Below are 41,316 nucleotides of genomic sequence, written 5' to 3' on the forward strand. Positions count from 1 at the left end.
GTTCACGCAGTGCGGCGAGCGATACGCATTAGCCGCGGCTCTCCTGACCCTGGCGCAACGCCGTGCCCGCCAGGGCAGCGACGACGAGCAGGGCGGCGATGACCAGCAAGCCGTTTCGAACCGACCCGGTCGTCTGCTCGATCATGCCCATGACCGACGGCCCGACGAACCCGCCGAACAGCCCGCACGTGGTGACGAACGCCAGGCCGCCGGCGAGCGCCGCCCCCTTGAGGCGCGAAGACGGGAACAGGAACAGCACCGACTGGACCACGAAGATCATCAGCGCGGTCAGCGAGAAGCCGGCCATGCCGTAGAACGGGTTGGCGGACGTGGCGATCAGCAGGCCGGCGGCCATGACGAGCAAGCCGCCGACGAGCAGCTGGCGGCAACGCGCCGCCGTGGTCGCGAGCCGCGGCAAGGTGGCGGCGCCCAGCGCGGAAGCAATCCACGGAACGGAATTCAAGGTGCCGATCTGAAGCGGCGACAGCTTGCCGTACGTGCCGATCACGCTCGGCAGGAAGAAGATCATCGTATAGATGCTGATCTGGTGGCAAAAGTAGACCACGATGGCCAGCCAGATCTGGCGGTCGGCAAGTACCTGACGGAACAGGTGCTTGCTGGCGCCCGCGGCTTCCGCGTCGCGCAGGTCGGCGGCCAGCCGACGCTCGATTTCCTGGGTTTCGTCGGCGCTCAGCCATGATGCCGACGCCGGGCCGTTTGGCAGATGCGTCCAGACCACGAACGCCAGCGCGATCGCGGGCAGTCCTTCGCAAATGAATACCCATTGCCAGCCGTGCAGGCCGAGCAGGCCGTGCATCTGCAGCAGCGCGCCGCCCAGCGGGCCGCTGAGGATATTGGCAATGCACACGCCGAGCAGGAAATAGCCGGTCGCGCGCACGCGCTGCTTGCGATCGAACCAGTACGTCAGATACAGCATCACGCCGGGAAACAGTCCGGCCTCGGCGGCGCCCAGCAGCAGGCGCATCACATAGAACGAGGTTTCGCCCTGGACGAACGCCATGCCCGCCGACAGCAGGCCCCACGTGATCATGATGCGGGTGATCCAGAACTTGGCGCCGCATTTGTGCATGATCAGATTGCTCGGCACTTCGAACGCGGCGTAGGTCAGGAAAAACAGGCCCGCCCCGAGACCGTAGGCTGCCGAGGAAATGCCCAGATCGACCGCCATGCTCGCCTTGGCGAGCGCGATGTTGGTCCGATCCAGAAAGCTGACGACGTAGACGATGATCAACAACGGCATCAGCTTGCGGAACACAAGCTTGTCCAGCGGACGCTCGCCCACGCGGTCGGCCTGCGCGGGCAGGGTCTGTTCAAGAATGGGGTTCATGCTCCTCCGTCTCCTCATTTTTATGGTTGATGGGGCCCCGCGATTGCAGGACTGCACCATGCCGCCCGGCCCCGCGACGCGCGCCATGCGTGGCGCGGCGCCGTACTGCTGTTTCCTTCAACGCACCGTTTTTTTCAAATGCCTGGGTCTTGCACTGCCGTGAATGCCGCCGGCGCAGATCGATTCGCGGGCTACGCCCACGCGCTGCCGTTGGGGTAGGCGTAGTTCACGAGCGTCTCGGGATGCATCTCGATGCTGTAGTCCGGACGCTTGGGCGGCATGTAGCGCCCGTTGCGAATGACCACCGGCTCCAGGAAATGCTCGTGCAGGTGATCGACGTACTCGAGCACGCGCCCGTCCAGCGACCCCGAGACGGCGATGTAGTCGAACAGGCAGATGTTCTGCACGTATTCGCACAGCCCCACGCCACCGCCGTGCGGACAGACCGGGACGTCATACTTGGCCGCCATCAGCAGAACGATCAGCACTTCGTTCAGGCCGCCGAGCCGCGCCGCGTCCAGCTGGCAGAAATCGAGCGCGCCCGCCTGGAACATCTGCTTGAACATCACGCGGTTGTGGCAATGCTCGCCCGTCGCGACGCCGATCGGCGCGATACGGCGGCGGATAGCGGCGTGACCGAGGATGTCGTCCGGGCTGGTCGGCTCCTCGATCCACCACGGATCGAACTCGGCCAGACGCCGCATGTTCTCGATCGACTCGTCGACGCCCCAGACCTGGTTGGCGTCCATCATCAGCGTGCGCTCCCAGCCGATCTCCTCACGCAGGATCGTCGCGCGCCGGATGTCTTCCTCCAGGTTGCCGCCGACCTTCTGCTTGAAGTGGGTCCAGCCGGCAGCGACCGCCTCGCGCGCCAGCCGCCGCAGCTTCTCTTCCGAATATCCGAGCCAGCCGGCGGCCGTCGTGTAGCCGGGGAAACCGTGCTCCAGCATCTCGGCCTCGCGCAACGCCTTGGTCGGCGCCTTGCGGCGCAGCAGCGTGATCGCTTCCGCCGGGGTCAGCACATCGGTGACATACGTGAAATCCAGGCAGCGCACGAGCTCCTCCGGCGTCATGTCCGCGAGGAGCTTCCACACGGGCTTGCCTTCCGACTTTGCCCACAGGTCCCACACGGCGTTGACGAGCGCGGCGGTGGCCAGATGAATCGCGCCCTTGTCCGGCCCGAGCCAGCGCAACTGACTGTCGCCGGTCGTGATGCGATGCCAGAACGCGCCCATGTCGGCGACGATGTCCTCCAGCGTCAGGCCGATCACCATCGGCGCCAGCGCATTCACCGCCGCGACGCACAGCTCGTTGCCCCGGCCGATGGTGAAGGTCAGGCCGTGCCCCTCCAGACCGGATGCGGAATCGGTATGCAGGACCACGTAGGCGGCCGAGTAGTCGGGCGCGCTGTTCATGGCGTCGGAGCCGTCGAGCGAGCGGGAGGTCGGGAAGCGGATGTCGCGGACGGTCAGGTCGGTAATGCGGATTGTCATGTCGGGATCGTGATTCGGACGGGAAAGTGATGGAACGATTCTACGAACCGGGGCGATACCCGCATAATTGTCAATTCGTATATATCGATCCCGAATTTGATATGACTTCGAAGCCCGCGCCCGAGACCACGCCCCGCACCGCCCTGCGGATTTCGAGCCGGCAGATCGCCCTGCTCAATGCGCTCAACGAGCTCCGCAACATGCGGCGCGCGGCGGCCGCGATGCACACCACCCAGCCGGCCGCCAGCCTGTTGCTGCAGCAGTTGGAGGAACGGCTGGACGTGAAGTTGTTCGAACGGCTCGCGCGCGGCATGGAGCCGACGCCTTATGGCGAAGTCCTCATTCGCTACGCCCAGAGCGTGCTGCACGATTTCGAGCATGCGGAAGCGGAAATCGCCGAGCTGGCGAAAGGGGCGGCGGGTCTCGTGCGTGTCGGCAGCGTCATGGGCCCCGTTCCCACGCTGCTCACGCGCGCGCTGACGGCATTCAAGAAAGCCAATCCGCGCGTTCGGCTGAGCCTCGAGGTCGGCACCAGCGACACGCTGCTGCCGGCCCTGCTGCGGGGCGATCTGGACGTCGTGCTCGGCCGCCTGCCCGATCAGTTCGACCAGCAGGATCTGGCGATCGAGCCGTTTGAAAAGGGCGAGCAGATGCGCGTGATCGCCCGCCCCGGCCACCCGCTCGCCAGCCGTGCGAAGCTCCGGCTGGCGGATCTGGTCAGCGCGACGTGGATTCTTCATCCGCTCGGCAGCCCGATGCGGCGCCGGGTCGAAGGTGCGCTGCAGGAAGCGCGGCTCACCGCCGATCTGGATATCGTGGAGACGGCGTCCATTCTTGCGACGACCGCGATGATCGAGGCGTCCGACATCATTTCGGTCGTACCGAACGATGTCGCGCAGCATTACGCCAGACACGGCCTGGTCACGATATTGCCGGTGGCGTTGCCGATCTCGATGGCCAATCTCGGGATCGTCACCCGGAAGTCGCGCGCGCCGTCGCCCGCTGTGCAGACATTGCTGCGGTATCTGAAGGAAGACGATCAGGCGGATCGCTGACGCGGTGTCACAGCGTGGCCGCCGGCAACGCGTCAATCGACCGTCTGCCCCGCCGTCTCCCGCAACGTCGCGACGGCCACCAGCGAGGCGGCCACGCACATCGCGACGTATCCGGCCGGTGCGAGCTTGCTGCCCGTCGTCTGCACGAGCCATGTCGCAACGCGCTGCGACGTGCCGCCGAAGCGCCAGTTCGACGATGCGGCGCTTGAGCAGCGCGCGCACGTCGGGGCTGAACGAGCACACGCTCAGTTCGAGACGCGCGCCGTGCGGAATCACGTTGTTCGCCGTGCCCGCGTGCATCGAGCCGACCGCGACGACGGCCGGCTGCGCCGGATCGACGTTGCGCGCGACGATCGTCTGCCGCGCCATCACGATGCTCGCCGCGTTCGACAGCCGGTTACTTCACCGGCGTCATCTGCTGGTTCTCAAATGTGAACGTCGTCGTGGGTGCGTGGGTGAGATCTCCCGCTTTCGTGAACGCGTAAGTCGCGGCAACGCCCTGGTACGACGTCGCGCGCAAGGCAGGGATCAGCCGGGCCGGATCGGTTGTCTGGGCGGCTTCGATCACGTTGGCGAGCAGCATCATGCCGTCGTAGTAGGTCACGCCGTACGTCTGTGGCACCTTGTTGAAGCGCTGCCTGTAGCGTGCGACGTAGTCCCGCCCCTGCGGCGTTCCGTCCAGCCCCGTACCGCTCATCGCACAGAAGACGTTCCGCGCGGCGGCCTGCGCGACCTTCGCCATGTCGTCGGAGCAGATGCCGTCGCCGCCCAGCAGCTTCGCACGCACGCCGCGCTGCACCATCTGCTTCGCCATCGGCGCGGCCTGCGGCGTGTAACCGCCGAAGAAGATGACATCCGGATTCTTCGCCTTGATGGTCGCGAGAATGCCGAGAAAATCGTTCGCTTGCGAATGGGTGTATTCGCGGCCGACAACCTGCAGACCGAGTGACTTGGCCTTCGCGATGAATTCGTCGGCAAGCCCCTGGCCATATGCGGTCCGATCGTCGATCACCGCGGCCGTCCTGGCCTGCAGCTTCTCGACCGCGAACACGGCCATCGATGCGCCGAGCACCGAGTCGCTCGCGCCGGTGCGGAAGATATGGTCATAACCGAGCGTCGTCAATTGCGGATTCGATGCAACGGTCAGCATCGGAATGCGCGCGCCACTCGTCAAACGCGAAACCGGAATCGCCACGCCGGAGTTTTGCGGGCCGAAAAATGCGACCGGACGCCGATCCAGCAGGCGCTGCGCGACCTGAACACCCGTCTTCGGATCGGCCTGATCGTCCTCGGACATCATCTGGAACCGGACCGGCTTTCCACCGACGATGATCGGCTTGCGGTTCAGCGTTTCGATCGCCAGCCGGAGTCCGTTCTCATCGTCCTTTCCGCTCGCCGCCTGCGGGCCGCTCAAGGGCCCCGAAAGCGCGATCCTGACGACCTGTTCGGCGTGCGCCGCGCCGATTGCGGCCCCGCTCACGGCAAGCGATGCGATAGCGCGTTTCAACTTCATGACGTCTCCTCGTCCAGTGCCCGCTCCCCGCGAGCGAAGGTGGGTTGCGACACCCAACGATTGCCGTCCCCACGGATCGGGATAGGCGCCTGGACGGATGTCGTCGTTTCCGGGCAACCCGCCGTCGTCGGTACGACGGCGCAGCATGCTCGGGTGACATGCCGCTCATCGAGCAAAGGACGTCATGCCCGACATCACGGATGTTCATACGCAGTCCAGATCGATCGGCCGACGACACCGGCAAAGAATTTCCCGCCCCGTCGCGCTTCGCTACGTTCGATGCACGTGACTGCCGAGGTAGATCCTGGCTGCGCCTGCTCCATCGGCCGCCTCGATACGCAACGGCCCGGATGCGCCGACGATGGCCGTAAACGTCTGTTCGTCGACGCACACCACCGGCACGGCGATTGCATACAGTTCGGCAGCAACGATCGCACCGATCGCGATGATGAGATCCCGCTCCCTCAGAATGATCCCGACCGGACCGGTTCCGTTTCGCACCGCCTCTGCGAGCACGCTGCTGCTCGAGCTGGATCCTTTCGCGTGCTCCATCACCATGATCCTGCCGGCCAGCGATTGCCCGGCGAGCGGATGGCTGCGATCGACGATCCGGCCGGCGGTCGAATCGTAGCCGCCCCAGAAGCTGAGCGGCTTCTGCATGACGAGCTTTTCAGCGAAGGCATGACCGGCGACGAGGGTATCGCCCGCCAGCGCCAGACCAGCCGGGTCGCGGCCCGCCGCAAGCGTCACACTGCCAGATGTCTTAGTCATCGAATCGCACCTTTCCTTCGAATGCCGACCGGACACACTCGCTCATGCTTCCATACGCGACCGTGACGCCGATGTTGGCGGGCGCGTACGACGCCCATTTTCCGGAGTTGGTCATGACGAGGCCGGCGAGCTGCTTCATCACGGGCGTGATGTAGGTGCAGGTATCGACGACGATCTGGACGCCGCGCGCCGCGAATTTTCCGGCCAGGCCCGATTCGCCCAGTTCCCACAGGATGAAGCGGCTCGTATTGACGTAGAAGTCGCACTTCGGCTTGCCGTCGAACTGGTCGAGCAGCGCGTCGAGTTTCCGGAATTCCGCAAGCGAGAAGTGCGGCGTGCCGAGCGCCACCGCAACCAGCGCGTCGCCTTCCGCACCGCTGTTCAGCGTGCGGCGAATGTCGTCGAGGTCGGCCATCGATACGTCGAGCGTGCGCAGCGGCGCGCGGCCGTGCAACGCCGCATCCCGCGTCGGCGCCTCGGGCGTCACGCCGACCGCGTGGAAGAGCGCGACCGCACCGCTCGACGCGGCGGCCGCGCCGAGCGCCTTGAGCTCGTCCTCGGTGGTGTCCGCGGGCAGTCCGACGAGCACGGGCACCACCGCACCCGCGACCTTGCCGACCAGAATCCCGAGCGCGGCGAAAAAAATGTCGCGGGACGGACGATGCGAGAAATCCGGCACCGTGAACACGATCCGGCCGGCCCGATTGGATTCGACGTGCAACCCCGCGTACGGCGCGCGGCCCGTGATGGCGGCAGCGAGATCGAGAAAGTCGCCATAGCGGCTCGTGCGCGCACCGAGCACCGAATTGGCGAACACGATCGCATTGGATTCGGCCCACGCGATCTGCTCGCCCTTCGCCGGCCGGTTCTTCAGCTGGTATGGCGCGCAGGTAAAGCTCGATTCGCATCCGAGCAGCAGATGCGCATCCATCAGACGCTGCGCGTCCCGCTGGATCGTGCGGTCTCCGTGATAAAGCTCGGGATGGATCAGGTCGAGCGAGCCGACGTTCAGCGTCGTCGGAACCGCCACCCGGGTGCCCGTCTCGACGAAATACTCGACGAAGTCGAGACTGGTCTGGCCGTGGTACAGGCAGCCGTCGATATGCGCGGAAACGATGTCGATCAGGCATGGCGCGGACATGACGTCCGCAGTTCGCGTGACGATCCGCATCGCGCGCGCGACGCCCGCGCCGAATTCCCCGTGCAACATCGCATGGTCGCGGTCGCTCAACTGCAACATAGGGCGCTCCTCATCATGCTTCCCGGCGACGCCGGTCATTGAAGTATGCGCGGGAGACTGTACAACTGGAAATAAAATATGTCCACTCTGGTTTTAATAAAACCAGAAAACGAAAATTTCGAGATAAACGCCGAAAAATCGCCAAAATTTTGGATAAACAGATCCGATCTGGATCCCGATCAATACCACGTCAACTCAAATTCGCATTGCGCCGACCGTCAACGCGGGCGCTCCGGATCCTCGGATGTGCCGATCCGGGCGGATCCGCCGCCGTCGGTCATCCGGCATCCGGCACGCGCGCCGCCACCGCCTAGCCTGGCGCGATGTCGCGTTGCACGCGGTGAATATGTTGCTCGACGTAGAATGCGGCGGCGTCGGCATCGCCCATCACGATCGCTTCGTAAATGAGCCGATGTTCGGCGACATACAGGCGGATACGCGCCGGATCATCGATGCTGTCGTCCTTCAGCCGCTTCCAGAGCGATTGGTCCATCGCCTCGGCGATATCTTCCGCGAACTTCGCCAGCAACGGATCGCCCGTCATGGCCGCGAGTTGCCGATGAAACAGCCTGTCGCTGTTGTTCCACAGTGCGAGCTGCTCGGGATCGGACACGTCGGTCAACGTCTCCATCTGGGCGAGGTAGTGCTCCGCGAGCGGGTCGCGTTTCCCGAGCGCCGCCGCACGCCGCGCGATCGCAGGCTCCAGGATCAGGCGAACGTCGAGCGTGCCCGACGGACTGAAATCCGACCGCGCCGGGCCGGCCGCGTCGTCCGTCCCGGACTCGGCGAGCAGTTGCTTCGCGACCGCCACCACAAAGGTGCCCGAGTTGCGCCGCGTGACAACGAGGCCTTCGTTCTGCAATGCGCCGAGCGCTTCCCGAACGGCGGGCCGGCCGACGCCGAATAGCGACGCAAGCTCACGCTCGGACGGCAGGCGCGCTTCCGGCAGGAATCGCCCCGAGCGTATTTCGGCCCGAATCTTCTCCGCGACCTGCTCATAGATCTGGCGTGGCCGGAAACTTGTTTCGAACGCGAGGCGAACGGCCGCCATCCCTCTCTCCCATCCATGATCGGCAAACTGGTCCCGAATATACCACCGGGCCTGTGCCCGGCCACCGGCGCGCCATCGCCGCAAGCCGCCCCCTTCTGCCGAAAAGAAAACACCGCGACGCTCGAGGAAACCCTGCCGAGCTACGAACTGTCGGTTCTTGCGCGGCGCGACCTGCTGCCGACACCCGCTGTCACGCAGTTCGTCGATCGCCTGCGGCGCGCCGTCAACGAAACGCTCGGCTGAATCGTTACTGATCCTGCAACGGCGGCAATTTGACCTCCGGTCCGCTGCCGGGCCCGGTGAGCGGCTATCGGGGCATGTCCTAGGCGCCTCGCCGGTATTTTGTCCTGATAATCTCCGCACGTCGCGTGCCCCATCGGGCGGGCGAAACGGTCAGCCCGAAGCGCAGGCGCGACGGGCCGAGGTATCACGGCGCGGCACGACCGCGCACCCAATCGAACAAAACGAGGAGTCACCGAGTGAAAAAAGTTCTTGCGGCCCTGACTGTTGCCCTGCTCGCCGTATCGGCAGGCGGCGCGTACGCGAAAGACTGGTCGACCGTCCGCTTCGGCGTCGATGCGAGCTATCCGCCGTTCGAATCGAAAGGCCCGGACGGCAAGGTGGTGGGTTTCGACGTCGATCTCGGCAACGAAATCTGTGCGCGCCTGAAGGCGAAGTGTGTGTGGATCGAGAACGACTTCGACGGCATGATTCCCGCGCTGAAGGCGCGCAAGTTCGACGGCGTGCTGTCGTCGATGTCGATGACGCCGGCGCGTCAGGAACAGATCGCCTTCTCGGAAAAGCTGTTCAACACGCCGACGCGCCTCGTCGCGAAGAAGGGCTCGAACCTGATGCCTGACGCGAAGTCCGTGAAGGGCAAGCGCATCGGCGTCGAGCAGGGCACGATTCAGGAAACCTACGCGAAGGTGCACTGGGCGCCGGCCGGTGCATCGGTCGTGCCGTACCAGAACCAGGACCAGGTCTATGCCGACCTGATCGCGGGCCGTCTCGACGGCGCGCTGCAGGATGCGGTGCAGGCCGATATCGGCTTCCTGAAGACCGCGCGCGGCAAGGACTTCCAGTTCGCGGGCGGCGACATCGACGATCCGAAGACGCTCGGCAACGGCGCCGGCATCGGCCTGCGCAAGGAAGACGCCGACCTGAAGGCGAAGATCGACAAGGCGATCACCGACATGCGCAAGGATGGCACGTACGACAAGATCGCGAAGAAGTACTTCGACTTCGACGTCTACGGCAAGTAAGCACGCGCGCGATTCGCACGCAGGCACACGGGCTCCGCATGGAGCCCGTTTTTTTTGCGCGGGCAACGGACCGGCACTGCGCACGCGGCCGACAGCCGTTATTTTTTCCGCGTTAACCGGATGATTCGCAACGGAAAAACCGGGCTTCCGAAGCCGGTTTGATAGGCATGCGAAAGGCAACGTACAATCGTCCTTCCCGCATTCGGATCATTCGCGGCTGCGCCGCACACCCCTCATAATGCAAACGCAGACCCATCCGCTGATTTCCCCCGCCGTCGGTACCGAACGCCAGATCACGAGCTTTCATTACGGCCCGCGCGGCGGCAAGAAGGTCTACATCCAGTCGTCGCTGCATGCGGACGAACTGCCCGGCATGCTGGTTGCCGCGCTGCTGCGCCGCAAGCTCGCCGCGCTCGAGGCGGCCGGCAAGCTGCGCGGCGAGATCGTCGTCGTGCCGGTGCCGAACCCGATCGGACTCTCGCAACATGTGTTCGGCGATCATCTCGGCCGCTTCGAGCTCGGCTCGATGCAGAACTTCAACCGCAATTTCCACGATCTCGCGGCGCTCGTGCTGCCGCGCATCGAAGGACGCCTGACGAACGACGCGCAGCGCAATGTCGCGATCATCCGCGATGCCATGCGCGACGCGCTCGACGAACAGAAACCGCGAACCGAACTCGAATCGCAGCGCCTCGCGCTGCAGAAGCTGTCCTACGACGCCGACATCGTGCTCGACCTGCATTGCGACAACGATGCCGTGATGCACCTGTACACGAATCCCGATCTGTGGGAGGACGTCGAGCCGCTCGCGCGCTATCTCGACTCGCAGGCGTCGCTGCTCGCGCTGAACTCGGTCGGCAATCCGTTCGACGAGATTCACAGCTTCTGCTGGTCGGATCTGCGCCACCGCTTCGGCGACCGCTTCCCGATCCCGAACGGCACGATCTCGGTCACGGTCGAGCTGCGCAGCGAGCGCGACGTGTCGTACGAGTTCGCGGAAAAGGACGCGCAGGCGATCGTCGAATACCTGACCGAGCGCGGCGTGATCGAAGGCACGCCCGCGCCGATGCCGCCGCTCGCCTATCCGGCCACGCCGCTCGCGGGCACCGATCCGCTCGTCGCGCCGGTGTCCGGCGTCATCGTGTTCCGCACGCCGGTCGGCGCATGGATCGAGGCGGGCGACGCCGTGGTCGACATCGTCGATCCGCTGACCGATCGTGTCGTCACGCTGAAGAGCAGCGTGTCCGGCGTGCTGTATGCACGCCAGGTCGTGCGTTTCGCGACGGCCGGCATGGAGGTCGCGCGGATCGCCGGCGCAACGCCGATCCGCACCGGCTCGCTGCTGTCGGCCTGACGCCGGCATGACGCGCGCCGCCCGATCGGCGGCGCGCCCCAAAGACAATCGCCCGCGCAAGCGGGCGATTTCACATCGGCACAGACGCGCAACGCGTCCCGTCCGGCCACTCAGAACGCCGGCACGATCGCGCCGCCGAACTTCGCCTCGATGAACTTGCGTACGTCGTTCGACTCGTAGGCGGCGACGAGCTTCTTCACCCACGGCTTGTCCTTGTCCTGCGCGCGCACCGCGATCAGATTCGCGTACGGTCCCTTCAGATCCTCGATCGCGATCGCGTCCTTCACCGGCGTGAGCCCCGCCTTCACCGCGTAATCGGTATTGATCGACGCGGCGTCGAGATCGGGCAGCGCGCGCGGCAGCTGTGCCGCATCGAGTTCGACGATGCGGATCTTCTTCGGATTCTCGGCGACGTCGAGCGGCGTCGCATTCACGCCGTTCGTGCCGACGCCCGGCTTCAGCTTGATCACGCCGTATTTCTGCAGCAACAGCAGCGCCCGGTTGCCGTTCGACGGATCGTTCTGGATGCCGACCTTCGCACCCACCGGCAAATCCTTGAGCGACCGGATCTTTTTCGAATAGAAACCCATCGGCGACGTGTAGGTCAGCCCGACGTTGGCGATCTTGTAGCCGCGCTGCTTGATCTGGCTGTCGAGGAACGGCTGATGCTGGAAGCCGTTTGCATCGAGGTCGCCCGCATCGAGCGCGGCGTTCGGCTGCACGTAGTCGTTGAATTCGATGACCTTGACCGCGAGCCCGTCGCGCGCGGCCACCTTCGTCACTTCGGCCCAGATCTGCGCATCCGTGCCGCTCATCGTGCCGACCTTCAGGGTCTGCGATTCGGCGTGTGCGCCGGGCGCCGCCATCGTCAATGCCGCACCGAGGGCGGCGAGGCCGGTCAACCAGATCGAGCGTCGCATGAGGTGTCCTTGTTTTGCGTGTCGTGAAAGAACTCTCATCGTCGCACGGGGCCACATCGCCGCCAACCAAGCTTGTTTCATACCGATATTCCGGCACGGCTTCGAATGTCAGCCCGAATCGGTATAAGCACCGATGGCGCAACCGGGCAAGATTCGATGTCGCATCGACACCACACCGAGTCATCAGACAAGAACTGTCATATTCATTACGCGGAACGTGACTAAAGTTGCGGCCAATTCGTGACAGCGCCGGAAGAACGCTGACATCGCCACTCATCACACCTACACCCGCTCGGAGAATCTTTTGAACAAGAAACTGTTGACCGCCGCCATGCTTACCGCCATGACGGGCGCTGCTCATGCACAAAGCAGCGTCTTGCTGTACGGCGTGATCGATGCCGGTATCAGCTACGTCAACCACTCGAAGTCGGCAACCGGCAGCGACAAGCTGTTCAAGTTCGACGAGGGCGTTCCGCAGGGCAGCCGCTGGGGCCTGCGCGGCACGGAAGATCTGGGCGGCGGCACGAAGGCGATCTTCGTGCTCGAGAACGGCTTCAACGTCGGCACCGGCGCGCTCGGTCAGGGCGGACGCCTGTTCGGCCGTCAGGCCTGGGTCGGTCTCTCGCAGAACAACGTCGGCTCGCTGACGTTCGGCCGTCAGTACACGCTGACGACCGACGTGCTCGGCGCCAACTTCACGGCCGGCAGCAACACGGTCGCCGGCAACTACGCGTACCACATCAACGATATCGATCAGCTGACGTCAAGCCGCATCGACAACGCGGTCAAGTTCCAGAGCGCGAACTACGCTGGCCTGTCGTTCGGCGCGTTGTACGGCTTCTCGAACCAGACGCAATTTGCCGGCACGCCGGGCAAGCCCGCAGTCGGCGGCACGCCGGCCGTGCCGGCCACCCCGAGCACGTACAGCTTCGGCCTGAACTACGCAAACGGCCCGTACGGCCTGGGCGCGGCATACACGAACATCCGCTATGCCGGCAAGGCGAGCATCGCCAACTTCACGTCGAGCGAACTGCGCTCGCTGCGCTCGTACGGCGTCGGCGGCCGCTACGTGATCGGCCACGCGAACCTGTGGGCGCTGTGGACCAACACGCATCTCGATCCGATCACCGGCGGCGGCCTGACCATCAACAACTATGAAGTCGGCGGCAAGTACATGTTCACGCCGGCATTCTCGGCTGCCGCGGGTTACACGTACACGCGCCTGAGCGACACCATCCACGGCCACTACAACCAGGTCAACGGCGCGCTCGACTACGCATTCAGCAAGCGCACCGACGTGTACCTGCTCGCGATCTACCAGGACGCGTCGGGCAAGCTCGCGAACGGCACGCCGCTGCAAGCGCAGATCGGCACGAGCACGAGCTACTTCAACACGTCGGGCACAGGCGCGCAGAACCAGTTCGCCGTCCGCGTCGGTATCCGTCACAAGTTCTGAAGCGTTCGCCTGAGTGCGAATCGCGACGGTCAAGGCGCCCCGCTCCGTGCGGGGCGCCTTTTTGCGCGCTTTTAAGTTTCGCTTAATTCTGGACTGAGACGATGCGTTCACCCCCCCTGTTGGCCGCCTGAACACCGGCGGCTTTTTTTTGAAACCCGCGGCACGGCTGCCGGCCACCGTGAGACAGGATCGGAGGCAACGATGATCGAAGATACCGTTTACAGCCATCTGCACACGATTCTCACGCGCGAACACGCGCTGCCTGTTCAGAGCTGCCGCGTGTCGGTGGCGATGCAACGCCCTTGGGGACGCCCGTACCGTCTCGTCGAATGGACGATGCATCTCGACGCGCCCGCGCGACGCCAGGTCGTGCCGGCCGAGTCGACCGAAGCGGAGATCGCCGAGGTGGTCGCGGCGCATGTGCCGGGACGCCTGTATGGCGACGGCCAGTTGCAATTCTGACGCCCGCGAACCGCACGGTTGCATCGCATGCGGCAACGGGTCTGTTTGATCAGGCCATGAAGTCTGCTACCCTGCGCGTTTTCGTCCATGCGACTCACGATGGAAAACGCATTCAACGAACGGGGCGTGACGGTCACGCGTAACGGCCTGTCGGCGGCCGGTCAGCTCTTCGCTTTGCGTGATATTCGCCAGGTCGAAGTCGTCACGGCTCCCAAGAACAAACTCGTGCCGGCGGGCATCTCGGTGATTGGCGTCATCGCCGCAGCCGCGGGCGGCATCGGCGGTTCGAGCGCCGCGCTCGTCGTCGGCGTGATGCTGATCGTCGTCGGCTATCTCGCGTGGACCACGCAGGATGTCATGTACCGGCTCATGGTCGACATGCCCGACGGCAAGCGTGAAGCGCTGTCGAGCGTCGATTCCGAATTCGTCAGCCGGGTCGCGCAGGTCGTGCGCGATGCCAAGGCGGCCGCAGCCGCCTGCTGATCCCCACGCATCCCTCGGCACGTGCGAAGCCCATGCCGCCGCGCCGCCTCCCCCGCGCGCATGCCGACCGCCTAGTATGTAAATGACGGCGCGCGCGGCGCCGTATCGTCCGAGGAGGTCGGCATGAACGCTCAATCGCTGTCCGGCATGCTCCGTGCGCAGGAGTTGCTGCTCGTCTCGATGATCCGCGCACTCCCGCCCGACACGCGCCGCGCGCTGGGCGACGCGTTTGCCGCACAGATCGCGTTCGCGGAAAAGGCAAACCTCGAAGCGCCGGGTGAACGCGACTTGCACGACGCGTTCATCGCACACGCGCGCAACCTGCTGCTTCGCCTCGAATCGGTTTCGTAGCCTGCTCTCCCCGCATTGCCCCGATGCCTCGCGACCTCGCCGGGCCGGCCGCGTGACAGATGCCATCGCGGTCATCGCGGCGCGCCCAGCGTCAGGTTCATGTGGCGGTTGACGTCCTTGTACAGCAGATACCGGAAGCGGCCCGGGCCGCCCGCGTAGCATGCCTGCGGACAGAATGCGCGCAGCCACATGAAATCGCCGGCCTCCACTTCGACCCAATCCTGGTTGAGACGGTAGACCGCCTTGCCTTCGAGGACGTACAGGCCGTGCTCCATCACGTGCGTCTCCGCGAACGGAATCACGCCGCCCGGCTCGAACGTCACGATATTCACGTGCATGTCGTGACGCATGTCGCTCATGTCGACGAAGCGCGTTGTCACCCAGCGTCCCTCGGTGCCCGGCATCGGGATCGGCTCGACCGCCTGCTCGTTGGTCACGAATGCGCCGGGCGGCGGCATCCCGTCGACCGCCTGATAGCGTTTGCGGATCCAGTGGAAACGCGCCGCCGTGTCGCCGGCGTTGCGCAGCGACCATGCGCTGCCCGGCGGAATGAATGCGTAGCCGCCCGGCGTCAGCACGTGCTGTTCGCCCTGCAGCGTCAGGCCAAGCTCGCCCTCGACGACGAACAGCACGGCTTCGGCTCCCTCGTCCTGTTCCGGCTTGTCGCTGCCGCCGCCGGGCGCGACTTCGACGATGTACTGCGAGAAGGTCTCGGCAAACCCCGACAGCGGACGGGCCAGCACCCACAGGCGCGTGCGGGTCCAGAACGGCAGGTGGCTGGTCACGATATCGCGCAGCACGCCTTTCGGAATGACCGCATAGGCTTCGGTGAACATGGCGCGATCGGTCAGCAGGTCGGTCTGCGGCGGGTGACCGCCGTGGGGCGCGTAATACGTTGTCTTTGACATGGGCATCCAGGCGAAGAAGTCGATCCGGCTCCCGACGCCGACGATGCCACCCTGCGAGCGGAATGGCACGCCAGGCACGGCCGGATGCCGTGCGCGGGATGCCTTGACGATATCGAAGCCGGCAACGATTCACCAATTAAATGTGGCGATGCCGCGCATTCACTTTCGCGATACTTCGGCGGGCACGGCGCGATGCATCGCACGTGCCGGCGACGTCGGACAACGAACGGTGCCCTGCGATCCGGATCATGGGATCTCGATCGGGCCGGCAAACGACGGCATTGCATCGATCCGATCCATCGAGGACAGCGGAAACATGAACGGGGAGAACCGCATGGACGAACGCCATGGGCTGGCATCGACGTGCAGGCGAATGCTGCCGGTGCCGAATGAAATCCGGGGCTGCCCGCATCGCACGTCACGATGGCGAGGGGATACGTCACATGCGCGTCGCGCATGAACGTCCGGATCGGGGGAAACGAGCGACAGACGGCGTGCCGCCCAAGCGGACGCGCGTCATGCGCTTTCGCGACCAGCGATCCGGCATGCTTGCCGGATCGCGTTCACACGATCGTGCGGGGACGATTACCAGTCGCGGCGATGCTTGTGGTGCTTGTGACCGTGGTAACCGCGGTCGTAGCCACGGTCGCGATCGTAGCCGCCGTCATACGAGTTGCGCTGGAGATTGCCGCCGAGCGCCGCGCCTGCGCCGCCGCCGACTGCCGCACCCAGCAGGCCGCCCGTGCGGCCGCCCATCGCATTGCCTGCCGCCGTGCCCGCGCCGCCGCCGAGTGCGCCGCCGATGATCGCGCCGGTGCGCTCGTGACGGTTCGCCGTCACCGCGCCGCCTGCGCCGCCGCAGATCGCGCCGCCAATCACCGAACCGGTCTGGCCGCCGACCGCGCCGCCCACGGCCGCGCCGGCTACCCCGCCGAGCGCGCCACCGAGCGCATTGTTCAAATCGTTAGCTGCTGCCGGCAGCGCCGTCGCAGCAGCAATGGCGGCCACGACGAGAGTGGGGGCGATCTTCTTCCACATGCCCGTATTCTTCCTTATTCGCAAACGAATGATTGAGGATTCGCTCTGGTGTGACGCATGAAATCGTCCCGTGCGGCATCGCGCCGTTCAGGGGACACATCCATTTCAACGAGCTTGCGGCGAAGAATATCATCGGCCCCGTCCGAAACCGCCAAACATTCTGGTAACAGATTGTTTGGCAGCCACAGCTCCCCATCGCACGGCCGTGCACGAATCGCCGGCATGCGCACGCGTCCGCGAGCGTACCGGGGCCGCCTCAGTAAACGCCCGGAATCAATCGCCATGTCCGGGCGAAGTAAGCGTCGTATTCCGCGCCGAATTGCAGGCGCAACAACGCTTCCTCGGCGCGGATGCGCGCAACCAGCGGCGGAATCGTCGCCGCCGTCAGCAGCACGCCGGCCCCCGAACGAAACGCGAACGCCCATCCGAGCGAATTGACCAGCAAGCCGAGATAGCTCGGGTTGCGGATCACGCGGTAAATGCCGTCCGTGACCAGCGTATGGCCCGGCTGGATCGCAACCAGCCCGCTGAACCGCCGGCCCAGCACGAAAACCGGCCACAAGCGCAGCGCGCCACCCGCGATGAACAGTGTCACGCCGATCCAGCGCAGGGTTTCGCCGTCGAGCGTCCAGATATCCTTGCGGTCCGTATAGGCGGGCAGATAGGCGGCCAGCAGCCCGATCACGCCGAATGCGGCGATGACCCAGCGATTGCCGCGATCCTCACGCTCGCCGGGGCTCAGGTTGCCTGCGCTGAAAAGCGCGACGACCGTCATCGCGAGGGTCGCGACCGCCACGGTGGTCAGCGCGGCATTCGAGAAGAAAGCGGTCAATCCGCCACGGCCGAGGACGGCAAGGCCGAGATAGAGCACGGTCGTCGCGATTGCCAGGGACGCGACCTTGGGTGCGGGCGTCATGTCTGCCGGAGGAACGCGTGCGCTCCGCTGCGGGCGCGTCGATACACGCCCGGACACGCATGGAATGACGCGTCAGCGAACGCGGAACACCCCACCGATGCCAATGCTGACAGGCGGTGCGTAATAGCCCGGCGCATAGCCGTAGTAAGCCGGCGCAGGTGCGTAGCCGTAGGGCGGCGCAACGACGCAGCCGGACAGGGCGCCGATCAGGGCGACGGTAATGAGAAGTCTGGACATCGGCGTGCTCCCAGCGCATGAGACGATTGAATCTTTGCAATAGCGGCCTCGCCGTGACGCAAGGCGCGCCGGATACGAAAGGTTCAGTCTGCCCTCCCTACCACTCGATGAAGCTCGAAATCGAGTGTAGCGCCCGGGCCGGCGCGCCGGGTTTCGCGCGCGGTTACACGTGTTACCTGCTGTGACTGCCGGAATGCAGGCGCACGGCAGGCGCGCACGGCAAAACGTGCCTCTGCCGGACGTGCGCCGTTACACGAGATGTTCCCGGATGCGCCGTGCCAGCGCTTCGAGCGTCGCCGACTCGGCGATTTCGCGCGCATGCAGACGCAGCGCGACGCCCTCCCAGCGCGGGATCACGTGGAAATGCACATGCGCGACCGTCTGGCCGGCCGCGCGTCCGTTGAACTGGCCGATGAAGATGCCATCGGGCTGCAACGCGTCGCGCACCGCGATCGCGATGCGCTGCGTCATGCGCATGCACGCCGCGGCGGACTCGGGAGACAGATCGAAGATTTCCGCCGCGGGCTCCCTGGGCAGCACGAGCACGTGTCCGTCCGCCTGCGGCATCAGATCCATGATCGCGACCGTGGCGTCGTCCTCCGCGACCTTGACGCACGGCAGCTCGCCGCGAAGGATTCTGGCGAACGGATTGTTGTTGTCGTAAGACATGGCAGTTTCCGAAAGGGGGTTGTCCGGGATGTCGCGCAATCCGCACGATTATCGATCGATGGCGCGATGGATTTCAACGTGTGGCGCGCGCCGAACCTGCAAGCACTCAGCGATGCTGCCGCGCGCGCCCGCGAAACCTGCGACACTGCCGTTTCGGTCACCGCGCCATCCGACACCTGCCCGCAGACGGGCCACCCAGGACGCTCGCGAATGAAAACGAACCTCAAGCGGCTGATTCGTTGGAGCGTGCCGCTCGCCTGTCTGACGGCGATCGGCTTTGCCGGCCACACGCTGTTCCGGCTCGCGCCGATCGCGACCGGCTACGCGGCCAAGACGCTGTGCTCGGGCGTGTTCGTCTCGGGGCGTCCCGCGTCGTCGGTCATCGACGTGGACATCATGGCCGGCGTGCACCCGCTGCTCAAGCTCGTGAAACCGACGGTCGACCACGCACATCGCCTCGCCCGCGCCACGTTCGCCGGTTTTGCCGGGCGCGAAGCCGCGTTCCGGCCGCAGCTCGGCTGCACGCTCGCGCTCGGCACGACGCCCAGCGTACTGCCGGCTGCCGGCTACACGGTTCCGGCCTCCCCGCTTGTCGCGGAAACGGCCGCGACCGCGCTTCCCCACGCTGTCGACGCCCGCAAAGTGCAGGCGGCGATCGACGGCGCGTTCGCCGAGCCCGATCCGGCCCAGCCGCGGCGCACGCGCGCGGTGGTCGTGATGGTTGGCGGCCGGGTCATTGCCGAGCTCTATGCGTCCGGCTTCTCGGCGGACATGCCGCTGCCCGGCTGGTCGATGACCAAGACTGTCACGGCGACGCTGATCGGCATGCTCGTCGCCCGACACAAGCTCGCGCTCGATGCAACGGCATTGCTGCCCGAATGGCGCGGCCATGGCGACGCGCGCGCGCAGATCACGCTCGATGCGCTGCTGCGCATGACGAGCGGCCTGCAATTCAACGAGGACTATGACGATCCGCTGTCCGACGTCGCCGTCATGCTGTTCACCGAGCCGGACAGCGCGCGGTTCGCGTCGGGCAAGCCGCTCGTCGCGCCGCCCGGCACGCATTGGCATTATTCGAGCGGCACGAGCGCGATTCTTGCGCGCGCGATGCGCGAGGCGATGGGCGGCACGGAATACGACTATCTGGCCTTTCCGCGCCGTGCGTTGTTCGCCCCGCTCGGGATGCGCAGCGCCGTCCTCGAGCCGGATCCGTCCGGCACGCTCGCCGGCGCGTCGTTCATGTATGCCAGCGCGCGCGACTGGGCCCGGTTCGGGCAGTTTCTCCTGCAGGACGGCGTGTGGGACGGCAAACGCCTGCTGCCCGAAGGCTGGGTGCACTACATGACGCGTGCGACTCCGCAAGCGCCGCAACGGGATTTCGGCGCGCATCTGTGGATCAGGGTGCCCGAGCCGTTCAATCGCGGCGATCCGCATGCGCCGGCATTGCCGGCCGACGCGTTTCATGCGGTCGGACACGAAGGCCAGTTCGTGAGCGTGGTGCCGAGCCGCCAATTGGTCGTCGTGCGGCTCGGCCTGTCGCGCCCGGAATCCGCATGGAACCACGAGGCGTTTCTGGCGAACGTGCTCGACGCGATGCCCGGCCGTCGCGAGTAGGCGCCGCCGCGCGCAGGGATGCGCGGCGCATCGCGGTTCGCGTTCGCGTCGCCCGCGTTAAGGCAGCCCGTTCCCGCAGTAGGCGCCGAACCCCGGACGCGCCGCCAGACGCTCGAAGTATGCGGACACCGCCGGCAAGTCCACATGCTCGAACGGCGTGCCGAACCAGCGATTCACCGACAGCCCGATCGGAATATCCGCGAGCGAATACCGGTCGCCGGCCACGAATGCGCCGGTCGCTTCGAGCCGTGCATTCAGGATGCGCATCGACTTCGTCCAGCGCTCGATCGACTGCGCGATCGCGCCGGGATCCTGGTGCGCGGGCGATTGCCTCACCAGCCCGAGAAACGCCGTGCGCCACGCATTGTTCAGCTCGGATGCCTGCCAGTCGATCCACTGGTCGATGCGCGCCCGCGGCTGCGGATCGGCGGGATACAACGGTTCGCCGCCGAAGCGGTTCGCCAGGTAGCGGATGATCGCGTTGGACTCCCACAAGACGAAATCGCCGTCCCTGATCACCGGCACGAGACCATTCGGATTCAGCGCAAGGAATTCGGGCACGTCGGTGGATCGGTAACCCGCGCCCCAATCCTCGCGCTCGAACGGGATGTTCAGTTCGGCGCATGCCCAAAGCACCTTGCGCACGTTGATGGACGGCGCCTTTCCGAGTATCTGCAACATGCCGGCTCCTTGCGAGGACGGTACGGGAAATCCGGGCGCGGGGATCCGGCCGGAACGACGATTCTGGCATTGTTCCCCGCGGACCGGAAGCCGCCCATCCATGCCCGGGCGTCGCGTCGTCCGCCCGCGAGCACGGCGTTCGACCGGACGCCCTTCCGCCCGATACGCCGCCCCGCACAAGACGGCACACGCCGGACCGGCACGCATCCGGTCACGGCGTCCAGCGATACACGACGACGCTCGATCCGTTGTAGTTGTCCTTCGTGATCACGTACTCGCCGTTCGATCGTCGATATGCACGGATGCCGTACATCGAATCCACATCGTTGCCGACGTCCAGCTTTCCCGGATTCGAATTGGTCAGCGTCGCAACGAGGCTGCCCGTATTCAGATCGAACACGTCGATGTTCGGCACGGTATGCACGTACCCGACGAACAGATAGTTGCCGGCCGCCGCGATCGACTTGGGGTTCGGACTCGCAAGCGTGATCACCGGGTTGGGCGCGCCGATATTGCCGCCCTTCCAGCCGTGATACACCTCGATCCGCCCGTTCATCGCCGTCCAGTCCCAGCTTCCGGCGAGCCCCTGCGCGAGGATCATCGTGTCGCTGTCCGACTGGTAGACGATCCGCGTCAGCGGCAGCACGCTCTGCGGAATCGGGATGGCGGTCGAGGCGCCCCATGACGGCTTGCCGGCCGCGTCGAAACCCGTCAGCGGATAGTGGTCGATGTGGCGGGTTCCGTTCAGCCCGGCCCACACATCGCCGTTGCCGTCGAGGCAGAATCCGGCCGTGACCTGCAGATTCGTACGGAACGCGCGCCCCGGAATCGACCCGTCGGGGATCGCCACATAGCCATTCGCCGCGTTGAAGTGATAGAAGTTGAAGTCGCCCGGATTCTGGCCGGACGCCACGAGAATCCGGTTGCCGCCGACCGCGACGAGCTGGCCGAAATGCTGCCCGCGCTGATAGTCCTTCATGTTGAGGCGCGGGTCGGACGGGTAGGCGAACGGATCGACGGTGTTCGCGACGAACCTGCCGCCGGCCGTGCCGGTATAGAGGTTGTTGCCGCTATAGAAGTAGGCGCCGTCCGTCGCCGGGTCCGGCGCGGCGGCGCCTTCGAAATTGAGCGCCTGCAGTTTCCATCGCAGGTTGCCGTTGCCGTCGTACGCGTGAAGATCGGTGCTGCCGTTGCGGCCGAGATCCCAGCCGCCGCCCCATGCGTTGTTGAGCACATACAGGTTGCCGGCGGCATCCTTGCCGATGCCCGCGACGCGCGTGAAGCGCTTGTCGCCGACCTGCCCCTTGATGCCCGTCGTGGTGTCGAGATACCCGCCCCGGATGCCGAACGTGCCGGCCAGCGCCGGCATGCCCGAGATCGCATAGCGCTTGATGTTCATGTCCGGCCCTTCGTCGCCGACCATCAGCTGCCCGGACGGCGCATCGAAATACAGCGCGGACGGCCGCGATCCGGGCGGCATCTGGATCGTGTTCAGCAATGCGCCGGACGGCCCGAACGACACCACCGCTCCCGCGCTTTTCTGCGCGACCCAGAGGTTTCCCGCGCCGTCCAGCGCGAGCGCGCCCGGCCGCGAAATGGCGATATCGCGTTGCCACACGCCATCGGTGGTGAAGACCCGCACGCGATTGCCGTAGAAATCGCTCGCATAGAGGAGCGAACCGGCCGTGGCGAGGCCGGTAATCACGTCGGCATAGGGAACGGACGTCCATACGCTGACCGGAATCCGCAGATCGCGTTTGTGCGTACCGCGGTTGTATCGCCCCACCGACCCGCTGCCGAACGTCCTGTTGTAACCCAGCGCGGCGAACACCGACGTGGCGTTGCCCGTGATGGCGCCGCCGTGGAACTCGTCGTGAATGCCGATCGAGCCGAGGGGCTGGCCGTTCTGGTAAATCGCCATGCCGCCCGCATTCTCGTCCCATCGCGATGCCGTATAGATGACGCCTTCGGGCGCGACCCACATGGCGCGCGCGGCGTTTCCGACATGCGCGGCCAGGGTGCCGAACGTGTTCGCCAGCCAGTCGGTGGTGTATTGCGCCTGAGCCGCCGGCGCGACCATCGCGATCGCCATGCCGGCGACGGCAGCCTGAACACGCTTCCTGATCATGGATTCACCCCTGGCGGTCGCCTGTTGAACATATCGACCGCAAAGTGTGAAGCATCGGCCGTGACAAAAAAACGTTGCCGCAGCGTTTATTGATCGTGAACCACGGGCCGTGAATCGAATCAGGCATTTTTTTCGCCATCCGCCCCGATGACGCGGAAGATCGACCGGCACACGACGCCATCGGCACCGCGCGATGCGCGACGCGCGACGATCGCAAGCGGCACGCGCACCGCCGCATCATTTACAATGCGCGAAATTTTTCGTTTCAAAAGACGTTTTTCGCGTCGCACACAAGGGACTCCCATGATCATCAAACCGCGCGTGCGTGGCTTCATCTGCGTGACCACCCATCCCGACGGCTGTGAAGCCAACGTGAAGGAACAGATCGAATATGTCGCATCGCGCGGCCCGATCGCGAACGGCCCGAAAAAAGTGCTGGTGATCGGCGCGTCGACAGGCTACGGCCTCGCCGCTCGCATCTCTGCCGCGTTCGGATCCGGCGCCGACACGCTCGGCGTGTTCTTCGAGCGCGCCGGCAGCGAATCGAAGCCCGGCACGGCGGGCTGGTACAACAGCGCCGCCTTCGAGAAGGCCGCCACGGCGAAAGGCCTGTATGCGCGCAGCATCAACGGCGACGCGTTCTCCGACGAGGTCAAGCGGATCACGATCGACACGATCAAGCGCGATCTCGGCCAGGTCGATCTGGTCGTGTACAGCCTGGCCGCCCCGCGCCGCACGCATCCGCGCACGGGCGAGGTGATCAGCTCGACGCTGAAGCCGATCGGCAAGACCGTCAGTTTCCGCGGCATCGACACCGACAAGGAAATCGTCCGCGATACCGTGCTCGAACCGGCGACGCAGGAGGAGATCGACAGCACCGTCGCGGTGATGGGCGGCGAAGACTGGCAGATGTGGATCGATGCGCTGCTTGACGCCGGCGTGCTGGCCGACGGCGCGAAGACGACGGCGTTCACCTACCTCGGCGAGCAGATCACGCACGACATCTACTGGAACGGCTCGATCGGCGCGGCGAAGAAGGACCTGGACAAGAAGGTGCTCGAGATCCGCGAAAAGCTGGCCGCAATCGGCGGCGACGCGCGCGTGTCGGTGCTGAAGGCGGTCGTCACGCAGGCAAGCTCGGCGATCCCGATGATGCCGCTCTATCTGTCGCTGCTGTTCAAGGTGATGAAGGAAACCGGCACGCACGAAGGCTGCATCGAGCAGGTCGACGGGCTGTATCGCGACAGCCTGTACGGCGCGCTGCCGCTCATCGACGACGAAGGCCGTCTGCGCGCGGACGGCAAGGAGCTCGATCCGCAGGTGCAGGCGCGCGTCGTGCAGCTGTGGGATCAGGTCACCAACGAGAATCTCTACGAACTGACCGACTTCGCCGGCTACAAGACGGAATTCCTGCGCCTGTTCGGGTTCGAGATCGCCGGCGTGGATTACAACGCCGACGTCAATCCGGACGTGCCGATTCCGAATGTCATTCAGGTCTCCGCCTGAGCGGCGAAAGCCGTGAATGAACGCCTGTCGTGCGTGTCATGGCGCACGGCGGGCCGATGCACGCGCCCACCAGCCCCGCAAACGCCGGCGACGGCTGACACCCGCATCGCAACGCGCCCGGTGCATCGGCACGCCTACATCTCGATCAACTGCGGCACGGCTTCCCGCATCATCGCGGCAAACCGCACCAGCCGCGACGGATAGAACTGCGCATACGGATAGATCAGATAGACCGGCAGCGGCGATGCCTGCCATTGCGGCGCGAGATGCACCAGACGGCGCTGCGCCAGATCGTCCGTCAGCAGCCATGACGAACTGACGCACGCACCCATGCCGAGCAGTGCGGCGCTGCGCAGCGCGTAAAGGTTGTCGGTGCTGATGCGCGGACGAATCGCGATGCGCCGCGTTTCGCCGGTGACGGTGTGAGTGAGCGACAGTTCGTTCCGGTAGTACGTCCGCAACGCGAGCCACGGCAATGCGGCGAGTGCCTCGGGATCGTCGGGCACGTCGGCGCCGCCCAGCACCGACGGCGCCGCCACCACGAAGCGCGGCACCTCCGACAGCCGGACCGCGACAACGCCCGCGTCGTTCGGCTCGCCAACCTGGATCGCGCAATCGATGCCGCTGCCGATGAAGTCGCGCACATCGTCCATCAACAGCCACTCGACCGATACGCGCGGATAGTCGTTCAGGAACCGCGCCAGCGGCCCGACGAAGCGCTCCTGACCGAACGCATGCGGCACGGCGACGCGCAGCAGCCCTTCCGGCTCCTCCTGCGCACCGCGCAGGTCGGCCTCGAACGCCGCCCAGTTCGCCAGCAACTCCTTCGCACGCTTGAAGCAGCGCTCGCCGTCGACGGTCAGCCGCATCGTATGCGTCGTCCGCATCAGCAACCGCACGCCGAGCGAGCGCTCGAGCGCCTGCAGACGCCGGCTGACCGTCGGCTGCGTCGCCCGCATCCGTGCGGCGGCCGCCGACAGGCTCCCCGCCTCGACTATGCGCACGAAGGTTTCCATCAACTGAAAACGGTAACCGGCACCGTCCAGCGCGGCGGCAGAAAGTCGCGAAGGCCCGCCCGCAGCGGACGTGACAAGGTGTTTTTTTGTCATGCGTTCACCGTATAACCCATCTTCGCCGCATGCTACTACCATCGCGGCGACCGTGCCGTCACACTGAGGCCATTGCTTCAATCCACACACAAGGTGCTCATCATGTCCACACCGACGAACCTCGATCCCGCAGCCGGCGCCGCGCACGATCCGGCCATCGGTCAGGCCGCGGCATCGCGGCTCGACGCCCGGCTGGTGCTGCTTCTCGCGGCGGCCGCCGGCTTGGCCGTCGCCCCGCTCTACTACAGCCAGCCGATGCTCGGCGTGCTCGGGCCCGATATCGGCGCGTCGACGCGCACGGTCGGCCTCGTGCCGACGCTCACGCAACTCGGCTATGCACTCGGCATCCTGCTGCTCGCGCCGCTCGGCGACCGCTTCGATCGCCGGCGCGTGATCGTCGTCAAGGCAGCCGCGCTGGTCGGCGCGCTGCTGCTGGCGGCCGGCGCACCCTCGATCGGACTGCTGCTCGCCGCGAGCTTCGCCATCGGCCTGTCCGCGACGATGGCGCAGGATGTCGTGCCGGCCGCGGCGGTGCTCGCGCATGACGCGCATCGCGGCAAGACCGTCGGCACCGTGATGACCGGCCTGCTGCTGGGCATCCTGCTGTCACGGGTCGTGAGCGGCTTTGTCGCCGAGAACCTGGGCTGGCGCGCGATGTTCGTGATCGCGGCCGGCAGCGTCGCGGCGATCGGCGTCGCGGCCGCCCGCGGCCTGCCGCATTTCGCCCCGACGACACGCCTGCCGTATCGCGCACTGATCGGCTCGCTCGGCGGATTGTGGCGCACGCATCCGGCGCTGCGGCGTGCGGCGCTGGCGCAGGGCATGCTGGCGATCGGTTTCAGCGCGTTTTGGTCGACACTGGCCGTGATGCTGCACGGCGCGCCGTTCCATCTCGGCAGCGCCGCCGCGGGCACCTTCGGTCTCGCGGGCGCGGCCGGCGCGCTGGCCGCGCCGGTCGCCGGACGTCTCGCGGATCGTCGCGGGCCGGATCGGGTCGCGCGGCTCGGCATCGGCATCGCGGCCGTGTCGTTCGCGTCCATGGCGTTCGCGCCGTGGTTGTCCGCCCCGGCACAACTGGGCCTGCTCGCGCTCACCACGGTCGGCTTCGATCTGGGCGTGCAGGCGACGCTGATCGCGCATCAGTCGATCGTCTATGCCATCGACCCGGCATCGCGCAGCCGCCTCAACGCGGTGCTGTTCGTCGGCATGTTCATCGGCATGGCAAGCGGCGCCGCGCTCGGCAGCTTGCTGCTCGCGCAATTCGGCTGGATCGCGGTGATCGCGCTGGCCGTCGCCTCGTCGCTCGGCGCGCTCGTCGTGCGGCTCTGGCGCCGTTGAAGCGATGCGCCGGGCAACATGCCCGGCATGCAACGGATAGGCAGGCGTTCGACGCTTGCCTATCCGCCGCCGGCCGGCCCGTCAGTCCCGATCCGGCGCGCCGAGCGGAAACAGCGGACGATACGGTCGCGCCTCGTCGACCGCACGCGCAAACGACGGCCGTGCAAGCAGGCGCTTCCGGTATGCGATCACGTGCTCGAACGACGGATCGATCCGATGCGTCCAGTCCGCGTAGAAAAGAAACGGCGCGGCGGCGCAATCCGCGAGGCTGAACCGGTCGCCCGCGGCCCATTCGCGATTCGCCATCGTCCGGTCGAGCCACGCATAGGACGTTTCAAGCATCCTCCGCGCATCGGCGACGCCACGCGCATCGCGCTCCGCTTCCGGCCGCAGCGCGTCGACCACGATCTTCGCCTGCGGCGTCGCCACATAGTTGTCGAAGAATCGATCCATGAAACGCACCTCGAGCGCCGCACGCGCCTGCGCGGGCAGCAGCGGGGTCGCGCCGGGATGGTACAGGCCGAGATATTCGATGATGATCGTCGATTCGATCACGGTCCGGTCCCCGTCGACGAGGATCGGAAAACGCTTCATCGGCCAGCGCGCGGCCAGTTCCTGCATCGGCTGCGGATCGTCATGCAGCAGCCGGCGATACGTGAACGGCGTGCCGTTTTCATACAGCGCGACCAGCACCTTCTGGCAGTACGACGAGAACGGATGGGCGTAGAGCGTCGGCATCATGGCCTGTCCCCCTTTGAAGAAGCGCCGCGGCCAGCCCTGCCGGCCGATGGATACGACGATGAACGCAACCGATCCGCACCGGCATCCGGCGAACGAACCGCATGCGCCGGCTACTGACGGCCATTCACGACCACGCGCCCTTCCCCGCGCCAGCGCAGCATGCCGCCCCCCAGATTCGCCACCGTGTCGAATCCGGCCTGCCGCAGGATCACGGTCGCCTGCGCGGACCGTCCGCCCGCGCGGCAGACCGTCACGACCGGACGCTCCCGCGCGATCTCGCCCGCGCGGGCCGCCAGTTCACCGAGCGGAATCAGCGTCGCGTCCGGAATATGCCCGAGCGGCCCCGCGAATTCGGCCGGTTCGCGTACGTCGACGATCTGCACCGCGTGCAGATGATCCTCGAGCCATTGCGGGTCGATCTCCCAGAAGCCGGCGAACGTGTACACGAGCGGCGCCCAGTCCGGCTCGGCCTGCTCGTCGGGCGCGCGGGCCGCGACGCCGCATTTCAGGTTCGCCGGCACCGCGACGTCGATCTGGCGCGGATGCGGCAAGCGCAGGTTCATCATGTAGCCCGCGAAATCGTCCTCGCTGAGATCCCCGCCCAGGCGCGGATTGAAGCGGCGCTCTTCGCCCACGCTCGTCACGCTCAATCCGCGATAATCGTGCGCCGGGTAGAGCAGACAGCTTTCCGGCAGCGTGAAAATCCGCCCGTGCACCGACCGGTACATCGCGTGCGGATCGCCCTGCTGGAAATCGGTGCGGCCGGTGCCGCGAATCAGCAGGCAATCACCGGTGAACGCCATCGATTCGTCGTCGAGCACCAGGCTGATGCAGCCGTTCGTATGCCCGGGCGTCGCGCGCACGGTCAGGTAGCGTGCGCCGAACGCGCACAGGTCGCCGTCGCGCAGATAGCGGTCCGCCCCCTCCGCGCCGCTCGCCGCGGACAACGCGATCTGGCTGCCCGTGCGCTGCTTGAGCAGCCACGCGCCCGTCACATGATCGGCATGAACATGGGTATCGATCGTCATCACAAGCCGCAGGCCGAGTTCCTCGATCAGTGCCGCATCGCGGCGCACCTGCTCGAAGACCGGATCGATCAGCACCGCCTCCCGGGACGCACGGTCGGCCAGCAGGTACGTGTAGGTGGATGACTGCTGGTCGAAGAGTTGCCGGAAGATCACCACGATGTCGCTCCGTCGTCTGTACCCGCCCACGGCGCGACTCACGCCGCCGCGCCGGCCGTCCCCGCACACCGTCCTGGCGATGCGCCGGGACGCGCGCGCGGCCCGGCGCATCGCGTCAACGCGGTTGCGTCACATATCGCAGATACGGCTTCAAGGTCTTGAAACCCTGCGGATACTTCTTCTTCGCATCGTCGTCCGACACCGAGGTCGGAATGATGACGTCCTCGCCGGGCTTCCAGTTCACCGGCGTCGCGACCGTATGCTTCGCGTTCAGTTGCAGCGAATCGAGCAGGCGCAGCACTTCGTCGAAGTTGCGGCCTGCGCTCATCGGGTACACCAGCATCGCCTTGACCTTCTTGTCCGGCCCGACGATGAACACCGAGCGCACGGTCGCGTTGTCGACCGCGGTGCGCGCCCCGCCGCTCGCGTTCGGATGGATCATGTCGTACAGCTTCGCGACCGTCAGATCCGCGTCGCCGATCAGCGGATAGTTGATCGCATGCCCCTGCGTCTCCTCGATGTCCTTCACCCAGCGCTGGTGATCGCTGACCGGGTCGACGGAGAGCCCGATGATCTTCGTGCCGCGCTTGTCGAATTCCGGCTTGAGCCCGGCCATGTAGCCCAGCTCGGTCGTGCACACCGGCGTGAAATCCTTCGGATGAGAGAACAGGATCGCCCACTGGTCGCCGATCCATTCGTGAAAGCGGATCGTGCCTTCAGTGGTTTCGGCGGTGAAATCGGGCGCTTCTTCTCCGAGTCGAATCGACATTTTCGTCCTCCATGAAGTGATGCATCCTGGCGCCCGCGCCGCGGTCGGCGCGGCAGCGCCGCGATTCGTCGAACGTTCGTCCGGCGAAGCGCGTCTCGCACGCCGGCCACCCGGCGCAGACGCGCTGCCGGTTTGCGCAGCCGCCCGTGCGGTGCGCGATCGTCCCGGCGCGGCATGCAGGCCGACACTGCCGCATCCCGCGCGCGTTTATAGCGTAGGTCAAAAAGCGTGCGCCACGGGCGGCCGCGCCGCCGGCTTGCGCCGGATCCGGCTCGCCGCGCAGCGCGCGGTCTGCCGCGTCCGCATCGCCATGTCCGCCTCGATCACGCCTGAAACGTTTTTCCCGCGTTTTTCACGCAACGCGGTCAATCCGGACGAAATTCCCCCGTCAAATCATGGTGTTGCGATGGCTGGCACATTACTCGCGTGCATCGGATCACCGATTCGCACACGCGCGATGCCGGGATGCAGGATCCGCCGCGGCCCTCGACGCCAGGCGACAGCAGTGCCGCTGACGCCACGCGCGGCCGGGTTGCCGGCCGGCACAGGAGATCCATTTCGTCGAACCCGAAGAATCCAGCGGCTGAGGTCCGGCATCACGCGCGGAACGAGCCACCGGATGGACAGTCGTTTTTGCATCGTATCGAACTACGCCAGCCCCTTCAGGAGGACACCATGAAAACCCGGAGCAAGAATGGGTCGTTACGTTTATGGCGCGCGGCGCTGACCTGCCTGTGCGCAGGACTCGTCGTGGCCGCCGCGCTGGATTCCCCGACGGCCGACGCTGCCCGAAAAGGCCGGCCCGGTCACGACTCGCTGCCGTCGAAAGGGAACATAGCGGCCAAGTTCCCGACGCTGCCGACCGGCCCGCATCCCAGTGAGGCAAAGAGCTCGCAGAAGATCACCAAGCAACAGCTGTAAGCACGGCGCTTACTTCATTGTCGGGGGAAACATCCAGTCAACGATCACCGATGCGTGAGGTTTGCCATGAGTGCAATGCGAACATCATCCCGTTTTCCCGGGTTATTGGCGCGAAGCCTGGCTGCCGCAGGACTTTGCGCCGCCGCCAATGTGAGCCAGGCGGTCCCGGCCGATGCCCAGATCGACCTGAAGATCCTGGTGCTCGCCAGCCAGCAGGCCGGCAACAGTCCCGAATTGCAGGCGACGCAGACGATTCTCGATCGTCTCGGCGTCCCCTATACGATCTACAGTTACGACACGAACAATCCGACGCTGCCGGCGCTCGAAACGGGCAACCATGCGAAGTACCAGGGCATCATCATGCCGATCAGCGACGCGCGGTACATGAACCCGTTCTCCGGCGGCGCGCTCGCGACGGCCCTCGCGCGCTACCAGTTCAAGTACAACACGCGGCTGGCGAGCATGTACACGTGGCCGGGCGACACGGGCTGCATGCAGTACGTCGGCTACCGCGATACCACGTCGACCGCGCTCAACACGACGTTGACGGCAACCGGCAAGACGCTGTTCCCGTACGTGAACGCCGGCACGAGCACCGGCAACCCGCTGCCGGTGCAGAATGCGTGGACGTACTTCATGTCGCCCGCGAGCCCGCTGCCGGCCGGCACGACCGTGACGTCGCAGATCCAGGGCAAGGGCACGAACAACGTCACCTATTCGGTGGCCGCGACCTGCCTGTTCGCCAACTCGACGCCCGTGTCGGGCGACAGCACGTCGCGCGAGATCATGGCGGTCTCGTTCGACAACAACCCGTTCCTGCTCCACTCGATGATCCTGTCTTACGGCATCGTCAACTGGGTCACGCGCGGGCTGTTCGTCGGCAACCGGCACGTGTATCTGGATCCGCAGGTCGACGATGTCGGCATCCCCGACGAGATCTACCCGTATGCGCTGTACATCGATGCGAACGGCAACGACGTGTGGTACGACGTCAGGACGAATGCCGCGACCAACACGAACCCGCCGGGGCAATGCCCGCTCGGCGGCGTGTCGTCCAGCACCGGCCTCACGGCGTGCGAATACCGGATCAACGGCGCCGAGTTCGACACCGCGATGAACTGGCAGGACGGCGTCAATTCCGGCACCGCGAACGCAGGCGCGCTGAAATTCTCGCTGGCCTTCAACGGTGCGGGATTCGGCACGGACTACGGCGGCCTCGGCGACTATCCGCCGACCGGCACGGACTCGCTGTCCACCGAGGTCAACGCGAACGAGTTCGAGTTCAAGTGGATCACGCACACCTACGACCACCTTCTGCTTGAACCGACCGCGACGACCACGGTCACGTCCAGCCAGGTCACGTCCGAGCTGAAGAACAATCATGCCGTGGCCCAGAGTTTCGGCTTCGAGAAATACGCGAAGAGCGTCATCGTGACGCCGGAGATCTCCGGTCTTTACTATGCGCCGACGCTGAGCGCCCTGCAGTCGTTCGGCATCAACGTTCTCGTATCCGATTCGTCGAAGCCGACGCCGCCGGTCGGCACGGCGGGATGCCCGCGGACCAACAACGGCGTCAACTGGCCGCTGCCCCCGTTCAATGCCGGCAAGTTCAACTGCGTGAACCAGAGCATCTTCGAGATTCCGCGTTACGCGACCGCACTGTTCTACAACGTGTCCCAACCGCAGGAATGGGTCAACGAATACAACTATTTCTACGGTGCGAACGGGATCGATCCGACGCGGTGGGGCACCGACAAGACCTACACGCAAGTGCTGGGCCACGTGTCCGACACGCTGGTGTCCTACCTGCTCACGTACGACATCCGGCCGCTGATGTTCCACCAGTCGAACCTGCGCGTATACAGCGGGACGAACTCCCTGCTGAGCGACCTGCTGAACGCGGTGCTCACGAAGTACAACAAGTACTACAAGAGCCTGCCGATCCGCAGTCCGCAACTGTCCGACATCGGGACGCTCGGCAAGCAGCGGCTCGTGTTCAACACGTCGAACGTGGCGGCGACGCTCGTGCCGGGCAAGTCGATCACGGTCAGCGGATCGCGGACCGACGGACAATCCGTCGTGGTGCCGGTGACGGGGGTGACGTTCGGCACGTCGACCGAGACGTACGGCGGCCAGAGCATCTCCAACATCACGCTGCTTCCCGCCACCGCGTACACGACGCAAATCACGCCAGCGCCGGCATGGCAGTAATGTGCCGGCAGGCATGACCGCGCTACGGAGGCGCAAGTTGAAAACGCCCGCCGAAAGGTGGGCGTTCTTTTATGGTGCGGCCGGCGGCGCGCCGAGCGAACGCGTTACGCGCGCCGCTGCGCGAAATACGCGCCGACCGCGTCGACGAACGTGTCGATGTCACGGCGCGACACGTCGCAATGCGTGACGAAGCGCGACGCGTAGAGCATCTGCGTGAGGATGCCGCGCGCGCGAAGCCACGCCTCGAGCGGCGCGCAATCGTCCTCGGGGAATTGCGCGAACACCATGTTCGTCGCGTGCGACATCACCTTGACCGGCTCGATGCGCGCCAGCCCTTCGGCGAGATGCGCGGCGTTCGCGTGATCTTCCGCCAACCGCTCGACGTTGTGCTCGAGCGCATACAGGCACGCGGCCGCGAGCACGCCCGCCTGCCGCATCCCGCCGCCGAGCACCTTGCGCCAGCGGTGCGCGCGCTCGATCAGCGGACGGCTGCCGACCAGCACCGAGCCGACCGGCGCGCCGAGTCCCTTCGAAAAGCAGATCGAGATCGTGTCGAACGGCGCACACAGCTCGGCGAGCGTGCAGTGCGATGCGACCGCCGCATTGCACACGCGCGCCCCGTCGAGATGCGCGGCCAGGCCGCGGCTGCGCGCGAACGCGACGGCCTCGTGGACATAGCCTTCCGGCAGCACGCGGCCGCCGATCGTGTTCTCGAGCGCGAACAGCCGCGTGCGGGCGAAATGGTCGTCGACCGGCTTGATCGCGGCGGCGACCTTGTCGAGCGGCAGCGTGCCGTCGGGCGCGTTCTCGATCGGCTGCGGCTGAATGCTGCCGAGCACCGCCGCGCCGCCGCCTTCATATTTGTACGTGTGCGCGAGCTGGCCGACGATGTATTCGTCGCCGCGCTCGCAATGCGCCATCAGCGCTGCCAGATTGCTCTGCGTGCCGCTTGGAAAGAACAGGCCGGCTTCCTTGCCCGCGCGCTCGGCCACGGCCGCCTGCAGGCGCAGCACGGTCGGGTCGTCGCCCCACACGTCGTCGCCGACTTCTGCGGCGGTCATCGCGGCCAGCATGGCCTGGCTCGGACGCGTTACGGTATCGCTGCGTAGATCGATCATCGGTCATCCCAGAGTGAACGCGGGCCGGAACAGGCCCCGCCGAAACGAGAGTCCGAGTGTACGCAATTCGACCGGGATTTGCCGCCCGACAGCCCGGCGCCTGCCGGCGTCGCGCGAAGCATCGCCGATGCGCATCGGCGGAATGCGTCGCGGACGAGAAACACGGCACCGGAACCTCGCCCGATCGCTCGGCCAGACGAAAATTCATATCAGTCCTACTTATGTAACCGCACTCGGACAGATGCCGCGCGCCATATTGCCGCACGCGCGACAGCCCGCCACGATGGCCGCGCGTAGACGCGTCACGCAATCTTGATACGAATCAATCATTTAACCCGGGTTTTTGACGTATGTACTGGACAATATGCGACGAGTTGGCGCATGTCGCCGTGTAATACGCGGATACATACTCCGGCCAACTCCTGCGGCCGGGCGGCGGCGGGGGTCCGCCGGCAGCTCCGCCGGCGGGTATCTACCGCATCGGTCAACTGGAATGGATACTGCTTTCACGGCCCTCGATCTGGCCCGCCTGCAATTCGCCTTCACCGTCTCCTTTCATATCGTCTTCCCCGCGCTCAGCATCGGCCTCGCGAGCTTCATCGCCGTGCTCGAATACTGCTGGCTCAAGACCGGCCAGACGTTCTACAAGACTCTCTGCGTCTTCTGGTCGAAGATCTTCGCCGTCGCGTTCGGGATGGGCGTCGTCTCCGGCGTCGTGATGAGCTATCAGTTCGGCACGAACTGGTCCGGCTTCTCCACCTTCGCCGGCGCGGTGACCGGGCCGCTGCTGATGTACGAAGTGATGACGGCGTTCTTCCTCGAAGCCGGCTTTCTCGGCATCATGCTGTTCGGCTGGCACCGCGTCAGCCCGCGCGCGCACTTCGGCGCGACGCTGATGGTCGCGATCGGCACGCTGATCTCGACGTTCTGGATTCTCGCGTCGAATAGCTGGATGCAGACGCCGCAGGGCTTCGAGATCGTCGACGGCCGCGTCATGCCGACCGACTGGCTCGCGATCGTCTTCAATCCGTCGTTCCCGTACCGCCTCGCGCACATGGCGATCGCGGCGTTCGTCGTCGCCGCGCTCGTGGTCGCCGCGACGGCCGCGTGGCATCTGCTGAAGGGCCGCCGCGACGCCGCCGTGAAGAAGATGTTCTCGATGGCGCTGTGGCTCCTGTTGCTGCTCGCGCCGGTGCAGGCGCTGGTCGGCGACCAGCACGGCATCAATACGCTCAGGCACCAGCCGGCGAAGATCGCCGCGATCGAGGGCCTGTGGGAAACCGAAACGGGCGGCACCGCGCTGAACCTGTTCGGCATCCCCGACATGCAGGCGGAAACGACCCGCTACGCGGTGCAGATTCCGCACCTCGCCAGCCTGATCCTCACGCACAGCTGGGACGGCCAGATCCGCGGCCTGAAGGAATTCCCGCCCGAAGACCGCCCGAATTCGACGCTCGTGTTCTGGAGCTTCCGGATCATGGTGGGCCTCGGCCTCGCGATGATCGCGCTCGCCGTGCTCGCCTGGCTGATGCGCCGCGGCGGCCGCCTGTACGAATCGAAGTGCTTCCAGCGCTTCGTGCTCGTGATGGGGCCGACCGGCTTCGTCTCGCTGCTCGCCGGCTGGATCACGACGGAAGCGGGACGCCAGCCGTGGGTCGTCTACGGCGTGCTGCGCACCGCGCATGCCGCGTCGCCGCTGAGCACGCAGCAGGTCGGCATCTCGCTGATGGCATTCGTTGTCGTGTACTTCCTCGTGTTCGGCACCGGCCTCTACTACATGCTCAAGCTGATGAAGGCGGGCCCCGCCCTGCCCGGCGCCGGGCCTGACGATCCGCACGGCCACCACGCCGGCGGCACCGCGCGCCGTCCGCTGTCGGCCGCGAACGAATCGACCGGGACGGTCTGAACGCCCACCGCAATCGCTAACGAGGAAACTTATGGACGTCACTGTAGTCTGGGCCGCCATCATCGCATTGGGGCTCTTCATGTACGTCGTGCTGGACGGCTTCGACCTCGGCATCGGCATCCTCTTCCCGTTCTTTCCTGACGAGAAGGAACGCGACCTGATGATGAATACGGTCGCGCCGGTCTGGGACGGCAACGAAACCTGGCTCGTGCTGGGCGGCGCCGGTCTGTTCGCGGTCTTTCCGGTCGTCTATTCGGTCGTGCTGTCCGCGCTGTACCTGCCGCTCGTCTTCATGCTGATCTTCCTGATCTTCCGCGGCGTGTCGTTCGAGATCCGCGCGAAGGCGCGGCGCACCAAGCCGCTGTGGGACATCGCATTCGTCGGCGGTTCCGCCGGCGCGACGTTCTGCCAGGGCATCGCGCTCGGCGCGTACCTGCAGGGCATCGAAGTGAAAAATGGCGTCTATGCCGGCGGCGCCTTCGACTGGCTTTCGCCGTTTACGATGCTGACCGGACTCGGCCTCGTCGTGACCTACGCACTGCTCGGCTGCTGCTGGCTCGTCGCGAAGACCGACGGCGACCTGCAGCGCCGCCTGCAACGCGTCGTGTGGCCGCTGACCGTCGTGCTGCTCGGCTTCATGGCCGTCGTCAGCCTGTGGACGCCCCTGCAGGATCCGCAGATCGCCGCGCGCTGGTTCGATTCCGACGTGTTCGCGCATCTGGTGCCGATGCCGTTCCTCGTCGCCGCGTGCTCGGCGTACATGTATCGTGCCGCACGCAACCGGCATGACCGGACGCCGTTCATGCTGGCGCTGATGCTCGTGCTGCTCGGCTATGCCGGCCTGCTCGTCAGCGTGTTCCCGTATGCGATTCCCAGGTCGATGACGATCTGGGACGCCGCCGCGCCCCGCGTGAGCCAGATCTTCACTTTGGTCGGCGCAGCGGTTATTCTCCCCATCATCATCGGCTATACGACGATGGGCTACTGGGTATTCCGAGGCAAAATTCGTCATGAAGACCAGCACTACTACCACCACCACTGATCAAAAGGCCACACCGCGCAAACACGGCTGGCTGTGGTTCATCCTGCTGTGGGCGGTCGGCGTCATGGGCGCCGTCACCATCGGCTATGCGTTCAAGATCCTCCTGAAACTGACGCTGCTGGCAGCGAAATGACCTGACGAAGCGGGTTCGGCCGCCATCGCGGCGCCGCTTCGATTGCCGGGCCGGCCCGGCCCGGCCCTTCGCAGGACGTCGCACACGGGCCGTTCCCCGCTCGCAAGAAAACGAAAAAACGCATACCGGATCGTCCGGTATGCGTTTTTTTGTCAGATGAACGTGCGATGCGGGACACCGCACGGAAGAAGCCCGACAAGCGCGAGGCCGTGCCGGCCGCGCGCCGCCGCGCCAATGGCGGCGGCGACGCGCGGCGGATTACTTCAGCCCGAAATCGACGCGCGTGGTCGCGCCCTTGTCCTCGATGCCCTTCGCATCGAGTTTCGGCGCGACGACGAACATGCGGCTCGCGTCGATCTTGCCTTCGAGATACTGACGCACCGACTGTGCGCGATCCAGCGCGAGCGTGCGCAGGCTGCCGTCATCGACCGGCGCGTGGTCGGCGATCGCCTGCTTCATGTCGTCATCCGGCAGCGTCTTCTGCAGGCCGATCATGTTGCGCGGCTTCTTGAAATCGGCGGCCTTGTACGCGCGCGTCAGATACTTCTGGTACTCGGCCGGCTCGACCTTCACCGACCGCGTATCGACGCTCTCGCCCTGCCCGACGACGTCCTTGAGCTTCTGCTGGCGGACGAGCCGCTCGACATATTCTGCCCGCAGGCCCGGCAGATCCTTGTCCGGATCCACGCGGCCGATCATGTCGAGACGGATCGACGGCTTCGCGTCGAGCATCTTCACGACCGTGTCGAGCTTCTTCTGCGAGGCGTCAGTCAGTTCCGACGAGCCCGGCGCGAACTCGACGTAGCCGAGTTCCTCGCCGCCGCTGCCGAACGCGTGCGCGAGCAGCGTGAACGGCGACGTGACCGCCTTCGCGACCAGATTGAGCACCGCGCGCCAGATCAGGCCGCCGATGCTGAACTCCGGATTCGACAGCGAGCCCGACACCGGAATGCTGACGTCGATCTCGCCGCGCGAGTTCTTCAGCAGCGAGATCGCGAGCTTGACCGGCAGCCGGGTCGCCGTGTCGTTCTCGACATGGTCGCCGAACGTCAGCTGGTCGATGAAGATGTGGTTGTTCGCCGACAGCTGGTCGTTCGCGAGCTGATAGTGCAGATCGACGTTCAGCTTGCCCTTCGTGATCGGGTAGCCCGCGTACTTCGCCGAATACGGCGTCAGGTTGGTCAGCTCGATGTCGTGCGCGCTCGCGGTGAGGTCGAGCGCCGGCTTCTCGATCAGCGGATTGACCGTGCCCTTGATCGCGATCGGCCCGTTGCCCGCCAGGTTCGCCGTGACGTCGACCGGCGCGGACGTTGCCGATTCCGTGCCGAACGCGCCGACCGTGCCCTTGATCGCGACAAGGTTCGCCGTGTAGTTCGGCTTGATGAAGTTGTCGGTGTAGTTCACCCGGCCGTTTTGCAGCACCAGCTGGCCGAAGCGCATCCGCACCGGATTCTGCGGCGGCGTCGCCGCCTTGACGACTGCGGTCGCCGACGCCGCGGCGACCGCGCTCGCCGGAGCCGCCTGTGCGACCGCCGCGGCCGACGCGCCCTGCGGCGACAGCGGCACCGGCTCGCCCTTGCTCGCATCGCGCGTCAGCGACTGAGCCTGCCCGGTCTCCTTCGCGACGATGTCCTTCAGGTTCAGGCGACCTTGCGCATCGAGCAGCACGCGCCCGTAGAAATTCGAGAACGTCACGCGCGCGGCGTCGACGTCGGTGCCGTGCTCGTCGTAGTTCGCCTTCAGGCCGGATAGCGCAAGCGAGCGCCATCCCGCGAACGGATCGGACGTCGCCTTGTCGAGCATCCGTACGTCGACGAGCGCCGCATCGCCGCGATACGACGCGCGGATCGTGTCCTTCGCCTGCGCGAACGTCAGGTTGCCCTGCGCATTCAACAGCGCGCTTGCGACCGTCGCATTCAGCACGCTGCCGAAATACGGCTCGAACGCGGCCGCATCGAGACGATTGCCGTTGATCTTCAGGCCGAGCCTGAGCGGCTGCGCGGTGACGTCGCCCGACACGTTCAGCGAACCCTTGCGGTTCAGCGTCGCCTGGAGCTGAACCGGCAGCGGCTTCGTCAGATCGTCGCTGATCTTCTGCACGTTCAGCTGCAGCGGCTTGATCGCCAGCTTCACCGCACGCGGCGTCGACAGGTCGGTGTAGTTGGCAGCCGCATCCTTCACGTTCAGCGCATCGATCTGGTAATGCCACGACGGCGCGGCGGCCGGTGCGCGATGCGCGGTCTGCCGCGCGGCCGCCGGCTGCGATCCGCCGGCGAGTGCCGCCAGGTCGATCGTGCCGTTCTTCAGACGCTTCACGTCGAGCGCGAGCCCGTTCACATCGACGCTGACGATCTGCGCCGTGCGCGCAGCCAGATCGACCTTCGCCACCTTCGCCTGCGCGTCGGGCAGGACGATTGCGGGCGCTTTTGCATCGGGTGCCGCGATCTTCAGCGACTTCAGGCTGACTTCGCTGTCGGCGACCTGTACGTCGAGCGGCGTCTTCGACCAGTCGGCCTTCACGTTGAGCACCGTGCCGAGCTTGCCGTCGAGCACGCGTGCGCGCGTCGCTTCGACCAGATACGGTTGCAGCGCCGGCAGCGCGAACGCGTCGATCGTCAGCTTCGTATCGGCCTGCATCGCGGCGAGACTGAACGTGCCTTCCGCCTTCACGTCGCCGCCCTGCGACATCACCGTCGACACCGCATATTTCGCCGGCGTCCTGCCTTGCATCGTGAAGCCGTCGAGCGTCGTCGTCACGCGCGTCAGCGATGTCGTGGCCGGCACCGCCAGCGCGCGGTCGTCGAAATTGATCGTGCCGTCGGCGATCGCGAAATGCCGGATCGTCAGGTCAAGCGGTTCAGCCTTCGCTTTCGCGGCAGGGCGGGCGGAGGCGGGCGCGGAGGCGGCTGACGTGGACGCAGCCGATGCGGAAGCCGCCGCCGTGGATACGGTCGATGCATCCGCAGGCGGCGCAGCCAGCTTCATGACGTTCAGCACGCCCTGGCGGTCGCGCGCGAGATCGACGACCGGCCGGTCGAGACGGATCTCGTCGACATGCAGCACATTGCGCAGCGGCTGCAAGTCGGCCGCCGCGACGTGCACACCACGCGCGGCGAACAGCGGCTCGGACGACGCGCTCGTCACCTTCGCATCGTTCAGGTCGACGGTGCCGGACACGCGCAGCGTCGGCGTCGCGCCGCTCATGACGAAGTTGAGTTTCAGATGGCTGCTGAGCAGGCCGCTCGGCACCGCGACCGGCAGCCTGGCCGGCACGTACGACATCAGCCGCGGCACATCGAGCCGGTCGAACGTCAGTTCGACCTCCGACTCGCGCGACTTCGCGAACGGCTTCGACTTGCCGTCGAGCGCAATCGGGCTGCCGTCGAAACGGGCGCGCAGCTTCGGCTCGACGAAGATGTCGATCTTCGACGGCAGCGTGGCGATGTACGGAATCCCGAGCGTCCAGTTGTCGACAACGTGCTTCTCGTTCAGCAGGCGATCGTCGAAGTCGATCCGGCCGTCGTTGATCTGGATGTTTGCCAGCGCAAAATGCGTCGGCTTGCTCTCGGGCTTCGACGGCGTCGAGAATTTCTCGATCAGGTCGGTGAAGTTGAAGCGCTGCGCATCGTATCGAACGATGTGAAAGCGCGGCGCATCGATGCGGATCTCGCTGACGATCGGCGCGGCGCGAAACAGCGACGTCCACGACGGCCGCACGGTCAGCTTGCCGATGTCGACGAAGTCGCCCTGCCCGCCGCGTTCGCCGAGATGAATGTCGTCGGCCTCGAAGTTGAGGGTGTAGGGATTCAGCGCAATGCGCCGGATAGTCGCCGGGCGGTCGAGCTGCTGGCTCATCTGCTGTTCGGCGATGTGCCGGATCAGCGGCGGCGCAGCGAAGAACCCCAGCAATCCGAATAAAACGAGAAAAATCAGCACGCCCAGGCCGATGCGTTTCGTGCGTCGCGCGCGCGCGACGTCGCCGAGGGTGTGGAGCGTCGTGGATACGGTTTCTTTGTTCGGGCTTGCCATGCTGAATTGCCTTCGATGCGGCGGTCAGTATGTAGGGGGATCACGTCGGTCCGACCGGCTATCCCGAAAGTATAGGCTGACGGAATGGCCGGACGCACGCAGGGGCCGGGCCGCCGCGCCCTTCGAACAGGCGCGGCGGTCCGCTTATCAGGCGGTCTATTGCCGGACGACGACGGGCGGCATCCATGCACCGTCGGTCGCCTGCGGCTTCGGCGCGTACAGGCGCAGCGCGAGCGCGAAATCCGTGCGCGGCGCCGGCAGCCAGTTCGACGCGGTCCCGCCGCCCGGCGACACCGCCGACACGACGATGTCGACGGAGCCATCGCGATTGCGGCGCAGCCGGTCGCGATCGCCGAGCA

The 41,316-nt window shown here is 65.9% G+C and carries 38 protein-coding genes and 3 pseudogenes; 16 read left to right on the top strand and 25 right to left on the bottom strand.

Annotated elements, in window-relative coordinates:
- Window positions 1–28: 28 nt before the first annotated feature.
- Together KH616_RS03580 and KH616_RS03585 are read right to left on the bottom strand one after the other, a co-directional pair.
- Window positions 29–1,348 carry an MFS transporter gene (locus KH616_RS03580; protein ID WP_292236630.1) on the bottom strand — a complete coding sequence of 440 codons (1,320 nt, stop codon included), beginning with the start codon at window positions 1,346–1,348 and terminating at the stop codon, window positions 29–31.
- 191 nt (window positions 1,349–1,539) lie between these two features.
- Window positions 1,540–2,841, bottom strand: coding sequence for an L-fuconate dehydratase (locus tag KH616_RS03585; protein WP_292236536.1), 1,302 nt, complete (start codon window positions 2,839–2,841; stop codon window positions 1,540–1,542).
- Between the two features lie 101 nt (window positions 2,842–2,942).
- On the opposite strand from KH616_RS03585, the gene KH616_RS03590 reads away from it, so the two are divergent.
- A complete protein-coding gene (locus tag KH616_RS03590; protein WP_292236538.1) occupies window positions 2,943–3,896 on the top strand; it encodes a LysR family transcriptional regulator in 954 nt (317 codons plus the stop codon).
- A gap of 32 nt (window positions 3,897–3,928) precedes the next feature.
- On the opposite strand, the pseudogene KH616_RS03595 reads toward KH616_RS03590, so the two are convergent.
- From KH616_RS03595 to KH616_RS03620, 6 genes and pseudogenes are all read right to left on the bottom strand, one after another.
- Window positions 3,929–4,078: pseudogene (locus KH616_RS03595) on the bottom strand (MFS transporter); the annotation flags it as partial.
- 1 nt (window position 4,079) lies between these two features.
- Window positions 4,080–4,280 (bottom strand): annotated as a pseudogene (locus KH616_RS03600) (amidohydrolase); the annotation flags it as partial.
- A 13-nt stretch (window positions 4,281–4,293) separates the two neighbouring features.
- Window positions 4,294–5,409 carry a branched-chain amino acid ABC transporter substrate-binding protein gene (locus tag KH616_RS03605; RefSeq protein ID WP_292236540.1) on the bottom strand — a complete coding sequence of 372 codons (1,116 nt, stop codon included), beginning with the start codon at window positions 5,407–5,409 and terminating at the stop codon, window positions 4,294–4,296.
- A gap of 270 nt (window positions 5,410–5,679) precedes the next feature.
- Window positions 5,680–6,180: a DUF126 domain-containing protein gene (locus tag KH616_RS03610; RefSeq protein WP_292236541.1), complete on the bottom strand. Its 501-nt coding sequence runs from the start codon at window positions 6,178–6,180 to the stop codon at window positions 5,680–5,682.
- Entirely contained in the window at window positions 6,173–7,420 is a 1,248-nt protein-coding gene (locus KH616_RS03615; protein ID WP_292236543.1) for an aconitase X, read from the bottom strand. The genes KH616_RS03610 and KH616_RS03615 overlap by 8 nt, the downstream gene beginning before the upstream one ends.
- A 310-nt stretch (window positions 7,421–7,730) precedes the next feature.
- Window positions 7,731–8,471 carry a GntR family transcriptional regulator gene (locus KH616_RS03620; RefSeq protein WP_292236545.1) on the bottom strand — a complete coding sequence of 247 codons (741 nt, stop codon included), beginning with the start codon at window positions 8,469–8,471 and terminating at the stop codon, window positions 7,731–7,733.
- 111 nt (window positions 8,472–8,582) lie between these two features.
- Between KH616_RS03620 and KH616_RS03625 the strand changes: the two are divergent.
- The 3 genes and pseudogenes from KH616_RS03625 to KH616_RS03635 all read left to right on the top strand — a co-directional run.
- Window positions 8,583–8,714 (top strand): annotated as a pseudogene (locus KH616_RS03625) (LysR family transcriptional regulator); the annotation flags it as partial.
- A gap of 236 nt (window positions 8,715–8,950) precedes the next feature.
- The gene (locus KH616_RS03630; protein ID WP_292236547.1) at window positions 8,951–9,733 is read left to right on the top strand and encodes an ABC transporter substrate-binding protein; all 783 of its coding nucleotides are present in this window, start codon (window positions 8,951–8,953) and stop codon (window positions 9,731–9,733) included.
- 238 nt (window positions 9,734–9,971) lie between these two features.
- Window positions 9,972–11,087: a succinylglutamate desuccinylase/aspartoacylase family protein gene (locus tag KH616_RS03635; RefSeq protein ID WP_292236549.1), complete on the top strand. Its 1,116-nt coding sequence runs from the start codon at window positions 9,972–9,974 to the stop codon at window positions 11,085–11,087.
- Between the two features lie 110 nt (window positions 11,088–11,197).
- Here the strand turns inward: KH616_RS03635 and KH616_RS03640 are convergent, their stop codons facing one another.
- Complete coding sequence (locus KH616_RS03640) at window positions 11,198–12,007, bottom strand: MetQ/NlpA family ABC transporter substrate-binding protein (protein WP_292236552.1); 810 nt, start codon at window positions 12,005–12,007, stop codon at window positions 11,198–11,200.
- Window positions 12,008–12,311: 304 nt separating this feature from the next.
- On the opposite strand from KH616_RS03640, the gene KH616_RS03645 reads away from it, so the two are divergent.
- The 4 genes from KH616_RS03645 to KH616_RS03660 all read left to right on the top strand — a co-directional run bounded on the left by KH616_RS03645 (window position 12,312) and on the right by KH616_RS03660 (window position 14,759).
- Window positions 12,312–13,463: a porin gene (locus KH616_RS03645; RefSeq protein ID WP_292236555.1), complete on the top strand. Its 1,152-nt coding sequence runs from the start codon at window positions 12,312–12,314 to the stop codon at window positions 13,461–13,463.
- Between the two features lie 201 nt (window positions 13,464–13,664).
- Window positions 13,665–13,925: a DUF2866 domain-containing protein gene (locus KH616_RS03650; protein WP_292236558.1), complete on the top strand. Its 261-nt coding sequence runs from the start codon at window positions 13,665–13,667 to the stop codon at window positions 13,923–13,925.
- 99 nt (window positions 13,926–14,024) lie between these two features.
- Complete coding sequence (locus KH616_RS03655; protein WP_292236561.1) at window positions 14,025–14,408, top strand: DUF6232 family protein; 384 nt, start codon at window positions 14,025–14,027, stop codon at window positions 14,406–14,408.
- A 123-nt stretch (window positions 14,409–14,531) separates the two neighbouring features.
- Window positions 14,532–14,759 (top strand): hypothetical protein, encoded by a 228-nt coding sequence (locus KH616_RS03660; RefSeq protein ID WP_292236564.1) that lies wholly within the window; start codon window positions 14,532–14,534, stop codon window positions 14,757–14,759.
- Window positions 14,760–14,830: 71 nt separating this feature from the next.
- Here the strand turns inward: KH616_RS03660 and KH616_RS03665 are convergent, their stop codons facing one another.
- From KH616_RS03665 to KH616_RS03685, 5 genes are all read right to left on the bottom strand, one after another.
- A complete protein-coding gene (locus KH616_RS03665; protein WP_292236566.1) occupies window positions 14,831–15,667 on the bottom strand; it encodes a bifunctional allantoicase/(S)-ureidoglycine aminohydrolase in 837 nt (278 codons plus the stop codon).
- A 585-nt stretch (window positions 15,668–16,252) separates the two neighbouring features.
- A complete protein-coding gene (locus KH616_RS03670) occupies window positions 16,253–16,705 on the bottom strand; it encodes a hypothetical protein (protein WP_292236569.1) in 453 nt (150 codons plus the stop codon).
- Between the two features lie 256 nt (window positions 16,706–16,961).
- Window positions 16,962–17,621 (bottom strand): isoprenylcysteine carboxylmethyltransferase family protein, encoded by a 660-nt coding sequence (locus KH616_RS03675; RefSeq protein ID WP_292236572.1) that lies wholly within the window; start codon window positions 17,619–17,621, stop codon window positions 16,962–16,964.
- A 72-nt stretch (window positions 17,622–17,693) separates the two neighbouring features.
- Complete coding sequence (locus KH616_RS03680; RefSeq protein ID WP_292236574.1) at window positions 17,694–17,858, bottom strand: hypothetical protein; 165 nt, start codon at window positions 17,856–17,858, stop codon at window positions 17,694–17,696.
- A gap of 249 nt (window positions 17,859–18,107) precedes the next feature.
- On the bottom strand, window positions 18,108–18,527 hold the full coding sequence (locus KH616_RS03685) for an HIT family protein (protein ID WP_292236577.1): 420 nt from the start codon (window positions 18,525–18,527) through the stop codon (window positions 18,108–18,110).
- Between the two features lie 210 nt (window positions 18,528–18,737).
- On the opposite strand from KH616_RS03685, the gene KH616_RS03690 reads away from it, so the two are divergent.
- On the top strand, window positions 18,738–20,141 hold the full coding sequence (locus tag KH616_RS03690) for a serine hydrolase (protein ID WP_292236580.1): 1,404 nt from the start codon (window positions 18,738–18,740) through the stop codon (window positions 20,139–20,141).
- A gap of 57 nt (window positions 20,142–20,198) precedes the next feature.
- Here KH616_RS03690 and KH616_RS03695 read toward each other — a convergent pair whose 3' ends face one another.
- From KH616_RS03695 to KH616_RS03705, 3 genes are all read right to left on the bottom strand, one after another.
- Complete coding sequence (locus tag KH616_RS03695) at window positions 20,199–20,822, bottom strand: glutathione S-transferase (protein ID WP_292236583.1); 624 nt, start codon at window positions 20,820–20,822, stop codon at window positions 20,199–20,201.
- A gap of 211 nt (window positions 20,823–21,033) precedes the next feature.
- A complete protein-coding gene (locus tag KH616_RS03700) occupies window positions 21,034–22,950 on the bottom strand; it encodes an SMP-30/gluconolactonase/LRE family protein (RefSeq protein WP_292236586.1) in 1,917 nt (638 codons plus the stop codon).
- A 119-nt stretch (window positions 22,951–23,069) separates the two neighbouring features.
- A complete protein-coding gene (locus tag KH616_RS03705) occupies window positions 23,070–23,240 on the bottom strand; it encodes a hypothetical protein (RefSeq protein ID WP_292236589.1) in 171 nt (56 codons plus the stop codon).
- A gap of 13 nt (window positions 23,241–23,253) precedes the next feature.
- Between KH616_RS03705 and fabV the strand changes: the two genes are divergently transcribed.
- Entirely contained in the window at window positions 23,254–24,456 is a 1,203-nt protein-coding gene (gene fabV, locus KH616_RS03710; RefSeq protein ID WP_292236592.1) for an enoyl-ACP reductase FabV, read from the top strand.
- Window positions 24,457–24,590: 134 nt separating this feature from the next.
- On the opposite strand, the gene KH616_RS03715 is transcribed toward fabV, so the two are convergent.
- Entirely contained in the window at window positions 24,591–25,565 is a 975-nt protein-coding gene (locus KH616_RS03715) for a LysR family transcriptional regulator (protein ID WP_292236595.1), read from the bottom strand.
- A 102-nt stretch (window positions 25,566–25,667) separates the two neighbouring features.
- Here KH616_RS03715 and KH616_RS03720 point away from each other — a divergent pair, with 102 nt between their 5' ends.
- Window positions 25,668–26,903: an MFS transporter gene (locus KH616_RS03720; RefSeq protein ID WP_292236597.1), complete on the top strand. Its 1,236-nt coding sequence runs from the start codon at window positions 25,668–25,670 to the stop codon at window positions 26,901–26,903.
- Window positions 26,904–26,984: 81 nt separating this feature from the next.
- Here KH616_RS03720 and KH616_RS03725 read toward each other — a convergent pair whose 3' ends face one another.
- From KH616_RS03725 to KH616_RS03740, 4 genes are all read right to left on the bottom strand, one after another.
- Window positions 26,985–27,644, bottom strand: a complete 660-nt coding sequence (locus KH616_RS03725) for a glutathione S-transferase family protein (RefSeq protein ID WP_292236600.1) — start codon at window positions 27,642–27,644, stop codon at window positions 26,985–26,987.
- A 110-nt stretch (window positions 27,645–27,754) separates the two neighbouring features.
- Window positions 27,755–28,825, bottom strand: coding sequence for a rhodanese-like domain-containing protein (locus tag KH616_RS03730; RefSeq protein WP_292236633.1), 1,071 nt, complete (start codon window positions 28,823–28,825; stop codon window positions 27,755–27,757).
- Between the two features lie 118 nt (window positions 28,826–28,943).
- A complete protein-coding gene (locus KH616_RS03735) occupies window positions 28,944–29,597 on the bottom strand; it encodes a peroxiredoxin (protein ID WP_292236603.1) in 654 nt (217 codons plus the stop codon).
- A 219-nt stretch (window positions 29,598–29,816) separates the two neighbouring features.
- Complete coding sequence (locus KH616_RS03740) at window positions 29,817–29,966, bottom strand: hypothetical protein (RefSeq protein WP_292236606.1); 150 nt, start codon at window positions 29,964–29,966, stop codon at window positions 29,817–29,819.
- 306 nt (window positions 29,967–30,272) lie between these two features.
- Here KH616_RS03740 and KH616_RS03745 point away from each other — a divergent pair, with 306 nt between their 5' ends.
- Window positions 30,273–30,518 carry a hypothetical protein gene (locus KH616_RS03745; protein ID WP_292236608.1) on the top strand — a complete coding sequence of 82 codons (246 nt, stop codon included), beginning with the start codon at window positions 30,273–30,275 and terminating at the stop codon, window positions 30,516–30,518.
- Window positions 30,519–30,668: 150 nt separating this feature from the next.
- Complete coding sequence (locus KH616_RS03750) at window positions 30,669–32,729, top strand: hypothetical protein (protein WP_292236611.1); 2,061 nt, start codon at window positions 30,669–30,671, stop codon at window positions 32,727–32,729.
- A gap of 104 nt (window positions 32,730–32,833) precedes the next feature.
- Here the strand turns inward: KH616_RS03750 and ltaE are convergent, their stop codons facing one another.
- Window positions 32,834–33,847 (bottom strand): low-specificity L-threonine aldolase, encoded by a 1,014-nt coding sequence (ltaE, locus tag KH616_RS03755; protein WP_292236613.1) that lies wholly within the window; start codon window positions 33,845–33,847, stop codon window positions 32,834–32,836.
- A 493-nt stretch (window positions 33,848–34,340) separates the two neighbouring features.
- Between ltaE and KH616_RS03760 the strand changes: the two genes are divergently transcribed.
- From KH616_RS03760 to KH616_RS03770, 3 genes are read left to right on the top strand one after another with little or no spacing between them, the layout of a single operon-like run.
- Complete coding sequence (locus KH616_RS03760) at window positions 34,341–35,753, top strand: cytochrome ubiquinol oxidase subunit I (RefSeq protein WP_292236616.1); 1,413 nt, start codon at window positions 34,341–34,343, stop codon at window positions 35,751–35,753.
- A 31-nt stretch (window positions 35,754–35,784) separates the two neighbouring features.
- A complete protein-coding gene (cydB, locus tag KH616_RS03765; RefSeq protein WP_292236619.1) occupies window positions 35,785–36,795 on the top strand; it encodes a cytochrome d ubiquinol oxidase subunit II in 1,011 nt (336 codons plus the stop codon).
- Window positions 36,764–36,928, top strand: a complete 165-nt coding sequence (locus KH616_RS03770) for a hypothetical protein (RefSeq protein WP_292236622.1) — start codon at window positions 36,764–36,766, stop codon at window positions 36,926–36,928. Before cydB ends, KH616_RS03770 begins: the two co-directional genes overlap by 32 nt.
- Window positions 36,929–37,186: 258 nt before the next feature.
- On the opposite strand, the gene KH616_RS03775 is transcribed toward KH616_RS03770, so the two are convergent.
- Window positions 37,187–40,957 carry a DUF748 domain-containing protein gene (locus KH616_RS03775; protein ID WP_292236624.1) on the bottom strand — a complete coding sequence of 1,257 codons (3,771 nt, stop codon included), beginning with the start codon at window positions 40,955–40,957 and terminating at the stop codon, window positions 37,187–37,189.
- 156 nt (window positions 40,958–41,113) lie between these two features.
- On the bottom strand, window positions 41,114–41,316 hold a 203-nt coding region (locus KH616_RS03780), incomplete at its 5' end, for a DUF1214 domain-containing protein (protein WP_292236627.1).

This window comes from Burkholderia sp., from assembly GCF_018375725.1.
Classification (GTDB): domain Bacteria; phylum Pseudomonadota; class Gammaproteobacteria; order Burkholderiales; family Burkholderiaceae; genus Burkholderia.

Bases quoted from the DNA above. Each gene is read 5' to 3' on its own strand.
- KH616_RS03695 (WP_292236583.1), bottom strand. From the start codon at position 20,822: ATGTTGCAGATACTCGGAAAGGCGCCGTCCATCAACGTGCGCAAGGTG.
- KH616_RS03760 (WP_292236616.1), top strand. From the start codon at position 34,341: ATGGATACTGCTTTCACGGCCCTCGATCTGGCCCGCCTGCAATTCGCC.
- KH616_RS03640 (WP_292236552.1), bottom strand. From the start codon at position 12,007: ATGCGACGCTCGATCTGGTTGACCGGCCTCGCCGCCCTCGGTGCGGCA.
- KH616_RS03720 (WP_292236597.1), top strand. From the start codon at position 25,668: ATGTCCACACCGACGAACCTCGATCCCGCAGCCGGCGCCGCGCACGAT.
- KH616_RS03655 (WP_292236561.1), top strand. From the start codon at position 14,025: ATGGAAAACGCATTCAACGAACGGGGCGTGACGGTCACGCGTAACGGC.
- ltaE (WP_292236613.1), bottom strand. From the start codon at position 33,847: ATGATCGATCTACGCAGCGATACCGTAACGCGTCCGAGCCAGGCCATG.
- KH616_RS03700 (WP_292236586.1), bottom strand. From the start codon at position 22,950: ATGATCAGGAAGCGTGTTCAGGCTGCCGTCGCCGGCATGGCGATCGCG.
- KH616_RS03660 (WP_292236564.1), top strand. From the start codon at position 14,532: ATGAACGCTCAATCGCTGTCCGGCATGCTCCGTGCGCAGGAGTTGCTG.
- KH616_RS03590 (WP_292236538.1), top strand. From the start codon at position 2,943: ATGACTTCGAAGCCCGCGCCCGAGACCACGCCCCGCACCGCCCTGCGG.
- KH616_RS03770 (WP_292236622.1), top strand. From the start codon at position 36,764: ATGAAGACCAGCACTACTACCACCACCACTGATCAAAAGGCCACACCG.
- KH616_RS03585 (WP_292236536.1), bottom strand. From the start codon at position 2,841: ATGACAATCCGCATTACCGACCTGACCGTCCGCGACATCCGCTTCCCG.
- KH616_RS03670 (WP_292236569.1), bottom strand. From the start codon at position 16,705: ATGTGGAAGAAGATCGCCCCCACTCTCGTCGTGGCCGCCATTGCTGCT.
- KH616_RS03665 (WP_292236566.1), bottom strand. From the start codon at position 15,667: ATGTCAAAGACAACGTATTACGCGCCCCACGGCGGTCACCCGCCGCAG.
- KH616_RS03580 (WP_292236630.1), bottom strand. From the start codon at position 1,348: ATGAACCCCATTCTTGAACAGACCCTGCCCGCGCAGGCCGACCGCGTG.
- KH616_RS03690 (WP_292236580.1), top strand. From the start codon at position 18,738: ATGAAAACGAACCTCAAGCGGCTGATTCGTTGGAGCGTGCCGCTCGCC.
- KH616_RS03725 (WP_292236600.1), bottom strand. From the start codon at position 27,644: ATGATGCCGACGCTCTACGCCCATCCGTTCTCGTCGTACTGCCAGAAG.
- KH616_RS03685 (WP_292236577.1), bottom strand. From the start codon at position 18,527: ATGTCTTACGACAACAACAATCCGTTCGCCAGAATCCTTCGCGGCGAG.
- KH616_RS03775 (WP_292236624.1), bottom strand. From the start codon at position 40,957: ATGGCAAGCCCGAACAAAGAAACCGTATCCACGACGCTCCACACCCTC.
- KH616_RS03635 (WP_292236549.1), top strand. From the start codon at position 9,972: ATGCAAACGCAGACCCATCCGCTGATTTCCCCCGCCGTCGGTACCGAA.
- KH616_RS03615 (WP_292236543.1), bottom strand. From the start codon at position 7,420: ATGTTGCAGTTGAGCGACCGCGACCATGCGATGTTGCACGGGGAATTC.
- KH616_RS03650 (WP_292236558.1), top strand. From the start codon at position 13,665: ATGATCGAAGATACCGTTTACAGCCATCTGCACACGATTCTCACGCGC.
- KH616_RS03715 (WP_292236595.1), bottom strand. From the start codon at position 25,565: ATGACAAAAAAACACCTTGTCACGTCCGCTGCGGGCGGGCCTTCGCGA.
- KH616_RS03610 (WP_292236541.1), bottom strand. From the start codon at position 6,180: ATGACTAAGACATCTGGCAGTGTGACGCTTGCGGCGGGCCGCGACCCG.
- KH616_RS03680 (WP_292236574.1), bottom strand. From the start codon at position 17,858: ATGTCCAGACTTCTCATTACCGTCGCCCTGATCGGCGCCCTGTCCGGC.
- fabV (WP_292236592.1), top strand. From the start codon at position 23,254: ATGATCATCAAACCGCGCGTGCGTGGCTTCATCTGCGTGACCACCCAT.
- KH616_RS03675 (WP_292236572.1), bottom strand. From the start codon at position 17,621: ATGACGCCCGCACCCAAGGTCGCGTCCCTGGCAATCGCGACGACCGTG.
- KH616_RS03735 (WP_292236603.1), bottom strand. From the start codon at position 29,597: ATGTCGATTCGACTCGGAGAAGAAGCGCCCGATTTCACCGCCGAAACC.
- cydB (WP_292236619.1), top strand. From the start codon at position 35,785: ATGGACGTCACTGTAGTCTGGGCCGCCATCATCGCATTGGGGCTCTTC.
- KH616_RS03620 (WP_292236545.1), bottom strand. From the start codon at position 8,471: ATGGCGGCCGTTCGCCTCGCGTTCGAAACAAGTTTCCGGCCACGCCAG.
- KH616_RS03745 (WP_292236608.1), top strand. From the start codon at position 30,273: ATGAAAACCCGGAGCAAGAATGGGTCGTTACGTTTATGGCGCGCGGCG.
- KH616_RS03605 (WP_292236540.1), bottom strand. From the start codon at position 5,409: ATGAAGTTGAAACGCGCTATCGCATCGCTTGCCGTGAGCGGGGCCGCA.